This is a genomic window from Chitinophaga barathri (assembly GCF_003807585.1).
GTDB lineage: Bacteria > Bacteroidota > Bacteroidia > Chitinophagales > Chitinophagaceae > Chitinophaga > Chitinophaga barathri.
In genome coordinates, this window is record NZ_RMBX01000018.1 from 1 (window position 1) to 57671 (window position 57671).

41 protein-coding genes and 1 tRNA gene (1 of these 42 running past the window's edge) are annotated in these 57671 nt (G+C 51.6%); 24 read left to right on the plus strand and 18 right to left on the minus strand.

Annotated features, from left to right (window positions below; all coding sequences use genetic code 11):
- Nucleotides 1-562 precede the first annotated feature (562 nt).
- Nucleotides 563-2629: a glucosidase family protein gene (locus EG028_RS26195; RefSeq protein WP_206614521.1), complete on the minus strand. Its 2067-nt coding sequence runs from the start codon at nt 2627-2629 to the stop codon at nt 563-565.
- A gap of 127 nt (nt 2630-2756) precedes the next feature.
- Between EG028_RS26195 and EG028_RS26200 the strand changes: the two genes are divergently transcribed.
- The 4 genes from EG028_RS26200 (at nt 2757) to EG028_RS26215 (ending at nt 7220) form a co-directional block, all read left to right on the plus strand.
- A complete protein-coding gene (locus tag EG028_RS26200) occupies nt 2757-4280 on the plus strand; it encodes a hypothetical protein (RefSeq protein ID WP_120519292.1) in 1524 nt (507 codons plus the stop codon).
- Nucleotides 4281-4399: 119 nt separating this feature from the next.
- Nucleotides 4400-5482 carry a carbohydrate-binding family 9-like protein gene (locus EG028_RS26205; RefSeq protein ID WP_241559226.1) on the plus strand — a complete coding sequence of 361 codons (1083 nt, stop codon included), beginning with the start codon at nt 4400-4402 and terminating at the stop codon, nt 5480-5482.
- Nucleotides 5475-6557, plus strand: coding sequence for a glycoside hydrolase family 10 protein (locus EG028_RS26210; RefSeq protein WP_120519290.1), 1083 nt, complete (start codon nt 5475-5477; stop codon nt 6555-6557). Before EG028_RS26205 ends, EG028_RS26210 begins: the two co-directional genes overlap by 8 nt.
- Nucleotides 6558-6644: 87 nt before the next feature.
- Nucleotides 6645-7220 carry a YdeI/OmpD-associated family protein gene (locus EG028_RS26215; protein WP_120519289.1) on the plus strand — a complete coding sequence of 192 codons (576 nt, stop codon included), beginning with the start codon at nt 6645-6647 and terminating at the stop codon, nt 7218-7220.
- Nucleotides 7221-7273: 53 nt separating this feature from the next.
- Here EG028_RS26215 and EG028_RS26220 read toward each other — a convergent pair whose 3' ends face one another.
- Nucleotides 7274-9658, minus strand: a complete 2385-nt coding sequence (locus EG028_RS26220) for an ABC transporter permease (RefSeq protein WP_120519288.1) — start codon at nt 9656-9658, stop codon at nt 7274-7276.
- Nucleotides 9659-9871: 213 nt separating this feature from the next.
- On the opposite strand from EG028_RS26220, the gene EG028_RS26225 reads away from it, so the two are divergent.
- Nucleotides 9872-10483: a phosphatase PAP2 family protein gene (locus EG028_RS26225; protein ID WP_120519287.1), complete on the plus strand. Its 612-nt coding sequence runs from the start codon at nt 9872-9874 to the stop codon at nt 10481-10483.
- Nucleotides 10484-10490: 7 nt separating this feature from the next.
- Nucleotides 10491-12077, plus strand: a complete 1587-nt coding sequence (locus EG028_RS26230) for an ArnT family glycosyltransferase (protein ID WP_120519286.1) — start codon at nt 10491-10493, stop codon at nt 12075-12077.
- Nucleotides 12078-12243: 166 nt separating this feature from the next.
- On the opposite strand, the gene EG028_RS26235 is transcribed toward EG028_RS26230, so the two are convergent.
- The 5 genes from EG028_RS26235 to EG028_RS26255 form a co-directional block, all read right to left on the minus strand.
- Nucleotides 12244-12729, minus strand: a complete 486-nt coding sequence (locus EG028_RS26235) for an SRPBCC domain-containing protein (protein ID WP_120519285.1) — start codon at nt 12727-12729, stop codon at nt 12244-12246.
- Nucleotides 12713-13060, minus strand: a complete 348-nt coding sequence (locus EG028_RS26240) for an ArsR/SmtB family transcription factor (protein WP_120519284.1) — start codon at nt 13058-13060, stop codon at nt 12713-12715. Before EG028_RS26240 ends, EG028_RS26235 begins: the two co-directional genes overlap by 17 nt.
- Before the next feature lie 75 nt (nt 13061-13135).
- Nucleotides 13136-14560, minus strand: a complete 1425-nt coding sequence (locus tag EG028_RS26245; RefSeq protein WP_120519283.1) for an MFS transporter — start codon at nt 14558-14560, stop codon at nt 13136-13138.
- Nucleotides 14561-14765: 205 nt separating this feature from the next.
- Complete coding sequence (locus EG028_RS26250; RefSeq protein ID WP_206614519.1) at nt 14766-16202, minus strand: amino acid permease; 1437 nt, start codon at nt 16200-16202, stop codon at nt 14766-14768.
- 122 nt (nt 16203-16324) lie between these two features.
- Nucleotides 16325-17056, minus strand: a complete 732-nt coding sequence (locus tag EG028_RS26255) for a DUF481 domain-containing protein (RefSeq protein WP_120519281.1) — start codon at nt 17054-17056, stop codon at nt 16325-16327.
- Nucleotides 17057-18120: 1064 nt separating this feature from the next.
- Here EG028_RS26255 and EG028_RS26260 point away from each other — a divergent pair.
- From EG028_RS26260 to EG028_RS26275, 4 genes are read left to right on the plus strand one after another with little or no spacing between them, the layout of a single operon-like run.
- Nucleotides 18121-21273 (plus strand): SusC/RagA family TonB-linked outer membrane protein, encoded by a 3153-nt coding sequence (locus tag EG028_RS26260; protein ID WP_120519280.1) that lies wholly within the window; start codon nt 18121-18123, stop codon nt 21271-21273.
- Between the two features lie 36 nt (nt 21274-21309).
- A complete protein-coding gene (locus tag EG028_RS26265; RefSeq protein ID WP_120519279.1) occupies nt 21310-22815 on the plus strand; it encodes a RagB/SusD family nutrient uptake outer membrane protein in 1506 nt (501 codons plus the stop codon).
- Nucleotides 22816-22839: 24 nt separating this feature from the next.
- Entirely contained in the window at nt 22840-23520 is a 681-nt protein-coding gene (locus EG028_RS26270; RefSeq protein WP_241559224.1) for a fasciclin domain-containing protein, read from the plus strand.
- A 12-nt stretch (nt 23521-23532) separates the two neighbouring features.
- Nucleotides 23533-24519 (plus strand): DUF5007 domain-containing protein, encoded by a 987-nt coding sequence (locus EG028_RS26275; RefSeq protein ID WP_120519278.1) that lies wholly within the window; start codon nt 23533-23535, stop codon nt 24517-24519.
- Nucleotides 24520-24623: 104 nt separating this feature from the next.
- Here the strand turns inward: EG028_RS26275 and EG028_RS26280 are convergent, their stop codons facing one another.
- A complete protein-coding gene (locus EG028_RS26280; RefSeq protein WP_120519277.1) occupies nt 24624-25514 on the minus strand; it encodes an NAD(P)H-binding protein in 891 nt (296 codons plus the stop codon).
- 85 nt (nt 25515-25599) lie between these two features.
- Here EG028_RS26280 and EG028_RS26285 point away from each other — a divergent pair, with 85 nt between their 5' ends.
- Entirely contained in the window at nt 25600-25998 is a 399-nt protein-coding gene (locus tag EG028_RS26285) for a winged helix-turn-helix transcriptional regulator (protein ID WP_120519276.1), read from the plus strand.
- A 178-nt stretch (nt 25999-26176) separates the two neighbouring features.
- Here the strand turns inward: EG028_RS26285 and EG028_RS26290 are convergent, their stop codons facing one another.
- Entirely contained in the window at nt 26177-27775 is a 1599-nt protein-coding gene (locus tag EG028_RS26290; RefSeq protein WP_120519294.1) for a RagB/SusD family nutrient uptake outer membrane protein, read from the minus strand.
- A gap of 24 nt (nt 27776-27799) precedes the next feature.
- Nucleotides 27800-30715: a SusC/RagA family TonB-linked outer membrane protein gene (locus EG028_RS26295; RefSeq protein WP_120519275.1), complete on the minus strand. Its 2916-nt coding sequence runs from the start codon at nt 30713-30715 to the stop codon at nt 27800-27802.
- 509 nt (nt 30716-31224) lie between these two features.
- Between EG028_RS26295 and EG028_RS26300 the strand changes: the two genes are divergently transcribed.
- Complete coding sequence (locus EG028_RS26300) at nt 31225-32400, plus strand: ROK family protein (protein WP_241559223.1); 1176 nt, start codon at nt 31225-31227, stop codon at nt 32398-32400.
- Between the two features lie 9 nt (nt 32401-32409).
- Here EG028_RS26300 and EG028_RS26305 read toward each other — a convergent pair whose 3' ends face one another.
- Together EG028_RS26305 and EG028_RS26310 are read right to left on the minus strand one after the other, a co-directional pair.
- Entirely contained in the window at nt 32410-34008 is a 1599-nt protein-coding gene (locus EG028_RS26305) for a GDSL-type esterase/lipase family protein (protein WP_221198115.1), read from the minus strand.
- 42 nt (nt 34009-34050) lie between these two features.
- Nucleotides 34051-36273 (minus strand): alpha-L-fucosidase, encoded by a 2223-nt coding sequence (locus tag EG028_RS26310; RefSeq protein WP_120519272.1) that lies wholly within the window; start codon nt 36271-36273, stop codon nt 34051-34053.
- Nucleotides 36274-36646: 373 nt separating this feature from the next.
- Between EG028_RS26310 and EG028_RS26315 the strand changes: the two genes are divergently transcribed.
- From EG028_RS26315 to EG028_RS26330, 4 genes are all read left to right on the plus strand, one after another.
- Nucleotides 36647-37159: an RNA polymerase sigma-70 factor gene (locus EG028_RS26315; protein ID WP_162946642.1), complete on the plus strand. Its 513-nt coding sequence runs from the start codon at nt 36647-36649 to the stop codon at nt 37157-37159.
- A gap of 77 nt (nt 37160-37236) precedes the next feature.
- Nucleotides 37237-38295, plus strand: coding sequence for a FecR family protein (locus EG028_RS26320; RefSeq protein ID WP_120519270.1), 1059 nt, complete (start codon nt 37237-37239; stop codon nt 38293-38295).
- Nucleotides 38296-38460: 165 nt separating this feature from the next.
- Nucleotides 38461-41784, plus strand: a complete 3324-nt coding sequence (locus EG028_RS26325) for a SusC/RagA family TonB-linked outer membrane protein (protein ID WP_120519269.1) — start codon at nt 38461-38463, stop codon at nt 41782-41784.
- Between the two features lie 24 nt (nt 41785-41808).
- Nucleotides 41809-43362: a RagB/SusD family nutrient uptake outer membrane protein gene (locus EG028_RS26330; protein ID WP_120519268.1), complete on the plus strand. Its 1554-nt coding sequence runs from the start codon at nt 41809-41811 to the stop codon at nt 43360-43362.
- Between the two features lie 296 nt (nt 43363-43658).
- Here EG028_RS26330 and EG028_RS26335 read toward each other — a convergent pair.
- A tRNA-Glu gene (locus EG028_RS26335) sits at nt 43659-43730 on the minus strand.
- Nucleotides 43731-43797: 67 nt separating this feature from the next.
- Nucleotides 43798-44166, minus strand: coding sequence for a winged helix-turn-helix transcriptional regulator (locus tag EG028_RS26340; RefSeq protein WP_120519267.1), 369 nt, complete (start codon nt 44164-44166; stop codon nt 43798-43800).
- 74 nt (nt 44167-44240) lie between these two features.
- Here EG028_RS26340 and EG028_RS26345 point away from each other — a divergent pair, with 74 nt between their 5' ends.
- Together EG028_RS26345 and EG028_RS26350 are read left to right on the plus strand one after the other, a co-directional pair.
- The gene (locus EG028_RS26345; RefSeq protein ID WP_120519266.1) at nt 44241-44981 is read left to right on the plus strand and encodes a 3-oxoacyl-ACP reductase family protein; all 741 of its coding nucleotides are present in this window, start codon (nt 44241-44243) and stop codon (nt 44979-44981) included.
- A 142-nt stretch (nt 44982-45123) separates the two neighbouring features.
- Nucleotides 45124-46218, plus strand: coding sequence for a fatty acid desaturase family protein (locus tag EG028_RS26350; protein ID WP_120519265.1), 1095 nt, complete (start codon nt 45124-45126; stop codon nt 46216-46218).
- Between the two features lie 173 nt (nt 46219-46391).
- Here the strand turns inward: EG028_RS26350 and EG028_RS26355 are convergent, their stop codons facing one another.
- A complete protein-coding gene (locus EG028_RS26355) occupies nt 46392-47519 on the minus strand; it encodes a FecR family protein (RefSeq protein WP_120519264.1) in 1128 nt (375 codons plus the stop codon).
- 357 nt (nt 47520-47876) lie between these two features.
- Here EG028_RS26355 and EG028_RS26360 point away from each other — a divergent pair, with 357 nt between their 5' ends.
- The 3 genes from EG028_RS26360 (at nt 47877) to EG028_RS26370 (ending at nt 51007) form a co-directional block, all read left to right on the plus strand.
- Entirely contained in the window at nt 47877-48725 is an 849-nt protein-coding gene (locus tag EG028_RS26360; RefSeq protein ID WP_123864801.1) for a hypothetical protein, read from the plus strand.
- Between the two features lie 222 nt (nt 48726-48947).
- Entirely contained in the window at nt 48948-50147 is a 1200-nt protein-coding gene (locus EG028_RS26365; protein WP_120519262.1) for a hypothetical protein, read from the plus strand.
- A gap of 35 nt (nt 50148-50182) precedes the next feature.
- Nucleotides 50183-51007, plus strand: a complete 825-nt coding sequence (locus EG028_RS26370) for an RteC domain-containing protein (protein WP_120519261.1) — start codon at nt 50183-50185, stop codon at nt 51005-51007.
- Nucleotides 51008-51009: 2 nt separating this feature from the next.
- Here EG028_RS26370 and EG028_RS26375 read toward each other — a convergent pair whose 3' ends face one another.
- Nucleotides 51010-52050, minus strand: a complete 1041-nt coding sequence (locus EG028_RS26375; RefSeq protein ID WP_120519260.1) for an aminotransferase class I/II-fold pyridoxal phosphate-dependent enzyme — start codon at nt 52048-52050, stop codon at nt 51010-51012.
- Nucleotides 52051-52350: 300 nt separating this feature from the next.
- On the opposite strand from EG028_RS26375, the gene EG028_RS26380 reads away from it, so the two are divergent.
- The gene (locus EG028_RS26380) at nt 52351-53925 is read left to right on the plus strand and encodes a beta-N-acetylhexosaminidase (protein ID WP_120519259.1); all 1575 of its coding nucleotides are present in this window, start codon (nt 52351-52353) and stop codon (nt 53923-53925) included.
- A 149-nt stretch (nt 53926-54074) separates the two neighbouring features.
- Nucleotides 54075-55925, plus strand: a complete 1851-nt coding sequence (locus EG028_RS26385; RefSeq protein WP_120519258.1) for a M1 family metallopeptidase — start codon at nt 54075-54077, stop codon at nt 55923-55925.
- A gap of 55 nt (nt 55926-55980) precedes the next feature.
- Here EG028_RS26385 and EG028_RS26390 read toward each other — a convergent pair whose 3' ends face one another.
- Both EG028_RS26390 and EG028_RS26395 read right to left on the minus strand, forming a co-directional pair.
- Nucleotides 55981-56673, minus strand: a complete 693-nt coding sequence (locus tag EG028_RS26390) for a DUF1345 domain-containing protein (protein ID WP_120519257.1) — start codon at nt 56671-56673, stop codon at nt 55981-55983.
- Between the two features lie 74 nt (nt 56674-56747).
- Nucleotides 56748-57179, minus strand: a complete 432-nt coding sequence (locus tag EG028_RS26395; RefSeq protein WP_123864802.1) for a hypothetical protein — start codon at nt 57177-57179, stop codon at nt 56748-56750.
- A gap of 347 nt (nt 57180-57526) precedes the next feature.
- Here EG028_RS26395 and EG028_RS26400 point away from each other — a divergent pair, with 347 nt between their 5' ends.
- Nucleotides 57527-57671, plus strand: the beginning of a protein-coding gene (locus EG028_RS26400) for an RNA polymerase sigma factor (protein WP_120519255.1). Its footprint extends 458 nt past the window's final position; the window shows 145 of its 603 coding nt (coding positions 1-145); the start codon lies at nt 57527-57529; its stop codon lies off the right edge, out of view.

Genomic DNA, 57671 nt, shown 5'->3' on the forward strand with positions numbered 1-57671 from the left:
GTCCGTAATAAACTCATTTACAGAATGTTTGCTGTCATAAAACGCCAAACGCCTTTTGATAAGAACTATTTAGCAGCGGCCTGAATTTTTTTTTGGTAGTCTCTTTATCTTAGAATACGCAATGACGTGCTTTGCGCCAGCTTGGGGCATTAATGTTGAGGATCAGCACCGAAGCGGAATTTTAGTTGAGGCGTATCAATTTTGATATGCCTTCCTTTTCGCGTAAGGCCGTAGAAAAAGAAGGACTTTTTTGATCAAAAAAGCGCACCGGGCAGATTTTGGTGAATATGGAGACCGGCTACTGTGGCTAATCTTCAAAACTGTATAATACTACATTAACAGTAGGGTGCCTAAAGGGTGGTTATATGGAAGATATAGGATAGACGGAGGAAAGGCGGAAATGAGGCGGAGTTGAGGCGGACTTGATCTGGAGATAAAAAAGTATCATTGGTACATGCAGTATAATGATAATCAATAAAATAACGCCTGTTTAAGGTGCAAAGAATAAAGGGCCGGCTACTTTTTAGCCAGGCCCTTTTTGCTTTTAAATTATGGCAGATTCTTAAAGTTTCACGGCCAGTGTAGCGCCATCTTTGATGGCATACTTTTTAACAGCCCCGCCGTCTTTTTTTACGGTTACGTCCAGTTTGCCTTTGCTGCCCCTGGCCACTTCCAGGTCAAACACCTGGCCGAAGGCGCTGATCTTTCGCAGGGCCATATGATCCCAGTCTTTGGGCAGGCGCGGTGTGCAGTCGAACGCAGTGAAGCCGGTAGGCCTGATGCCGAAAAGCCCTTCGAGGTAAATGCGGCAGTACAGCCCGCTTTCGGCGGAGAGGTGGCGCTGGTTGCCCTCAGGATATGCTTCCACAGGATAAGGAACGTGCTCGCCCAGCAGCCTGCGGCGGGAATAATAACGGATAAAATCCATCGCCTTTTCCGTTTCCCCGGCCTGCAATACACCGCGTAACGCATAGAGCGTGGAACGGTCCCAGAAAGTGCCTTTGCCAGCTTCGGTGGCCAGCCCGTCCGCCGTCCATAAGCGGGGGGAGAACAGTGCCTGGATGGTGCCTTCTTTCCGGTCCATGATGCCTACCGTCAGCGGCAGGCATATCCATGCCCTGAGTTTTTCAAGGCCTTCGTGATAACGGTAAGTGTCAAACCCTTCCACATTGGCGCCGAAATATTTCTCGATGTTCGTGCGCAGCGTGGCGGCCTGTTTAAGGTATGTATCCGTCTGGGATGCGGGTTTGCCCAGCTGGCGGCCCAGCATGGAGGCGGAACGCAGCGCATCGTAATAGAGAATGTTCGTGGAAAGATTCGCTTTGCCGGCGGAGAAGCGGTTTTCCAGTTCGTCGCTGTCCGAGTTTACCACGCCCTGGTCGTTGATCTTGCGGCGGCTGTATTCCAGGCACCATTCAATCAGCGGCCACAGCACTTTGGCGGAATCCACATTCCCGAACGTGAGTGCGTAACGTGAGGCGCCGTAAGCGATCATCGCCTGGTCGCCACGGTCTTTGGCGCCATGCCAGGTAGCGTCTCCTTCGGCTACGATGGAGCTGGGAATGGGTTTGTAATTATCGTTCATGAACCGCGCAAAGTGCCGGTAGGCATTCATGGCGGAGAGGTTGCCGGTCTGGTCGCCGAGGAAAGCGAAGAACGGGTTGATATATTCCGCCTGGTCGTTTGCCCAGATGGCGGCGTAATAGGCCAGGCCGCCGGGGCCATGCATATATCCGCCTTTGGTCTTAAAGATGCTTTCCGTTGCGCGCAGCTTCGCAAAAGCGAACGCAGTATTTAATATTTTATCGGGCGTTTCAAGCTGTAACTTTTCTTTGATACCCGCCACCCTTTGTGCGCGGGCATTTTCTTCAGCCGGTGGATCAATGGCGGCAAGATTGCCGGGCGTATCCGTGGCAAGATAAAATACGCTGAAGCTCACGCTCTGCCCCGGCGCTACGGTTTCAGTGCCTTCTTTCACGGAGCCCATGATGATGGAATGCTGCGAACCCTTGCTACGTTTGGCATCGGTCCTCACTTCCTTGCGGAGGTATTCCATCGTGACCGTTACGGGCTGGCCTGTGATGTTTTTGAATGTAAATGTTTCCAGCGCCATGGGTTTGTCCACGGAAGGATATAAAGTGCGCTCAATATTTACGAACGCCGGTGTGCCCGCCTGTGCGCTGATGTGCATGATGCCGGACTGATCATAACTTTTTACGTTGTAGGAAAGTTCTCCGTTGCGGCCAGGGCCGTTTTTGATCAGTTCCATATTCACCAGCCGGTTGTTCACATACATTTTCGGAAGCTCAGTGTCTGTAAAAGAAGCGCTGATGTGGGTGCGGGTGCCGTCGGGCGTCATACGGAAAGTGGGGAATACCACGGTGCGGTATACGTTGGACCGGCCGATGCTATCCAATCCGTAACGCACCCAGATGGATACTTTTTCCCCGCTCATTTCTATGTGGTCGGTATGTGGCAGCCGGCCGCTCACATCCCAGCGGATGCTGCCGTTGTCCTGGATCGTCCAGCGGTCCTGCTGGGCGGGTAATACGGTTTGGGCGCGGGTAAAGCCGGTTGTGTAAAAAAAAGCGGCGATAAGAAGCACCGGCTTTGCAGACAGCAATTTCATGCGTGTTGTTTTATTTTCGTTTAAATAAAATGAACTGCTGCTGACGTGGAAAATGACTATATTTCGAACCGTTCGGGAGGTCCGGGATAACGGACAATATAGAAATAATCAGCAAGAAATCCATGTTATGCGAAAATTAGCAAGAAACGCCATCGTGCCGGCGATACTGATCGGCACAGCGGCTTTTACCTTTTTTGCTCCCAAAGGAAAAGACTGGGAAAGCAAATTCATTAAGATCAAAGGGGGAAAGTTGGAATACATTCCCGACGAAAAGGGAGACATCATCCCGGATTTCAGCAGGGTAGGATATCATTATGGCGATAAGCCGCTGCCGGTACTCCGGGTGGTGAAAGAAGTGACGCCTACCGGTACTGAAAACGACCAGGACAACATCCAGGCGGCCATCGATGAAGTATCGCAGCGGACGCCGGATAAAAACGGTTTCCGTGGTGCGCTGCTGCTCCGCAAAGGCACCTACAAGATCCCCGATCATATCCGGGTAAACGCCGGTGGTATTGTGCTTCGCGGGGAAGAAGGCACCAGGCTCATTGCCACCGCCGGCAAAAAAGTATCGTTGATCAAGATCTCCGGGAAAGGCCAGATCACTGAAATTCCGGGCACCCGCAGCGCCATCACCAGTGCATATGTACCCGTAGGCGCGGTATCCGTTGAGGTGGCGGATGCCGGCCGGTTCAAAGCCGGGGACAAAGTGATCCTGTACAGGCCCGGCACCACACAATGGATCAGCGATCTTAAAATGGACCAGATACAAGACCGTGGCGGCACCCGCCAGTGGAAACCTGAAGATTACAACCTGCAATACGAAAGGACCGTCGCCAAAGTGGAAGGAAAAAAAGTATTCCTGGACAATCCCGTGGTGATGGCAATGGAAACGAAGTATGGCGGCGGCGCTTTGTATAAGTACACGTTCGAAGGCCGTATCGCGGAATCAGGCATTGAAAACCTTACCTGCGAATCCGTCTTTGCATCGGACACTGCTGAAAACCATGGTTGGGATGCCATCTCTATTGAGAAAGCGGAGCATTGCTGGGTAAAACAGGTGACGGCCCGTTACTTCGGCTACAGCTGCGTAAACCTCAGCCGCACCGCGAAAAATGTAACGGTCGTTAGTAGTAATTGTTTCGAACATAAATCCATCATCACCGGCAGCCGCCGTTATTCTTTTAATAATGACGGCCAGCTGAACCTGTTCATGGACTGCCATGCCACAGACGGCCGCCACGATTACGTGACAGGGGCAGTGACCTGCGGCCCGAACGTGTTCGTGAACTGCACCGCCAAACGCACCCATGCGGACATTGGCCCGCATCACCGATGGGCCAGCGGCACCTTGTACGACAACATCGTTACGGATGGTGAGATCAACGTACAGGACCGTGGCAACTGGGGCAGCGGCCATGGCTGGGCGGGCGTTACACAGGTGATCTGGAATTGCACGGTGAAGTCCGCCGCCATACAGAATCCCTGGGCTTCCGGCAACAACTACAGCATCGGCCTTAAAGGCAACAAAGTGGAAGGACGCCTGAAAGGCAGGCCGGACGCAATCTGGGAAGGACAAAACCAGGAAGGGCTGCAGCCTGAGTCGCTGTACTTTACGCAGCTGAAAGAACGCCAGGGAAAGAAAAAATAAAACAACATAAAATAATACGAACGCAAGGCTGCTCCTTCCACGGGGCAGCCTTCCTATTTTCCCTCCGCTTATCCATAAATAACAACCGTAGAAAGCGCTGATTGATTATATTTAAGCCTATGCGCGTTTACAGGTGTTTATTGATCCGTTTCAGTACAATGCTGGCCTTGCTGCTGGCGGTTGTGCCCATGTCCCAGGCCCAGACCTTTTCTGCAAATTTCCAGTCGTACAACGAAACGCCCCGCCACTACGTCTGTTACCAGGCCCCCGATTCCATCCGCATAGACGGCATTCCAAACGAAAGGGCCTGGCAAAAAGCGCCCTGGACGGAAGACTTTATGGACATCGAAGGGAAAAACAAACCCGCCCCGCTTCACCGCACAAGGGTAAAGATGCTCTGGAACAGCCGCTACCTGTACATCCTCGCGGAACTGGAAGAGCCGGACGTTTGGGCCAGGCTTCACCAGCATGATACGATCATTTTTCACGACAACGATTTTGAAGTGTTCATCGATCCGGATGGCGATACGCACCAGTATTACGAAATCGAGATCAATGCATTGAATACAGTGATGGATCTTTTTATGGTCAAACCATACCGCAACGGCAGCGCCGCGATGCTCAACTGGGATACGAAAGGCCTGCGCACCGCAGTGCATATCAACGGCACCATCAACAAACCCGGCGATAAAGACCGCTCCTGGACAGTGGAAATGGCGATCCCTTTCAGGGCGCTGAGTTTTTTCGCCAGGGGCAACGCCACCCCGCAGGACGGCAGCCAGTGGCGGATCAATTTCTCCCGCGTACAATGGCAAACGGATATCGGCAACGGGCAGTACATTAAAAAACCAAACACGCCCGAATACAACTGGGTATGGTCCCCGCAGGGCATCATCAATATGCACGCACCGGAGAGATGGGGGTATCTCCAGTTCAGCACTTCGGCCGAAAGCCCTGTGCCGTTCAAAGAACCGGAAACCGCAGCCGCGCGGAAAGTGTTGTGGGAAATATATTACCGCCAGCAGCAATACCGCCGCGAACACAGGCAGTATGCAAAAGACGCGGCCACGCTGGGCTTAACGGAGCTGCCGCTATCGCCGGTGATAGAAGCTACTTCTTCGCAATTCACCGCGGTGGTGAAGGATGCGGGCTTCGAAACAATTATTAACCAGGAAGGAAAAATCACGTCCCGTCATGAATAAAAGAAATTTCATCAAATCGCTGGGGCTGGGAAGCCTCGCCATGATAGAACCAGGCATCGCGTCGAAAGCCGCGAATATATTAAAGCCGGCAGCGGCCGCCAAAGTACAGCATCGCGTATGGGTCAATCCCGATCATAAGGATACGGCGGCAGATCTGAAGCTGCGGTATGCCTCGTACAAAGCGGCGGGTATTGGCGTGATCTATTTTGAAGAAGACAGCGAGCTGCATTTCAGGACCGCAAAAGAAGCAGGGATAGCCGCCCACCGCTGGTTCTGGACCATGAACCGGCCGGATAAAAACCTGATGGCCCAGCACCCGGAGTTTTATTCCGAGAGCAGGAAGGGAGAGTCTTGCGTGGATAAACCGCCTTACGTGGGGTATTACCGCTTCGTGTGCCCGAATAAACCGGGCGTGGTGGACTACCTGAAAAGCCAGGCGGAACAGATATTGTCCAAAGATTACGTGGACGGTATTCACCTGGATTACATCCGTTTTGTGGATGTGATATTGCCGGTGAACCTCTGGAAAAATTACGGTATCGACCAGAGCCGTGAGTTGCCGGAGTATGATTTTTGTTATTGTAAAACCTGCCGGGAGAAATACCAGCAGGCTTACGGCATAGACCCGCTGACGATGGAGCACCCGGACCAGAGCCCGTCCTGGCGCAAATTCCGCTACGACAGCATTACGAACGTGGTGAGCAATATGGCCGGGGTGGCGCATCGTCACAAAAAGCCCATCACCGCGGCAGTGTTCCCCACACCCGAGATCGCCAAAAGGATCGTGCGGCAGGACTGGGTGAACTGGCCGCTGGACGCCGTTTGTCCGATGATCTACCACGGTTTTTACAGCGAAGGCGTAAAATGGATCGGCGATGCGGTGGCGGAAGGAGTGAAGGCGCTTCATGGCAGCTTTCCGCTGTATGCGGGGCTTTACCTGCCGGACTTCAAAGGGAAAGACGCGGACGTACGCGAAGGCATCAGGCTGGCGCTTCAGAACGGTGCGGCGGGCGTATCCATCTTTGGGTCACTGACGCCTTCGCTGCTGAATATACTCCGGGAAACGGCGTCGTAGTGCCCGGAGGGTCAGGGGAATTTGTTTCATAGCTGTTGACATAAGGCTGTCAAACCGCTGTTTTACTTTTGTTTAAACGGATGTAAAATGGAAACTTTCAAAGACACACCGGCGTTCTACGCCAAAAATGCAAAAGAATGGCGCGGCTGGTTGAGTAAAAACGGGGAGAAAGAAACGGCGGTGCATCTCATCTTTTACCGCAAAGACAGCGGCAAGGAAGGCGTGAAATATGAAGAAGCGGTGGAGCAGGCCCTGTGTTACGGGTGGATAGACGGCCAGGCAAACCGCCGTGACGAAGATTCCCGTTACATCCGGTTCACCCCGCGCAAGCCCAAAGGCAACTGGAGCATTTCCAACCGCGAACGCGTGGAAAGGATGATCAAAACAGGGCAGATGACAAAAAGGGGCCAGGCCATGATCGACCTCGCTAAAGAAATCGGTACCTGGGACAATTTTGTTGATCCGCAGAACACCGTGATGCCGGCCGACCTGAAGAAGTTATTCTCCAAACATACCACCGCGCTCAAACATTTCGAAACATTCCCCCCTTCCACCAAACGCGCCATTTTTGAATGGATAGCAACGGCCAAAAGGCCGGAAACGCGGCAGAAGAGGCTGGAAGAAACAGTGGAAAAAGCCGCCGGGAACATCAGGGCGAAATAAAAAAGGGCTGCTCCTTTTGAGCAACCCTCTTTACTATTTGGAAAGGAAATTTTCTATTCGGACCGCAGGCTTCTCACCGGGTTCATGGTAGCCGCTTTGATGCTCTGGAAGCTGACCGTGAGCAAAGTAATACCCAGCGCGCCAAGACAGGTGGCTGCAATGATCCATCCGGATATTTCCGTATGATAATCATAACGCAGCAGCCATTGTTGCATAAAATAATACCCCACAGGCACGGCTATCACCAGCGCAATAAATACCAGCACCACAAAATCCCTCGACATCAGGCGCCATAAAGCAAACACCGAAGCGCCCAGCACCTTGCGCACCCCGATCTCTTTCACCCGTTGCTCCGCCATAAAAGACGCCATGCCAAAGAGGCCCAGGCAACTGATGAATATCGCCAGGATGGCGAAAAAGCCGGCGAGTTTGCCGATGCGCTGTTCAGTCTCGAATTTGGCGCCATAGAGATCATCTACAAACTTGTAGTCGAAAGGCGAGCCCGGGTTGTATTTCTTAAATATCGTCTGTATCTGTGCGATAGATTGGGCCGGCGGTTTGGATGGATTGAGCCTTATGTTGAAGAGGCCGGTATTCTTTGGGTCCAGCGTGAACACGGTTCTGAATACGGGCTCGTAGGGAGACTGCATAACCATATCTTTCACTACGCCAATGATGATATATGCACGGTCATCTTTCCTGACGATTTCCCCAACGGGGTTTTTAAGGCCCATGAATTTAACGGCGGATTCGTTGAGGACCATGGCAGATGAATCGGTTGCAAAATCCCGGGAGAAGTCACGGCCGGCAATGATCTGCCATTTCACCGCTTTCCCGAAATCATGCGAAACATCTACCTGCGCAAAATTGCCCTGCGCGTCCGGCGGCATGTTTTTCCAGGTAAAACCGTTGTTTACCGCATTGATGGCCGTAGGGCCGCTGTTGGACATTCCTACAGCAGTTACGGCGCCCGAATTGATCAGGTCGGCACTGATCAGGTCGGACTTATCCAATATGCTCAGTGTGGTCATGGGGACTTCCAGCAGCCCTTCGCGCTCATAAGCGATGGGCCGGTTCTGTGCATAATAGATCTGCCGGAACACCACGACGGTGCCAATGATCAATATCACCGATACGCTGAATTGCAATACTACCAATACTTTCCGCGGCATCGCGGAAAAGCGGCCCGCGCGGAAAGTGCCTTTTAAGACTTTAATAGGCTGGAAGGAAGAAAGATACAAAGCGGGATAACTGCCGGCCAGCAATCCGGTAATAAAGGTGAAGCCGAGGCCGAGCATCCAGAATATCGGGTTCAGCAAAGGCAGGCGGACCTTTTTGTCCGCCACATCGTTGAATATGGAAAGGCCGGCCTGTGCTAACATTAAGGCAAATACGAACCCAATAGCCGCCAGCAGCAGCGATTCGCTGAAGAACTGCGCTACCAGTTGCCCGCGGACGGAACCGATGGCTTTGCGGATACCCACTTCCTTTGCGCGTTTTTCAGAACGCGCGGTGCTCAGGTTCATAAAATTGATGCAGGCCAGCAACAGCACAAACACGCCTATGATACCAAAGAGCCATACAAACTGTATCCTTCCCCCGGTATTTTTCCCCGCTTTCCACTCGGAGTAGAGATGCCATTTGCTCATGGGGTGCAGGAACACTTCCGGCTTATGGACCTTTTGTTCCGCCCGCACATTGCGCAGCCTGACGTCTTTTATCCTGGCTGAAACAGTGGCCAGGTCTGCGTTATCGGCCAGCTGCGCGTAAGTTTGCGTGAAATTGGAACGCCAGGGATTCTCCATTTCCTTGATCCAGGGTGAATTATTGATGTACAGCTGCCAGGGGGCGATAAATTCCAGGGCACGGAATGCGGAGTTGTAGGGGAGGTCTTCGTATACCCCGGTCACCTTCACGTCCGACTGGTCGTCCAGCCGCAGGATCTTGTCTATCGGGTCCCCGTCACCGAATATGGCTTTGGCGGTGCTGGCCGAGAGGAGGATGGAATTGGGGTCCTTCAGCCCGGCGCGGGTGCCTTTGAGCATTTTGAGCGAGAGCATTTCAGGGAAGTCCGGCTCGAAATGATTCCCCGATTTGAGGAGAGAATTCCCATGGTACGACAGCACATGTTCGTAGGTCCAGCCGGACATCACCACATATTTAAAATCACTGCCGTACTCCTCCCGGATCTTATCCCCGATCAGGTACGGTACTGCTGTTTGTGTGCCTGTTTCATTGTTAAACGTCTGGTGCTGCATGACTTGTACAATACGGTCGTAGTTGTCGTGCTGCTTACTGAAAGTCACTTCATCCCATATCCACAGGCCGATCAGCAGTGCCACGGCCATCCCGATGGAAAGGCCGGCGATATTGATCAGGGAGAACATTTTGTTCTTCAGGAGGTTTCTCCATGCGATCTTGAGGTAGTTCTTAATCATAGTTCAGGGTGCCGCGAAGAAGGTGCCAGAGTATCGCGGATTGCGCTGTTAGTCTATTATGTATTATATAAAAATAACAACTGTCCGGTTTTGGTACAATCATTGTCCGGTTCAGTAACATGATGGGTTTGAACGAAGAATCTCAGCCAAAAGAAAACGATTTCATCATACTCCCGTAACATTAAGGAAACACAATTTCAAGAAATTTCGAACATGAATTGGAAAGACTGGATGCAGCAGATTGATGAAGCACTTTTCATCAGTATCCACCAGGCGGGTTCCCACGAATTCCTGGACGTGTTTATGCTGCTTATGCGCAACGCGCTTACATGGGTGCCTTTGTACCTTTTTGTGCTTTTCTATATTATCCGGTACCGGAAAAATAAGGCATTGATTTTTCTCGTCTGTACGCTGATCACCTTTGCCATCGCGGATTATGGCAGCGCCAGCATTTTAAAGCCGATGTTCCAGCGGCTCCGTCCCTGTTTTAACGAAGACCTCCAGGGGCACCTGCGAAACCTGATAGAATGCGGCGGGCGTTACGGTTTCCCTTCCTCACATGCTTCCAACCATTTTGCACTGGCCACCTTCTGGTTCCTGAGCCTGCGCTCCATCGGCATCCGCAGATGGTGGTGGGTCTGGGTCTGGGCCCTGGTGATAGGATACGCACAGGTGTACGTGGGCAAACATTACCCGCTGGATATCGTGGGCGGCGCCATGTACGGCTTCCTGGTAGGCTGGCTGATATCAAGACTTTTCATCTGGTGGAACCAATCCGGTTTCAGGCTGATCAGGCCCAATCGTCGCCTGGATGCCTTAACTTAGAGACATTATGCAAACCTATCCTGCAACAACCAGATTCTGGTGGTGTGTAGCCATTATCGTCGTATCCCTTATTCCCGGCCTTTTTACCACGCTCATGGAGCCCGATGCCGCGCTGTATGCCGGTATTGCCAAACAGATCGTATGGCGCCACGACTGGGTGAACCTTTTTGCGGACGGCAAAGACTGGCTGGACAAACCACATCTTCCTTTCTGGATCAGCGCGCTCAGCTTCAAGATATTGGGAATCAGTACGTTTGCCTATAAACTGCCCGCTTTTCTCTGCTGGCTGCTTGGCGCCAGGTTTACCTATCTTTTTGCCCGTCATTTTTACGGGGAAGGCGCCGCGCAGATCGCCGCGCTCGTATATCTCACCGGGCTTCACGCCATCATCAGCAGCAACGATGTGCGGGCGGAACCCTACCTGACGTGTTTCCTCATCGGCGCATCCTGGTATCTCGTAAAAGCGGTTGGCAATACCTGGAGCATCGTGCCGGCGGCATTTTTCACCGGGCTGGCCATGATGACAAAAGGCCCCTTCGTACTCATCCCCATCGGCAGCGGTATGATATTGCACTGGGCAATGCAAAAGGACTGGCGGCAGTTCCTGCAATGGAAGTGGTACGTGTACCTGCTGCTCTGTGCCGTGTTCGTACTGCCGGAGATCTGGTGCCTCTACCTCCAGTTCGACGCGCATCCGGAAAAGGCAGTGTTTGAACGGCAGGGTGTTTCCGGCATCCGCTTTTTCCTGTGGGACAGCCAGTTTGGCCGATTCTTTAACACAGGGCCTATCAAAGGGAAGGGTGATCCTTTTTTCTTCCTGCATACACTGCTCTGGGCTTTTCTGCCCTGGAGCCTGTTGCTGTACATCGCTGTTTTTCAACGTTTCCGCAGGCTGCGCCATGGAGTGGAATGGATCACGCTGGGGGCGGGTATGGTCACCCTGCTGGTGTTTTCGCTTTCCCGATTCCAGTTGCCGCATTACCTGAATATTTTATTCCCGTATTTCAGCATACTGCTGGCCGCCTGGCTGTTTGAGCTGGTGCCGGCAAAGAAAATATTTATCACGCAGCGGGTGATCTCCATGATCGTGGTAGTGCTGCTGGCGGGAATAACCGTGCTATTCCAGCCGCCGTTCTGGTGGATATACCTGGTGCTGAGCGTTGTGGCGCTTGGGGTATGGTGGCTGCTGAAGAAGCCGGAGGATGTTGTGCGCGTAAGCGTGCTGGCGGGTGTATGTGTGGCTGTTTTCCTGAACGTGTTTTTTTATCCCGAACTGGTCACTTACCAGGGAGGATCGGAAACCGCGCACTGGAAGAACAAAAAATTCCCCGGCGAAAAGGTGCAATTTTATAAGATCAATTCCTACTCCTTCGAGTTTTACAGCGATGCCCCGGTAGAGCGGAGCGACAGCGCTTCCGGGCTGGTGTACACCGGCAGGGAAGGCGTAGCCGCCCTTGATGAAGGAGGCGTGCCGTATAAAACGGAAGGGGTATTCTCCAGCTACCGCGTCACCCGGCTGGATGGAAAATTTGTGAACCGCGCCACAAGAGCAAAAGAACTGGACAGTGTGTGGGTGCTGCGTATCAGGAATTAGTTTTCACCCGCTTGCTGCTGAGCCATATGGCCAGCCAGTACCAGTATGCCACCGGCGCGGCAGCTTTTTTATCGTTATTTACCTGCTCCTTTCATAATTCAGGCCGATCACACCGGACTTGAATTGTTGCCGTCCAGCGAAATATGCATGGCAATCACTATCTTTTTCATCCTTGTTGTTTTTGGATCTGCTCGCGGATATATTTTTCCATCTTGTTCAGTGTCTCTTTGCCGCGTTCGGTTGCGTTCACCTTGCGGTTGAGCTCTGCTATCAATTCTTCGGAAGCGAATACGGAGCGCATGGTAAGCAGGGTTTTGCCATCCACTTCTTCAAAACTCACGTATACTTTAAAGCTGATAGTATCCTGCTCATCGCCATGCTGGTAAACGAGAAGGGAGGGTTCCACTACTTCCAGGTACTGCACTTTGTTGTCATAATTCATCCCGTCGCCGTGCATGATAAACCGCCAGTATTTACCGGGCTGCACTTCCATGGAGTGATTCGTAATGGTAAAACCATCGGGCCCCCACCATTTTTTAAGATGCTCCGGCTGTGTCCATACTTCCCATACGAGTTCCCGTGGGGCATCCAGCAGCCGGGTGTGGATGAGCTGATTGCCTTCCTGGCGGAAGGAGTTACTTTTTTCCTGCATTCTTTTTTTCTTTTTGAAGTTTAGCTAAATATTTTTCCAGCGTATCGAGCTTGCGATCCCAGTATTTACGGTATTGATCCACCCAGGAAGAGACTTCAGCAAGCTTGTCCAGCTGCGGTTCGCAGAACCTTTCCCGGCCCTGTTGTTTGATCACAACCAGCCCGCATTCCGTGAGTATCTTGATATGCTGGGATACGGCGGACCGGGTGATATCAAAGTTCTCCGCAATGGCGTTCAGGTTCATAGACTGGCTGGCGATCAGGCCGATGATCTGGCGGCGGGTGGGGTCCGCTATGGCCTGGAAGACATCTCTTCTTGTTTCAATAGACATTATGTAAGTATTTACTTACATAAAAGTACATGTAAGCATTCACTTACGCAAATTTATTTTTGAAAGGGCTTTCATTCAGGCTGCGTGAGCTGACAGGGCGCCCTGTTTACCTGGTTGCGGTAGCAGGAATAATATAAAGATCACCACACAGAGACAGAGAATATTGGCCCCGATACCATAGGCAAAAGCCATGGGATGATCGGGAAGCGGGGTCTGGTTGAGTATATAATAATAGATCCCGCCCATGATGCTGATGCCCAGGGCCGAAGCTGTTTGCTGGAAGGTGGAGAATATTCCCGCGGCAACGCCCGCATGTTTCTCCGGGAGGTTGCCCAACGCAACCGTCAGTAGCGAGGGGAGTACCAGCCCGTTCCCCAGGCCATATAAACCGATCAGCAGCATCACACAAAATCCGCCGGGCTGTTGCCTGAACAAAAATACCTGCAGTATGAATGAGACCATGATGAGGGCGGCGCCCAGCAGCAATACTTTTTTACCAAACCTGACGATAAGATGAGAAGCCGCCATGGCGGAGATCATAAACAGGATGGCATGCGGGATAAAATACATACCGCAGGCGAATGCGGTTAATCCCAGGCCGTTTTGCAGGTACACGGCGCACATCAGCAGGTAAGCGGTGTGCAGCATAAAATGGAACAGGACGGTTAACAAGCCCAGGTTAAATTCCCTGATCCTGAATAATGAAATGTCTATCAATGGTCCTTTATGTTGCAGGGTTTTATGTCGCTGATGGCGGATAAACAGGATGAATATACATACCGCCAGCACCAAAAGGGCGATGCTCCACAGCGGCCAGCCCTTTTCCCTTCCTTCCGTCAATGAATAGATCAGGGAAACAAGCCCGGCGGTGAGGATCAATGCGCCGGGATAATCAAATTGCTGTGACCTGTCTTTTTTCGTTTCATCGAGGAATGACCATATCATCAGTAAAGACACGATCCCCGCGGGCAGATTGATCAGGAAGATAAGCCGCCAGCCTGCAATGCCCCACAGCGTAGTATCTGCCAGGTAACCGCCGAGTATCTGCCCGATGATGGCGGCAATACTTAATGTGACACCATACCAGCCGATGGCGATCGCTCTTTTTTTCTGGTCCATATACAGCACATTGATGTAGGCGATAGATTGAGGGACCATAATAGACGTACTGATACCCTGGAAAAAACGGATGATATTAAGTTGGGTAGCTGTTTGTGAAATCCCGCAGAGGCAGGAGGTAAACGTAAAGAAAAACATTCCCCACAGAAAGGTTTTCTTTTTGCCAAGATAATCGCCGGCACGGCCACCGGTGACCAGGAATGCGGCGCTGCCGAGCAGGTAACCGGCAATTACCAGCTGGATGTCCCCGTTTGTGGCGGACAATCCTTTCTGTATCGCCGGGATGGCCATGTTAATGATAAAAATGTCGATGACATACAATAAAGGTGCGGTCAGAATAGTGACTAACGCCAGTCTTCCGGATCTGTTATTCTTTTTCATATTGAGGATTCCGTGCGGGGCTGGCACAGCATCTCCCTGTCCATTTACAGGTAAATGAATGAAGGGCCGCCCGCGGTGATATTTGTTTTCTCAAAAGTAAGCGGAGGGAAAGGGGCGGGCAACCGCTAAATTGACAACCATTTTTTATCAATAAAAAAAGCACCGGTATATGCCGGTGCTTTTGTATCTGGTAGGAATGATTGATCTAATTCTGTTGCCGTTTTTTTCTTTTCACGAGCAGATAACACAGGTATAAAAATATGATCCAGCCGGGAATCAGTTCTACAGGAAGTTTCATCCCGGTGATCCACATCAGCACAAGGATGCCCAGCAGGAACACCAGGCAAATGTAATTTGATAAAGGGTACATAAAGGAGGGGAATTTGGTGCGCACATTTTCCGCGAGCATTTGTTTTTTGAACTTCAGGTGGACTACGCTTATCATCAGCCAGTTGATAATAAGGGAAGACACCACCAGCGACATCAGTACGCCCAGTGCTTTTTCCGGCATCAGTTTATTCACGACGATGCACACGGCCGTCAGCAATCCCGATATGAGGATGGCATTCACGGGCACATGGTTTTTGTTCAATTTAGACAGGAATGAAGGAGCGTTGCCTTGTTCGGCCAGGCCATACAGCATCCTGCTGTTGCTGAATACACAGCTGTTGTATACAGAAAGGGCGGCGGTAAGTACGATCAGGTTCAGCGCATTGGCGATCAGGCTGGTAAAATAAATGGTATGGCCCGCAAGGGTGAACTGGAAACCCTGGAGCTTATTAAAGACCGTTACAAACGGGCTGCTGTCTGTCGTGATGCTTTTCCAGGGCGACAATGCGAACAGGATGATGAGCGCGCCCACATAAAATATCAGGATGCGGTAAATGACCTGGTTGGTAGCGCGGGGTATTGTTTTTTCAGGATTGTCCGCCTCCGCCGCGGTAATGCCGATCAGCTCCAGCCCGCCAAAAGAAAACATGATGAGGGCAATAGCAGCCAGCAATCCCTGGTAGCCGCCATTTCCATCGGGTTCCAGCAGGCCTTTCGGGAAAAAGCCGCCATCGTTCCAAAGATTCTGTATGCCGGCCTGTGGCCCGCCGGTACCGCTGAACAGCAGGTAAACGCCAAACACGATCATGGCTATAATGGCTACTACCTTAATGATGGAGAACCAGAATTCCGCTTCCCCATATACTTTCACAGAGCTCAGGTTCAGCGCGTTCACCGCTACAAAAAAGAAAAGGCTGGAAGCCCACAAAGGGATCTCCGGCCACCAGAACTGCACGTATATCCCGATGGCCGTCAGTTCGGACATGCTTACGAGGATATACAATACCCAGTAATTCCACCCGGAAGCAAAACCTGGAAACGTGCCCCAGTGTTTGTAGGCAAAATGGCTGAAACTGCCGGACACCGGCTCTTCCACGACCATTTCACCCAGCTGGCGCATGATAAAAAATGCAATGATCCCTGCCAGTGAATAACCAAGAATAACGGAAGGGCCGGCCAATACCGCGGCCGGTCCTATGCCCAGGAACAGGCCCGTACCGATGGCGCCGCCAAGTGCGATGAGTTGTATATGCCGGTTTTGTAAGCCTCGTTTGAGCTGCTGCTCTGCTGGTTTAGTGGTAGTAGTGTTCAATGTTATTGCGCTGGATAAGGTTGTAAGATGGGGAATTTTAGGAAAACAACAGGTGTTTTTTGATGGATGTCTTTCTTCACTACTCATGCGGGGGCATGGATATGCTGTTGGGGAAGGCGCTACTAAAAATATTTTTCGATGGTCAATCCGTAGTTGATGAAGAGGTTCTCGCGGTCCGTGCGGGTGATCCGGTTGTAGTTGAGCACGGCAGTAATGGCCAGCCAGGAGCGGAGCTTGACGGACAGGGCATTGGTGCTTTTGATGATATAGTCATCGCTGTATTGGAGCGATTGCTGGAGGAAATGAGCGCCTTCCAGTACGATGATATTTTTGACTGTCCATTTGTAATAGATGCGCAGGGAGTTCCGGAAAGTGTGATATACATCGGGGATCGTGTCGTGGAGCAGCAGGTCGCTGCTTTCGAACAGGATGCCGTCGCTGACGTTCAGCGTGGCGTTGGGCTTGCTGATCACATTCCAGGCAGCGCCCGCGCCACCCTGGAAGCGGTTGTTGATCTTCAGGGAATAACTTTTGTCGTAGCCGGTAAGGCCCCAGTAATAGAAGTTCCTGCCGTGCGGGTAAAGACTGAAGTTCATAGAACCGGTGAAATCATTGTTGCTCACATCGCCGTTGGACTGGCCATATAGATAAGATGCGTCCGCATTCAGCGATATTTTTTTCCGGCTCACTTTAAATGCCATCGCATTGTTCAGCAGGTATGAATTGCCATCGTCTGTTTTGTTGATAGCGCCGGTGGATGCGTATTTGATATAATAATGTGTGGAATCGCTGAACTGTGAAAAAGCAGGTGCGGCATACAGCAGTACAAATAAAAAAGTAAACATCCTCCTCATCGTCGTGTAATAATTTTTTGAAGGCAGTAAGGCACAATTAACGTGCCTCAATATGTTGTGCCTGATCGCGGTTTACAGATCAATGACAATTTAAAACCACGATATCGTTGAAAAAGAGGTCCGAAGGATTGGGTTAAAATATGAGCAGTTCTATGAGAGGATTTGCGCAAAAGCCACCTTATGTCAGGCAGATCGCAAATATTTGTTAAAGAAACTATAAAATTTACCGATAAAACGCCGTACCTTATCGCTAAATCGGGATCGGTCACAACTATGTCAGTTCGACGCATCAAATTTTAATATTGCCGAAGAAGGGCATAGATTAGACATCAGAAGGATAGAAGTCTTTTAAACAGCGCAAATAAATCGAGAAAAAGAGAGGCTCACGGAGCACATAAACCGGATTTAAAAACAACCAAAAAGCATAGCAACAGATTCCTGAGAGCAAGTCCGGATAGAAGAATTAGCGTAAAATCGCAACATAGTGAACCAAGATCAGAATTGAAAGAATTGCCGTCAGATTGAAAAAAATGTCGCCCGTCCCCAGGAGAACAGTGAGTTTCTGCCGCGACTAATATCAACCACCTGTCGGCTTTAATTGACACAATGATTCCAGGCAAAAATTAATTTTCCCAACTTATTCACGGGGCATTGTCCATCATGAAGAATATCCCTGAAACTCCATGGTAGTATGCTAAATCGATTTTGCCTTGGATCAAATACAAAACGTTACTCTTACAATTTACCATTTGTGCCTAAACTATTTCATATGAGTATGTAGACATCTGAGACCAGACAGCCATTATCTAAACGCCTTGCCGCTTCCTGAAATATCAAGGCCCGATCTCCACTGCTATCCAGCATAGCGGTACGGCGTTTTATTGCCCGGCTTTATCAAAAAGCATGTCCTCCGCTGCTATCCCATATAGCGGCGAGGCTTCCTATTGCCTTTACATGAAGAAAATATATTCCTAACCATAAAAACACACAATGACCTGACACTTACAACATGATTGAATTATTAGCACCTGATCTAAAACTTATAACAACCAAAATTTAAGATTATGTTTAAAAGAACTCTCCAGCTGATGTTCCTGCTCCTGCTGTCATTGCATGGAGCCGCCCAGGAACAGAAGGTCACTGGTACGGTGAAGGACAAGACCGGCAGCGCTTTGCCGGGCGTTACCATTGCAGACAAAGGCGTAAAAAACAGCGGCACCGTAACCGATGCCAATGGCAACTTCTCCCTTACCGTAAAGGGCACCGCCAGAACCCTGATATTTTCCATCATCGGTTATAACAACCAGGAAGTGGACGTTGCTGGCAAAACCAGCATCAACGTCGTAATGGAAGTGAACACCAAAACGCTGGGAGATGTGGTGGTGATCGGCTACCAGGAAGTATCCCGCCGGAAAAACACCGCGTCCATCGCCACCGTTAAAGGCGAGACGATTGCGAACCTGCCCGCCCCGAGCGTGGATATGATGCTGCAGGGCCGCGTATCCGGCGTGAACGTGCAGAACTTCTCCGGGGAGCCGGGTATCCGCAATACCATCGTGGTACGCGGCAACTCTTCCGTATTGCGCGGCTATGACGAGGCGCGCGCATTGAGCGCACCGCTGTACGTGATAGATGGTGTACCCACCTCCGCCACCGAATTTGGCGGAATAGACGCTTCCGGCACAGGCACCAACGCCATCGCCGGCATCAACCCGAACGATATCGAATCGCTGGACATCCTCAAAGATGCCTCCGCTGCCGCCATCTACGGTTCCCGTGGGTCCAACGGTATCATCATCATAAAAACCAAACGCGCCAAAAAAGGCAAGCCTGAATTTAACTTCAGCACCTATATGGGCATTTCAAAGAAACCCCAACTGACGGAAGTAGTAGCCGGTGCGGAAGAACGCAGGATGAAAATGGCCGTGATGGACCTGTACAACGGCCCCATCGACGATGAAACATTGCCCATGATGCTCACGGACAGCCTGAACCCGGACTTCAACAACGCTACCGACTGGCAGAGTTATTTTTACCAGAACGGGATGATCAACAACTACGATCTTTCTATGTCCGGCGCCAACGATGTGATCAATTACCGCATCAGCGTGGGGCATTACAAGGAAGACGGTATCGTTAAAAACACCGGCTTCAAACGGTATACCATCATGGGTACCATCGGCTCGCAGCTGGCGCCCTGGCTGAATAACCAGACCCGCTTCCGCGTAACCCGCACAGACCGCCCGCGCAGCATCAACGAACGTACCGGCAGTTTTTTTGCATTTGATTCCTACAGCCTGCCTTCTTCGTTCTATAAACTGACGGACAATACGAGGGAATACCTGCTGGGCAACGACAGCCGCCAGGACAAAAACATCAACAACAACGTGCTGTTCACCACCGCCTTTAACGCCAACGTTGCCAAAGGCCTGAACTTCAACGTCACCGCCAACTATGAAAACAGGGCATCCAACCGTGATTATTACCAGCCTTCCGTAGTGCGGGACAATAAACAGGGTTACGCCTATTTCTACAGCGATAAAACGGAAATCGCCTCCCTTTACACCACCCTGGAATATTCCAAGGCATTCGGCGCGCATCATCTGAACCTGATCGGCGGGCAGAACCTGGAATACACCAAATGGGTCTGGAATTCCGGCGACGCGGACCTGATCCCTAACGACTATGCATGGGCGGTGAACGTGTCGAACAAACTGTTCTCCAATACTTCCTCTTCCATACAGGAAACAGGTCTGCAAAGTCTTTTCGCACGCGTGAACTATGATTTTAAAGACCGTTACCTATTGTCCGCTTCTTTCACGGGAGACGCTTCTTCCAAATTTGGCGCGGATAACCGCTGGGGCGCATTCCCTTCCGTGTCCGCGGGATGGATCGTGTCCGACGAACCGTTCTTCCAGGACCTCAACTGGCTCAGTTTCCTGAAGATCCGCGGTAGCTACGGCATCACGGGCAACCAGCCTGAGAAGAACTACCTGGGTTATAATAATTACAATGTGAACAGGGCCGGTTTTGGTGACAACAACGACGTTACTTCCTACAATGGTACTTCCGTGATCACCCCGAACTACAGGGATGGGATCGCGCAGAAAGACCTTTCGTGGGAAGAATCCAAGCAGGGCAATATCGGTTTCGAAGCAGGATTTTTTAAAGACAGGATACATGTGGTGGTGGATGCTTACAAACGTGAGACGACCAAAGGCTTTTTCTCATACCTGCTGCCCAATGCAAGCGGTTACACCGAAGCGCAGACCAACGCCATTGGTACCCGCAACGCCGGTCTGGAAGTGACCATCAATACCCGCAACCTCAATCCCAAGAGCGAGCTGCAATGGTATACGGACCTTACTTTTTCCTACAATCAGAACATGATCACCGCGTTGCCGAACGGCGGGCGCAGTATTGTGTTCAATTACAATACCGGGGTATATGGCTCGGATTACCTGCTGTCCGTAGGGCTTCCCGCCAACCAGTTTTATGTGTTTGAATACAAGGGTATTTATTCCCGCCAGGAAGACATTCCCTTCAACCTGCTCACCGGTCAGCCGCTGAAGAACTTCGTGGGCTGGGATTATTACGCGGGCGACCCGATCCTCGTGGACCAGGACGGCAACTTTGACCTGAAAGAGCCGATGGACCAGATCGTTGGTGGAGACCCCAATCCCAAATTTTACGGAGGCGTGCTGAACAACCTTACCTGGAAAGGATTCACATTCGGCGTATTCCTGAACTATACCTTCGGCAGGGACATCCTGAACAGCTACAATAACCGCCGTTTTGAATACCTGTTTGAAGCCACCGGCGACGAAGGCGAACGTAACCTCGCCAAACGGGCCATTATGGATATCGACAAACTGAACTACTGGAAAAAACCGGGCGATAAAGCGGACCTTCCCACTTTCTCCCTCGTAAACGGCCAGCGCTCTCCCTATCGTTTCCTGGATAAAAGCACGATGTACATTGAGAACGGCGATTATCTCCGCATCAAAACCATCACGTTTGGTTACAATTTCAACGAGCACATGCTCCGGAACCTCAAGATCAAACGCCTCCGCCTGTATGGTGTGATCGATAACATCTATACTTTCCAGCATTCCAATGTTCCCGATGCGGAAGCCGTGAACGCTTACGGTGTGTATGACGGCGATGGTTACCCCATCCCCAAGAAGTTCACCTTCGGGCTGGATTTCGGGTTTTGATAAGTGTGAATAATTGTAACATCTAAACTGAAAGAAATGAAACGTTTCAAATATATCCTTCCCGCGCTGATAACCACGTGGCTTCTGCTGGCGGGCAGTTCCTGCAAAAAAATACTGGAACTGGAAAGCAAAAACGTGCCTTCCAGCAATAAGTTCTGGAAAACAGACAAAGACGCCCTGGCGGGCCTGCTGGGCGGTTATTCTCTCCTGCGCGACGCATTGACGGATGAGAACAGGTATTATGTGTACGGGGATGTGCCCGCCAATACTTTTGAGATCACCTATTATTCGGATTACTCCATTCACCAGATCCGCGACGGCTCTTTTGACGGCGTTTATTACGGCTACCTGGAAAACCTCCAGGACTGGACAAAGTTCTACAAGGCCATCGCACAGGCGAACCTGCTGATCGAAAAGATACCGGGAATACCGGAATCCGCTTTCCAGGAAAACGTTAAGAATTATTATCTCGGCGAATCCTACTTCCTGCGGGCGTACAATTACTTTTTTATCTCCCGCGTATGGGGCGATGTGCCGTTGGTACTGGAAGCTGTGGAAGACGTTGCCGAAGCGAAAAATTATGGCCGTGAGAAACAGGACGTAGTGCTGAAACAGGCGCTGGACGACCTGGACAAAGCCCTGGCCATGTTGCCACAAGCCCCGCTGTCCTCCAACGACCGTGGCCTCAGGGCTACCAAAGCAAGCGCCATTGCTTTAAAGGCGCATATCCTCGCCTGGATGAAGGACTACGTAAAATGCGAGGAAGTGACCCGCGACCTGGTGGGCAATCCCGGCAGTTATGGTCTTACATTTATTACAGACTCCGCCGCGTATTCCAGGATGAGCATCGGTAAATCCACCGAAGCGATCTTTGAGATCAATATCAGTTATGAACAGAATGAAGCTTCCTGGAATGGCATTGGTCAAAAAACGCTCTGGAACCCTTACCTGGCCACCCGTTTCATAGACGATAACAAAGACAGAGTGCCCTGGAGAGTACACCAGGGAACCATGAGCAACCTTTTCTGGGAAGCCGGCGACAAACGTTCACAGCATTGGTTTTATCATGACAATATCGCCGACGCGTACATGCTGACGAAATATTCCAACGTGATCTACAAAGACGGCGACCAGAGAAGAGATCCCCGCTATTCCAATAACATCCTCATCTTCCGCCTGTCCGACATTATCCTGCTGAGGGCTGAAGCGCTGTACAAAACAGGGAAGGAAGGCGATGCGAGAACGTTGATGAACATCACCCGCAACCGCGCCGGGATCGGCGATGTGGACCCCGGGCTCACCGGCGAAGATTTCTTTTATGAGCTGATCTGGGAAAGAGGCCGTGAACTGTATGCCGAAGGGCATTTTTACTGGGACCTGCTGCGTACGGACATTGCCACGCCGTATTTCAACACGGTATTCACCGAAGCAATGCACCCGGGTAGCACTACCTACGGGCGCAATTACTGGCCTATTCCGCGCAAGCTGTTCAAAGACAACCTGCTGATGAAACAAACCACCTACTGGAACGGCAGACTTTAACCTGATCAACTAAAAACGTACATCATGAAACTTTCCATAAAAATGCTGATCGCCGCTTTGCTGGTCGCCTCTTTTGTATGCTGCAAAAAAGACGACTATTTCATCGGTGGCAGCCTGCACAATCCGCAATTCAACGGTACCACCTACGAGTACCTGAAAACGAACCCGCTTTTCGATACGCTGCTGCTGCTGATAGACAAGACCGGCCTGAAGGACGAAGTGAACGCGGCCAATACCACTTTTTTTGCGCCCACGGATTACGCCATTAAAAAATACGTGAAGGGCGTGGTGCAGGAACGGAAGCGCCTCGAAACAGGGGATGAGAACCTGGTGTTTGAATTCGGCGAGCTGGATTTTGCACAACTGAAAGATTCCCTGCGGGCTTACATCTTCGGTGAAAAGATCGAAAGGGGGGCGCTGAACAGCACAGGCAAGTATTTCTCCGCGAAAGACGGCGAGCAGCGCCACATTACGCTTTGGGACGATCCCACCAGCGACTATGTTTCCGGCGGCCTCACGAACCTGCCCAAGTACATTTATTTCACCAAAGTGATCGGTTCGCTGGACCCCCTGGATAACAAAGCCGTTCCCCAGACAGAAAGGGACATGCGCATGCAGGTGCAGACATCCGGTATACAGACGACGAATGGCATCTTACATGTACTGACCAACGGCCATACTTTCACCTTTGCAACCGCACCTTAAACCAGATCATTTATGAAGAAGTATATAAATTTTCCCAACTGCCTGATGCTGATCGCCCTGGGGTTTGTGACGTTCATGTCCTGCGAAAAAGTGCCCATCGGTTACATCAGCGACCAGATCCGTTACGTGAACGATACGTTCCGCATACCGAGGGGTACCAATTATAAAAGCAACCCGCAGGCCTTTGAGCTGGACGGCTCCAACTATCCCATCAGCGTAAAACTGCTGGAAGTGAGGGACCTGGCCACCGGCAAACCCACCGATGTGTTCAACGAGCCGCATGAGGTATATATCTGGAATGCGCTGTTTAATGTTGATACGGATACCACGGTAGCCCTTTTGAACAAAAAAAGGAACAAACAGAACGTGCCTTCCCTCGAAATCGTGGAAAAGTCCGGCCAGCTGATCCTCAACGAAGGCTCACTGGACATTCCTGTCGGCAAATACGCCTTTGATATACAGGTGACCAACGGCAGCGGTGTTAAGACGTTCAAGAACATTTCCGTTATCGAAATGCTCGACCAGCCTTTTGAAGACAAAGGGACCGGCTGCGCATATTTCATAGACGGTACAAACACGAGCGGCGACATCGCCATCCCCACCATGACGTACAAAAAGATCTCCGGAGACGGTTACCAGGTGCGTCTGAAGGTGGTGGACAAAAATGGGCTGGCGTTCAACCCAAAACTGGGAGAGCTGCAAAAGCGCGGTGACAGGCCGTTATTCGAAACCTACGCCAAGTTCAACCCGGTGGAATACACCGATACGACCATGATCTGCAACTATGAACTGACACCTTTCCCGATCCTGGAGGCCCCGGGTTACGGTTACCTGATGTATTACCGCATCCCCAGCAACAAAGTGATCATTGACCCGGGAGTAACCCCGAATGTTCCCGGTCAGACTTACAACGTGAACCCCCGTTGGGCTTTCCGTTTGCTGGTGAAAGGAACATATGAGGTAACGGTAAGGTTACCGAAGGTGACGCGAAAACCTTAGAGAGAGCGCTAATATCTCAATCAGACAGAATCGCCTGGCCGTTTGGTCGGGCGGTTTTGTTTATGAAAAAAATAAAGGCTCCGGGAGGCGAAGCCTTTATAATGTTATTGGCGGGAATAGGCTTGCGCAAACTCATTGGCAAAAGATTCCAGGCCGCGTTTTCCCCATACTTTCTGTGCATACCGGCTGTAGTGTTTGTCCAGCACGCCTTCACGGATGGCAATCCCCATATCGATGAGATAATGCTGTGCTATATCGCGTGAGAGCCCCCTGGCAGTCAGCGCTTCCAGCAGCTGCTCATCCGGGAACTGTACCCATTGCAGCTCCGGGCGATCTACAGCCTCGCCGAGTATCCCGGCAATCTCTTTTCCTGTCTTACGGTCGCTGGAGATATAAAGCACTTCCTTTCCCCGGAATGCACGGGTTTGAAGCGCATCCGCCGCGGCTTCGGCAATATCCTGCGGATGGCTCATTACCATGGCGGTGGAGGCAGCGAAATTGTTGCCGATGATACACTGGTGACGGATCAGGTCGATGCTGCCGTAGAGGTTCGTATAAAAAAGACCGGGCCGCAGGTGCAGGATATTTGTATCCGGCAGGTGGTTGAGATGATCTTCCATATTCTGAAACCCTTCCAGCGGGGCGCTGCCGGCGAGCGGAGAAGCGGCGCTGCTGAGGTTGACCACATATTTTACGCCGCCTGACCGGATCGCTTCCGCATAGCTGTTCTGTACATTCCGGACAAATGTGTTATAATCCGCCGCGCCGGGATTGGGCGGTATCATGGTATAGATGGCGTCCGCCCCTGAGAATGCCCGGTGGAGGAAGGCGCTGTCTTCCAGCGACCCGATCGCGGGCCAGGCTTTTATGGCTTCTATTTGTGCTGCGCGTTCAGGCTGATGGCTGATGAGGGTTACGTTGTGCCCTTGCCCGATAAGGATTTCCGCGATCCTGCCGCTGATGTTCCCAATGGAACCGGTGAGAGTGATATGCATAATTTTGTTGTTTGGTTATTTACTTATGCAAAAGTATCTTTGTACTTACTTTTTGACAAGTACTTACCCTAAAGTATGTATACCCATGACGAAGGTTAAAGAAAGCTCCACCATCCAGCTGAACAAACAAACGGCGCTCCAGTTGTGCCCGATCACCTACCTGATGGAGAAGATCGGGGGTTACTGGAAACCGATCATTTTGTTCCACCTGTTATCCGGCAGCAAACGTTACAGCGAATTAAAAAAAGCGATACCGCATGTCACGGAAAAAATGCTGGTGCAGCATCTCAAACAACTGGAATCGGACGGACTGGTATCGCGCGTGTCGCTGCCCGTGGTGCCGCCGCATGTCACGTACAGCCTGAGCGATAAGGGCATGGCGCTGCGGCCCGTGCTGCATGCTATGGCGAACTGGGCGATTGCGGACGGAAAAAAGATGAAGAAACCATTGTTCCGGACGATGAAGGAATTCCCAGTGAAATGATCCTGCGGGATTTTAAATGACTTCCCGGGATTTTACCGCGCTGATGTTTCCCACCGGTTTCACCTGATTTACTACATGCAGCCGAAACGGCGTGTTAAACAGGATATGCTGAAATATTTCCTCTATGAAAAAAGGGCTGACCATCCGGCCAGCCCTTTGTATTAAATGAAGTAGGGAATTAATATCCGTCGTTCTGTCTCAAACCCGGCTCCACCTTGAGGCTGTTCTCGTGGAACGGCCAGAGGTAGTTGTTGGGCCTGAAGGCGCGGTCTTCCACTTTCAGGGTAGTCATCTGCCCGTTCAGCATGCGGGAGTGGCCCATAGCTGGCTGATTCAGCACGGTTTCGGCGATCTTCCAGCGGATGATGTCGTCGTAGCGGCGTCCTTCGCCAGCCAGTTCAATGCGGCGTTCGTTGCGGATCAGCGCGATCCATTGCTGCTGTGAGTAGCCGGCATATTTAGTCAGGGTCACATCGGCGGCTGTCATGTCCAGCCCGCCGCGCCTGCGGATATCATTGATGTTGGTTTTGGTAAGGGCATCCACCTGGTTCAGCATGATCTTCGCTTCGGCGTACGTCAGCAGTACTTCGGCGTAACGGATGAAGGGGAAATGCATGTTGCCGCCGGTTTTAAATGCGTCGGTCACGTCCACGAACTTCTTGTACCAGAAGCCTGAGCGGCTGGCGCGGGCATTCTCGTAGTACATGGGGTTGTTCGGGTCGTAGATGTTGATCGGCTCGTTCACGAAAATATCACCGGGAATGAATATACTGGCCGCCAACCGCGGGTCACGGTTCAGTTTGGGATTAAGCTCGTATTCCTGTTTGGTGTGCAACTGGCTTTGATCGATCGGATCGCCTTGCAGTGTCCAGTAGGAATCTATCAGGGCTTTCAGCGGCACCACGAAGGACTGCCCGTTGCCGGTGCGGTACTGTGGGGCCAGGTGCTGAAACGATTGGGTGGCGGAGTTGTTATGGCTTTGCATATCCATTTCCAGGATGAACTCCTTGTTGGTCTTGTCTGCCTTATAACTGAACAGGTCCCCATATACAGGGTGCAGCTGGTATTTATTCGAGTCCATGATCTCTTTGGCTAGGCGGGCCGCCAGTTCATACCGTTCGAAATACAGCGCGTAACGCATGATCATCGCTTTCATGGAATAGCGGTTGAACATGTAAGCGTCGGAACCATACTCGTCCGGGGGCAGTTTGTTGGCCACGGCTTCGGCCAATGGGAACAGTTCATTAAGGATATCTTCTTTAGGCCTGGAAGGCTGCAGGGCAGATTCTAGGTCAGCGGGCTCCAGGTAGAACGGCACGCTTCCCCAGCGGGCTACCAGCTCGAAGTAGTGCCAGGCGCGGATACCTTCCAGGACGCCACGGTATTTTTCACGCACGGCTTCGTCTTCCACATAAGGAATGTCAGCATTGGCGATGAACACGTTGAGACGGCCCAGGTGTTTCATGTGCAGCTCGTAGTGGTAAAGGAATGCCGCAGTGTTGGAGTTGAAGTTGCCGTTAGCGATCCTTTGGTGGTGATGGTTTTCTGTACGGCTGTAGGCATCGTCTGATTTGCCGTCTTCCATATAAGGAAGCCTTTGCAGCACGGTGTGATTGGTATATACGTCGTACATGCTGGAATATACTACGCGGCGGAGGTCTTCTTCCGTATTGAAGAACTCGGAGAATTTTGTGGCTGTCGGGTCACTCTTGTCGAGGAACTTCTCGCATCCCGTTAAGGCAGTAAGCAGGAGGGAGGCATAAATTAATTTCTTCATATTCATATTCGGCGAATAAGTTGATTAGAACATTGTGGCTTTTAATCCGATGCTGAAGTTGGCCATGCGGGGATAGTTCCCATTGCCGCCGTTACGCTCTGGCTCGAGGCCTTCCCAGTTGGTGAAGGTGATAGCGTCCTGCGCGTTCACATAGATGCGCACGTTGCGGATCTGTGAGCCGATCCTTGGAATGGTATAGCCCAGCTGGATCATTTTGACGCGAAAGTAAGCGGCGTTGCTCAGCCATACGTCAGACAGGTTGGTATTGGTGGACGTGCCGGTCCAAACGCGCGGGAAGCGGCTGTTGGGATTTTCAGGCGTCCAGCGGTTGTCTGCATAGTACTGGCGGGGTGCCCCGAGAGCGTTGGTGGCGCCGTCTACGAGTACGGGATAACCTTCCATGCCGTTAAGGCGGCCGGTGCGTTCGCCTACGCCCTGGCCAAGCACGGCAAAGTCCCAACGTTTATAGCTAAGGTTCAGGTTAACGGAATAATTCATGTGCGGGTACGGATCACCGAGGTTCACGCGGTCTTCGTTGTTGATCACGCCGTCTTTGTTCTGGTCTACATAACGGATGTCGCCGGGAAGGGTGTTCGGAAATCTCGCCGGAGAACCTTCCACCTCTGCCGCATCGCGGTAAAAACCATCTGCCTTGTAGCCATAATAGTTATCCAGGGCGATGCCACGGTACCAGACCTTATCGTTGTTGTCTTTAAAGATCAGCGTATCGTTGGCTTTATAACCGGCTTTCATTATTTCGTTGCGGTTGTCGAAGAGCATACCGCCGATGCTGTATTTGAGATCACCGATATTGTCGCTCCAGGTGGCAGACAGCTCAAAACCTTTATTGTCCACCTCACCGATGTTCACGGCCGATTCCAGTGTGTGTGAGCCGGTAAGCGGTGGTACGGGGAAGTCGGAATAGATCAGGTCGAAGGAGTGTTTCTTATACACGTCGGCGGTAATGGTCAGGCGGTTGTCGAGCAAAGTTGCTTCCATCCCAAGGTTAGCCTGCTTTTGTTTTTCCCAGGAGAACGCGGGATTGGGAAGGCGCATGGTCCAGCCCCAGGTGTTCACGATCTCTTCCCAGAGGTAAGGGTCTACGTTTTCATTACCGATAAGGCCATAGGAAACACGGAACTTCAGGTTGTTTAATTTGCCGGACCGCACGATCGGCTTCATGAAGTTTTCGTTGGTCACGTTCCAGGCCAATGCCCCGGAGGGGAAGAAGCCCCAGCGGTTGCCCGGTGCGAACTTGCTGCTGCCGTCTGCACGGGGCGTAAATTCAAGGATATATCGGTTGTCGAAAGAGTAGTTCAGTTTGCCGAAGAAGGAAGATTTGCTCACTTCCCGGAAATCAGTATAGTTCCAGCTCATTGCTTCCGCACCGGCGGTAAAGTAGATCTTGTCTTTACCACGGCGAAGGCTGCTGGTATAATTAGCGAGTACGCGGCCGGTCACCTGGCTGGTGCTTACTCTCTGCAATGCGTCTACAATGTTGCCCCAGGTGGTTACCGGTTTACCATTGCCGTCGTAGAACTTGAAGGTAGCACGCTTCCACTTTTCAGCGGATTTGGTGATGAGGTAAGACACGTTGCCCTCAATATTGAGGTTTTTGTTGATGTTATACTTCGGGCGCAGGTTAATAGCGCTATGATCATGCAGGTAGTTCCTGATACCGCCGCGTTCGATGGAGGCCGCGGGGTTGAGGTTGTTATGCAGGATGTAATGCTCCGGGATGTTCTGCCCCCGGTCGTCTTCATAGAACAGCTGCTGGGAGGCGTTCATTTTCCAGGCATCGGCGTAAAGGCTGTTGCCATTATCATTGGCAAACAGGCGGTCCACCTGCAGGCGGTGCGCATAGAAGTCTGCAAGGAGTACGAACTTGTCCGCGATATTGATATTGGTATTAAAACGAGCGGAATATTTCCGGGAGCCTTCAATGTTGTTAAGGCCATTTTCGCGGAGGTGGCCCAGCATCAGGTTGAAGGTGCCCACGCCGCCGCCGCCGGATACGCTCAGGGCGGTGTTCTGTGAGTTGGAATTTCGTTGCATTACCTCGTCCAGCCAGTCTACGCTGGGGATTTGGCCGCTTTCCATTTTACGGATGGAATCCGCGGAGAAGGTAGGCGTCTGGCCCTGGAGTGTGCGGGCTTCGTTGTTCAGCCGCATGTACTCCGCGCCATTTACGAACTTTGGCAGATCGATAGGTTTCTGGATGGCGTACCAGGTGTTCAGGTCCACTTTGAACTTGCCGGTGGTGCCCCTTTCCGTTTCGATGATGATCACCCCGTTTGCGCCGCGTGAGCCGTACATGGAGGCGGAGGCGGCGTCTTTCAGGATGGTGATGCTTTTTACCTGGTTAGGGTCAATGTCCGTAAGGGACTGTTCCATACCGTCCACGATCACCAGCGGTTCCGCATTCTGCAGGGTGCTGATACCGCGGATGGAAATAGTGCCGGGCACAGCGCCGGGAAGGTTGGTTCCCTGCTGCATGGTCACGCCCGCAATAGTGCCGGAGAAGGCTTCCTGCAATTTAATGACCGGGCGCGTTTTGGCCTGTTTCATATCCATCTGGGCAACGGAAGAGGCAACGTGCTGGCGTTCTACTTTGGAAAAACCCATTACCACTACGGCATTGAGGTCTTTTCCGCCTTGCAGCAGCCGCACGTTCAAAACAGTTTCCCGGCCCACTGTCACTTCCCGGTCCTGAAAACCGATGGAGGTGAAGATAAGGACGGCATTGTCATTCGGCACCTGGATGGCATAACGCCCATCGCCGCCCGCGGCGGTCCCGATATTGGTGCCTTTTACGAGCACGGTTGCGCCCGGTACGGGACTGCCGGACGAATCCGCGACACTGCCCGTAATCGTCCGCTGCTGGGCCTGGGCCTGTAGCATGCAGAACAGAAACGATGAGAATAAGAGTAAATACTTCATATTTAGGGTGGTTGAAGGTTCGGGAAAAAAAATAGCATGGCTCCGCCCGGGCCGCCAGCGTCATTGATGCCGGACGGCGGTAAATTATCATTACAAACAAAATACGGATGAGCTATGGGCTTAAGTTCCCTGAGCGAGCATAGGTGTGCCTGGCTATTGTCCTTTTAAAGTATTCCTGACTTTGCTGGTCCAATCAGTTTATCTGCTGGTTTCGAAAGCGATCAATTTTTTACAAGTAGTTATTATCTTTTTTGCTTTTCTTTAACTTTCCAATGCGTAAAATCCTCAAATAATTGTCGTATGCAGTTCCAATATGCGTACTATTTTCGCTAAAGAGTAAAGTTTTTTGACTTTTTACTCAATGAAAAAACCTTTTTGAAGATATTTTAAGAAGTCTTCGTGGGAATGACAAAAAATTTGAAGAAATGAACGTCCATTTATTGAATAAATCGTTATTCTGGTTTCAGAAAAACAATAATCGAAAGCAAGAGCAACTGAAATATAAGCTTTTGCAACACTTATATACCAGTGGCCCTTCGCCAGTCGCCATGCTCTGCGACACATTAAGCATTTCCACTCCTACCGCGGTGAAGCTCCTTTCGGAGATGAACCGGGAAAAGATCGTCGAGAAAAAAGGACAGGGAGAATCCATCGGGGGAAGGCGGCCTGATCTTTTTCGTTTACGCAGGCACGTACTGTTTGTGCTTTGTATAGACATCGAGCTGTTTAAAACCAGCATGGTGATCGTGGATAATAACAACAATTTTATCACGCAGGTGAAATCGGTGGCTGTACCGCTTTCCCGCAACCGGAGCGCTTTTTTTGAAAGCCTGCTGGTGCACGTACGCGAACTGATCGACTCCGCCAATATCGGTTCCGGCTGGCTGATCGGGTGCAGCATCGGCATGCCCGGGCTGATCAACACACAGTCCGGCGAAAACTTCAGCTACCTGCTGGACGAAACCGGCCGCATGAGCCTGCGTGAGGCGTTTGAGCAACACCTGGGCCTGCCCGTAGTGATCCAGAATGATGTAAAAGGCTCTGCACTCGCTGAGCTCCGGGTAGGCCACGCGAAAGGCAAAAAAAATGTGCTGGTCATCCTCATGGACTGGGGCATTGGCCTGGGGATCATTATGGACGGGAAAGTGCAGCAGGGCAGTTCCGGTTTTTCCGGTGAAATGGGGCATATGCCCTTCGCGGAAAACGGTGAATTATGTTACTGCGGGAAACATGGCTGCCTCGAAACGGTCGCCTCCGGCATGACACTGTCCAAGATCGCCAGGCAGGGTATCCTCTCCGGCCAGAACTCCATCATCAACGATCTGTCGAATAAAGAAGTGTACCGCATCGAAACGGAGCTGATCATCCGCGCGGCGAACAACGGCGACCAGTATTCCATCCAGCTGCTGTCCAATATCGGTACCAACCTCGGCAAAGGAATTTCCATTCTCATACAGCTCTTCAACCCGGAACTGGTGATCCTTAGCGGAAAGATCGCAGCCGCGCGACAGTATATCACGCTGCCGATGCAGCAGGCGATCAATACATATTGTATGACGCAGATACGTGAAAAAACACAGATCGTAAGCTCTGAACTGGGCGACCAGTCCCGCCTGCTGGGATATGCCGCCGAAGGCATCAGCCAGTTCTTCGACGCGATGATCGCCCAGGCGAAAGCGGGGTGATCAATATTCTCATTTCAATTCCCTGTCAATCACCGGCGCCAGCGCTTGCGCCCATGCACGGTAACCTGCGGGTAAAAGATGAATACCATCGTTTGAATAAAGCCGCCTGTTGATGTTGCCATCCGGCTGGATAAATGTTTCAGCCAGGGGGAGATAGGTTACGCCGGTTATCCGGAACTGGCTGATAATTGCCTGCGTGCGGTCATATTTTATACGGCGCATCTCGTCCTTCGTAAGCCCGGCGGGTAGCGGGCCGATCAATATTACGCGGGTAGCAGGCATATTCGTGCGCAACCAGCCGAGGATTGTTTTGATTCCTTCAGCAACCTCTTCCGGCCCGTCGTCCGGAAAATTGTTGACCCCGATGGTAAGCACCGCCAGTTTTGGCGCCGCGTGCCTGTAACTGCCGTTTTGCAGGCGCCAAAGCACGTTTTGCGTACGGTCTCCGCTGATGCCCGCGCATTCCCAGCTCAGGCCTTTTAATATTGAGTCGAATACGGCAAATCCCGGGCGGTAAGTGGTGCCGGTCCGGTGTCCGCCAATGCCTTGCGTGATCGAGTTGCCGATGAAAAGTACGTCCAGGTTACGGGAGGCATGCAGGAGGCTGTCAATGTCCGCATGTTGTGCCCACCAGTCTTTGCCTTCTTTCCATCCGGCGCCGGACCGGTATTCGCTGCCGGGGGCAGGCAGTGCCGCGAAATTGATCTTTCGTCCGGCGGCCTGCAACGCAGCGGACAGCGGAGTCCCGGGCCTTACAATGGGTACGTGGCCGGAAAATCCTTTGGCCAGCATCTTCTTCCGCAATTCCGGCAAAGTGTCCTGAGAACAAATAATATGAAATCCTCTTTCCAGCAAAGCAACTGCCGTGAGGGTATCGTAAGGCTCGCCGGTCAGCCAGGCCCAGGGCAGGCCTTTTGCCGCCCTTTGCGGGCGGATGGCGCGGCCGGTTGTCCCTTTCCAGGTGAACAATCCTGATCGGTATCCCGGGAACCCCTTGTTATCCTGTTTTGCGTTTAAGGGTATGAAAATATTGATCCCGCCTACCGGTTGCATTTTGACGGTTTCATATAAACGGCGCGCAATGACAGTAGCGCCAAGAGAGGAGAGATGTGTTTTGTCCTGGAAAAATTCCTGTTTTTCAGCCATAAGCTGGTGCAGGTCCACGGTTTCGTTACCCGTAAGCAATGCCGCACGACGAATCTCCCGGGCAAATGTTTCCGTCACCCGCAGGCTGTCTGCCGGTAATACAGGCGGAAGCAACAAAACAATCCGCGGATTTTCATGCAGTGCTCCGAATACACGCACCAGCTCCTGGTATTCGTGCATGGCCGCGTTGAGGCCGGAACCTCCGGGGATGTTGCCAAAACCGACCAGCACAACGTCCGGCCGGTATTGCAGCGCCTGCCGCCAGGAACGGCTGTTATTCCCGCTAATAAACGAACTGTCAGTTCCGAAATTCCTGACTGTATATCCGCTTCCCAACATGTTTTGCAGCTGCGCCGGGTAGTTGTTCTTTTCCCGGTTGGCCATTCCTGTCCCCGAGGTCATGCCATCGCCGATGCAGGCAACCCGTATGGGTTGTTGCGCCGATGTTGCAATGGTAACCATAGAAAGAATGAATAGAAGAAAATTCTTTTGCATGCGTCGGTGTTATTCGAAGAAATCCAGTTCGGCAATGGCCAGTGATTTGCTGGCGGCGGCGGTTTCTGTTGCGTCAATGCGTACAAAACGCGCGGTAACGGAATCGGGAAAGTAGTGGTAGCGGGTCACCGGATCGTTGACCAGGTTGCCGAATGTAAACGTATCTGCCTGCCGCCATGTTTGCCCGTCCAGGCTTACCATCAGCACTCCTTTCGCCATCATGCCTTCGGCATGTACGGTCTGCGGTGTGTAAGCAAATCCTTTGAGCTGATGTTCCGCGCCGAGATCAATGGTAATGGAATGCGGCCCGTCATCGGTTGTCTGCCAGAATGTTTTCCTGTTTGCATCGCTCACTGCGGAAGCGGGCCGTTTGTCCCGTTCGCTGCTGGCCGCCGTTATGCGCCAGTTTTGTTTCGTGATGCCGATAGCCTGGCTGAACGTGGGGCTTTTGTCTTTGGCCTGCACCGAAATGGCTTTCACTTCGCCGGATGGCATATGGAACGGCCCGGTGTATTTGGCTGAATGCAACGAAGGCTCGGAGCCGTCGGTAGTGTAGAAAATATCGAAGTTTGCGCCGAGGTTCTTTACAGCATCCTCGCCATGTGGTTTCCAGTTGAACTCCTGCTGCACCGGCGCGATGGTTACCATCCCGCTTGCGGACTGACTGATGGCGAGCTGCGGCGGCCGGTTTTTGTAATAATGCGCGGAAATATGATTGATCGCCGGAGGAAAACGAGATTCCAGGATACGCAGCCTGAAGCGGCTGGCAGTTACATCCGGGAAACGCAGGATGCGTTTGTAGCCAATGTTCGCAGATACGGCCATCTCTTCCCACCGGCCATCTTTCCAGGCGTCTACCCCAAATTTTTCCACCCGCTCTCCATCGGTGCTTACAGCCTCCTGTATCGTTATACGGTTGATGGTAACGGCTGCGGGTGTTGTGATTTCGATAGCGCCGGTGGTATCAGGAAGGCGGAGGGCGGTGGTGGTTTTATCATCGAGTACGGCCTGTGGGCCCTTTGCATTGCGGAACAGGCTGGCGCCATAGGTTTGCCGGATGCGGCGGCCTGTTTCTATCAGCACGGCTGAATCTGCCGGGGAAAAACGGCCGTCGCGGTTGGGCGGGATATTGAGCAGAAAAGTTGAATTGCCGCCTGCGGAGCGTTCGTAAATATCGAACACATCGTCCGCGCTACGTACTTTCTGCCGGGTATCGTCACGGTAAAACCATCCTTCACGGATGGACGTGTTGGTTTCTGCCTGCTGGTAATGAAGGTACCTGGCGCCATACAGGTCTTCGCGGCTGCCTACCGTAGGCGCCGTCAGGTCCGCAAAACTGTTCGCCCGGGCAGGATCTTCCTGGTAAGGTATCACGTTCCACTCCGCCGCCCGTGTTTTACCGGATTCGTTGCCACACCACCGCACATCTTCTTTTCCGAATATTACCGCTTTGGGCGCAAGGGTATGAATGAGCTGTTTCCAGGCCTGGTAATTGTATTGCTGGCCGCCTTTTGTTTTGGGATGTGCGCCATCAAACCATACTTCATGCACAGGGCCATATTCGGTCAGCAGTTCAAACAGCTGGTTCAGGAAATATTCATTGTAATCATCCACCACAAATTCAAAGGTTGTTTTATTTCGGAAAGGGCGACCTGGCACAGCACGCGGGATCGTTCTTTTCGTATATGCGCTGAGGTTGCCGTACAAACCTTTAGGATCTTCAATCTGGTAAAGGTCCGCAGGCGAGAGATAAACACCGAGCTTTAGCCCGTATTTTTTACAGGAGGCGGCTAGGTCGCGGAGAATGTCTCCTTTGCCGCCCCGGAAACCGGTGGACATGATCCCATGCGCCGTGTAGCGGCTCTGCCACAGCACAAAACCATCATGGTGCTTCACCGTAATTATGACCATTTTCATCCCGGCCGCTTTCATGGCGGCGCACCACTGGTCTGTATCCAGGTGCTGTAATGCAAAGATGGCCGGGTCTTCTTTCCCGGTGCCCCATTCCATGCGTGTAAAGGTATTGGGCCCGAAATGAATGAAGGCGATAAATTCATTTTGCAACGCGGCATACTGGTTGGCAGTAGGTACTACATGAGCCGCTTTGCGGATGATATCCGCCGGGGCGTCCGCAGCATCCACGGCTATCGTATTGCGGGCGGGCACATCGGCCTGCTGTGCCTGCGCCTGCAGCATGGCTGTAGTAAATAATATAAGGATCGCTTTTTTCATACAAAACAATAAAGAGATATGTAAAGATATACCACTACTCAATAAGAACGGAACTAATTGCCTGCCCCGAATTCACTAATCGCTGGCTGATTCGGCCTGCCCATTCTTCATCTGTAAAAGTGCCCCTATTAAAATGCAGCATAACGCAGCGGCCGGGTATGCCCTCAATTTTACAGCATATCCCGTGTTAAATTTTACCAGAATTGGTATGGATTTATGCAATATCGGCGCGATATGCGGCCACTGCTAATTTAGCATTACTATCAGCTAATTATGCGGTATTATTTTTCAAAAAGGAGGTGTAGCTTTAGTATGACTTGTTTCTATGCACAGTGAACTGACAACATTCGACACGTTTTGGAAAACAGGTGACATGGAGTCCTTTAAACGGTTGATGAAATCGTTTGGCCCCATGCTTCATTATTTTGCCGGCAGCATCGTTGAAAATGCGCAGGAAGCCGAAGAGATTGTGTCCGACGTATTCATTAAAGTCTGGCAGCAGCGGCAGCACTTTCCTCCCCCCGACAATGTCCGTTATTACCTGCTCACTGCCGTAAAAAATACCGCGCTCAACTATCTCAAGGGAAAAGGCCGGCGGGCCGCGCATTACGCGGCATGGGAAGTACAGGTAAGCCGCCGCAACGACCATAGCCCCGAAGAGATCCTGATCAGCAAAGAAGATATCCGCTCCATCCAGAATATTATCGGCCAGCTGCCGCCCCGGTGCCGGCAGATATTTATATTGGTAAAGGAAGAAGGTCTTACGTACGAAGAAGTGGCCCAGCTGCTGGATATCTCAAAAGCCACTGTGAACGTACAGATGACGCTCGCCCTCAAAAAGATATGGGCAGCCCTCACACCCGCCCTCCGGGTATCCCACTCCTGAATTTTTTTTCCGGTTCCTTAATTGTTTTCATTTTAGCCGTTGTCTACTTATTAACAGCGCATATATACTGGTTGTAAATGTCCAATCGATTTTGGGAATTATTAGGGCTTTACTGGCGAAACGAGATTTCGAAGGAAGAGATGGCCGAGCTGGAGCAACTGTTGCTGGAGCACCCGGAAGCCTGGTTGAAATCCGGCCAGCTGAACCAGCTTTCTTTTACAAAGAAACCTGTAATGGATGAGGCTGCCGCTGAAAGTCTGGCCGATAACGTATTAGAACGGATAGCCGCAATGGATGCGGACGCCGCTCTTCCGGCGCCACCTCCGAAAAGGCGGCCGGCCGGGAAACTGTGGATAGCGGCCTGCTGCCTGCTGCTGGTTGCCGGCGGGATTTATTTTTCCGGCATCCTGTCTCCCGCTGAACTGAAAGTGGTGACCACCGATGCCGGCATGAAAACGCGCATCCGCCTGTCCGACGGCACCATGATGTGGCTCAATGCCGGCAGTACGGTAAAATATCCGCAGAAGTTCGGGAAAACGGCGCGTGAAGTGTACCTGAGCGGAGAAGCCTATTTTGATGTGACGCAGGATGCGAACCGGCCTTTCATTATTCATACCGACAAAATGAATATCAGGGTATTGGGCACTTCTTTTAACGTACGTTCTTACAAAGATGAAAAATTCTCGGAAACAGCATTGATATCCGGCGCGGTGGAAGTAACGGTACAGGAAGCAGGCGCTGTGCGCAGGGTATTGCTGAAACCCAGGGAAAAGCTGGTGGTGCGGGAACCGGCGGATGTAAAAACAAAAGGCGGGAAAGACAAAACGGCTGGCGAACCTCAAAACGTCATTGAACAAACAAAGATATCGGTAGTGCCTTCGCCGGACAGCAGCCTGGTGATTGAAACCGCCTGGCTGAGCAACCAGCTGATATTTCAGAACGAAACAATGGAATCCATCTCACGGCGTATGGAACGCTGGTATGGAACAACGATCATAATTGAAAAACCTGAGCTTTCCACGTTGAGGTTCAGCGGCCGGGCAGACAATTTACCGCTGGAAAAATTGCTGTCTGTATTAAGAGAGATCCAGCCGTTTGAATATACCGTACAGGGCGATACAGTAATTATAAGATGACCCTGCACGTGTGAACAACCAGAAGAAAAACTTAATCTAAATACGGATGATATTCTACGTCAGTAAAATCAGGGGAAGCCCTGCAGGGAAAGGTATGCCCTGACAAGTTCATTGAACTGCGAAAGATCATTCTTTCCGCATATTTATCAGCACCCAACTACAGTTATGAAAAAATCTACTACTTTCCTCTTCCGCGTACCGGCCGGGCACATCCGCCAGCTCATGCACCAGGTGAAATTTACAGCGGTGCTGCTGCTGTTGTTCTTCAACGCTTCTGCCGCCGGTTATTCCCAAACGACGCTCTCCGTTTCTTTTTCCAAAACAGAAGTGGAAAAAGTTTTCCAGTACCTGGAAAAGAAAACGGGCTACGTATTTTATTACAGCAATAACGAAGTGGAGCAGCTGCCTAAGCTGAGCCTCCGGATGGAAAATGCCCCTTTCTCCCGGATACTGGATTCCATTGCGGGTATCACCGGGTTGCACTACGTGATCGTGGACAGCAAAATGGTGGTGTTCAAAAAATCGCCCGCACAGGCCCGCGCGCAAAAAGTAACAGGCAGGGTAATTGATGAGAACGGCAACCCGCTGCCTAATATCACCGTGCAGATCAAAGGCACGATGACGGGCGCGCTGACGAAGGAAGACGGTACTTTTACGCTGGACGTTCCCACAGGCGCCGTGCTCGTAATATCCGCAATAGGTTACCTGAAACAGGAAATAGCCGTGGAGGGACGCACCACGCTGGATGTTCGCCTGAAACAGGATGTAGCCGGCCTGAACGAAGTAGTGGTAGTGGGTTACGGCACACAGGAAAAACATAAACTCACCAGCGCCGTTGCCACCGTGAGCGGGGCTGAGCTGAACAAACGCGTGGCCACCAACCCCGTGAGCCTGCTGCAGGGGCAATTGCCCGGCCTGCAGGTAACGCAGGGCTCGGGGGAACCGGGCAATGAAAACCTGCTGCTGCGCATCCGCGGCGTCAGTACCTTCAGCGGCGCGGGCAATGATCCGCTCGTGATCGTGGACGGGCTGCCCGGCAGCATGAGCGTGCTGAACCCTAACGACATTGAATCCGTGTCCGTATTAAAAGACGCTGCTTCGGCGGCCATCTACGGTTCCCGTGGCGCGAACGGTGTGATCGTCGTAAAAACAAAAAAAGGAAGGGGCACGGGCTTTTCGCTGGAGTATGGTTATAACCTCGGCATCTCCCAGGCCACCAAGATCCCGGAAACCATTACGAACTCCGCCGAATTTATGGAGCTATACAACGAAGCGCGTACCAACTCCGGCCTGGCGCCGCTATACACACAGCAGCAGATAGACCTCTACCGGAACGCCACCGACCGTGTAAAATACCCCAATCATAACTGGCTGGACGATCTGTTCCGCACAGCTTACACACAGAATCATTACCTGAACATGAGCGGCGGGCGCGAGAACGTCGGTTATAGCCTGGGCATTGGTGTGAACCTGCAACCGGGCGTGATGATCGGCTTCGACTATAAAAAATATACGCTGGACCTGGGGCTGAGCTCCAAAGTGAACAAACGCGTGACGCTGGGCACAAACATCCAGTTCCGCTATGGCAACCGCAAATTCCCTCCACAGGGTGCCGGGGATATGTTCCTCTCCACGCTCGCACAGTCGCCGCTATACCCGCCCCGCGCACCCGATGGCCGCTGGATCAAACGGGCATATAACAACGAGCAGGGAAACAAAAATACGGTGGCCATCGTCGGGGAAGACGTGATCGTCCGTTCAAACGACTATTACGCCCAGGGCAACCTTTCCGTTGATGTGGATATCATAGACGGACTGAAATGGGAAAACAGGGCGGGGATGAACTATAATTCAATCCGCAACAACGACTTCAGGCCCACCGTACCCACTTTTTTTTATAACGACATGAGCCCCGCCGGCCTGCTGGATGTAGGTACACCCGGCCTTAACATCAGCGACCGCGGGAATATCTATACGGTTTATTACAGCCAGTTTACCTACAAAAAAAGTTTCGGTGTACACAATCTGAACGCGCTGGCCGGCTACCAGCAGGAACATAACAAAGCCGAAGAATTAAATGCCAGCCGTAATCAATTCCCCACAAACCTGCTGCGTGAGCTGAACGCCGGCCCGGCAGACGGGCAGACGAACAGCGGCACTTCCAGCGAATGGGGCATCCGGTCCTTCTACGGCAATGCCAATTATGATTACAAAGACAAATACCTGTTCGGCGGAAGCCTGCGGTACGACGGTACTTCCCGTCTTCCTTCAGACAGCCGCTGGGGTCTCTTTTATTCTTTCTCCGGCGCATGGCGTGTGTCTGAGGAAAATTTCCTCAAAAATGTACCCTGGCTGAATGACCTGAAGCTCCGTGCTTCCTGGGGAGAACTGGGCAACCAGAACATTGGTAACTACCCTTACCAGGCTACGCTGGACAGCCGGCCATATGTATTCGGCGGCACTATTTCGAACGGCTTTTCCGCCAGCTCGCTCACGGATCCGAACCTTACCTGGGAAACCACCCGTGTACTGGATATCGGCATCAACCTGACCGTTTTTGACAACCGGCTCAATTTCACCGCGGACTGGTTCAACAAATATACTTTCGACATCCTGAGAAGTTCCCAGGTGCCTTTATGGCTGGGGCTGAACGCACCCACCATCAACAACGGGGCTGTGCGCAACAAAGGATTTGAGTTTAATATCCAGTACAACGACCGCATCGGCAAAGATTTCAGCTACAACATCAGCGCGAACCTGCAAACGTATAAGAACACGCTGGAAGAATTCGGCAAACGCGAGATCGGCGGAACCACGATCCGCGAGGAAGGGCATGAACTGGACGGTTATTATCTCTATGAATGGGGCGGCATCTTCCAGTCCACCGAAGACATTTCCAAATGGCCTAAACAACCCGTAACGCCCACGCCGGGCGATCTTAAGATCAACGATGTAAAGGCGGACAACAAGATCGACGATCAGGACCGCACTTATGTAAAAGGAAAATACCCCGCATTCCAGTATGCGTTTAACCTGGGGCTGAACTGGCGTGATTTTGATCTGAGCGCACAATTCTATGGCTCGCAGGGGCAGAAGATCTATGTGAACGGCTGGGGCATTGAGCCCTTCAGGCAGGGCTCCGTACCTACCACGGCCTGGCGGAACCGCTGGACGCCCACCAATCCTACTAACGAGATGCCGAAGATATATGTAGCGGATTCATACGCGCCCGTACAGAATTATGCGTCCACTTATTTCCTGAAAGACGCATCGTTCATACGCCTGCGCAACCTGCAGCTGGGTTATAACATGCCGCAGGCGATGATCAGCCGGGTGGGCCTGAAGTCCCTCCGTTTATACGCCAGCGCGGACAATGTATTTACCATCAGCAAGTACCCCGGCCTCGATCCCGAGCGCACCGGCGATGGCAATTACGTTACCTATCCGCAAACCAAAACATTCACTTTCGGCGCCATGGTCCGCTTTTAATTCAACCCGTCAAATTATCAGCATATGAAAAAGTATCAGCAATATCTCGTTCTGCTCCTGTGTTTTGCATTTACGGTGCTGCCGGGCTGCAAAAAGGGTTTTCTGGATGTTACGCCTCCTGACAGGTTATCGTCTGCCGTTTTCTGGAAAACGGAGGCCGACGCAGACCTGGCATTGACAGGCCTGTACAATTATCTTTACGCCGGTGGCGGCGGTTATGCCACATCTATGTTTACGGTATTCTCCTGGGATAATTTTACCGACGATTCTTACGGTCAATATAACTACGGCGGCGGCCAGGCCGCATTGTCCTCCGGTATTACGCCGCAGTCCGGTGATTTTGTGTACAATTATTATCTCAATTGTTACAGGGCCATTGCGGCTTCCAACAATTTTCTCGCGAATGTGGAGAAGGTGCTGAGCGGTGACAAGCTGGCCCGTTACAAAGGAGAAGCGCATTTTATCCGGGCCTTCAATTATTTTTGGCTCGCCCAGCTATATGGCAATACGGTCATCACCACGGATGATCCTTTTACCGAGGATTTCAGCGCGGTGAAAGCAAAATCCACGAAAGCCGAGGTATTGGCGCTGGTGGAATCAGACCTGGATGCGGCCATTGCAGTACTGCCGGATGTTGCTTATGGGGACGGGCATGCCACCAAAACTACTGCACAGGGATACAAAGTGCGCGCGCTGCTGTTCCAGAAAAAGTACCCGGAAGCCGCCGCGCTGGCGCAGCAAATCATCACAGGCAAAAAGTACATCCTATATGCGAACTATGCGGGGAATTTTCACAAACCCGACCAGAACAACAGCAAAGAGATCATGTTTTCCGTGAAATACCTGCGCCCGAACATCCTGCATCAGGATGTGGCCGTAGCAGTGCATCTGCAACGCTGGAAGGGCGAGCTGGCCACACAGGACCTGATCGATGAATATGAAGCGGCGGATGGAAAAGATACCGCGTCTTCAGCCGTATATGTAAAAGGCAAACCGTATGAGAACCGTGATCCGCGTATGCGCATGACCTTCTTTTTCCCGGGGGATACCAAAACGCAGGGCTGGCCGTTCACAGGCGCGCTCGCCGTGGCTACGCCGGGGAAAGACAGCTGGCTGGAAGGATATTACGCGGTGAAAAAATGGCTGGATCCCTCGCTGGTAGACCCTGACTACGGCACCATAGATGACGGTGATTTTGTATTGCTTCGTTATGCGGACGTGCTGCTGATGTACGCCGAAGCGCAGAATGAAGCAGCAGGCCCGGACGCCGGTGTATACAGTGCCATGAAGGAAGTGAGGAACCGGGTGAATATGCCGGACCTTCCCGCCGGCCTGGACAAGGATGCCATGCGTGCGCGCATCCGGCATGAAAGGAGAGTGGAATTTGCCCTGGAAGGCCTGCGTTACTTCGACCTGAGAAGGTGGGGCATAGCGCGGGAAAAACTGAACGGCTTCGTAAAGAATCCACGGGAGCCGAACATCAAAACAAAATATGAAGCGCATTACGATCTGTGGCCTATTCCACAGACGGAGATAGACCGGAATGCGCCGGTGCTGGAGCAGAATCCTGATTATTGATAACCCCGGTATTTTTTAGGAAAGGAGAGTAGTTTGAAAAGGGCCGGCTTTTGCCGGTCTTTTTTTATCCGGAAAATACATGACTGCATCTTCGCGGGAAGACGAGGAAATTGTTTGGCACACATTGTATGGTGTAAATCTTCGACACGGTGTTGGCGAGCAGGTTCGTATCTAATGTATGGCACCGCTTGATAGGGGCTTGAGCCAGGTTGAGAACAAAGGTGTTTTAGTAGATTAACACACCGCCACCGGTGTATATAAACAAAAAAGGCTGCTATTAAGCAACCTTTTTGTTGTACCGCGTACGGGAGTCGAACCCGTCATTCCTCCGTGAAAGGGAGGCGTCTTAGCCGATTGACCAACGCGGCATTGGTCATTTTTGGGATGGCAAAGGTAGGTATTTCATCCACAAATCCAAAAATTTCTGCGGAGATTTTATTGAACCGCAATCACTTGCTCTTTTTTCCTGTGCATGTTCCCCCAGTCGGACATACACTGCAGCATCGGTTCCGTGGAATGCCCCAGTTCCGTCAGCTCATATTCCACCCGCGGCGGCACCTCCGGGAAAACATTTCTTCTCACCAGTCCATGCTCCTCCAGCTCCCGCAGCTGCGCCACCAGCATCCGCTCTGAAACGCCCGGGATTGTTTTCCGCAACTCGTTGTACCGCATCTTCCCCTCCAGGAGGCTAAATAATATCGTCGGTTTCCACCTGCCGCCGATCACATTCAGGGCATAAGCCATCCCGCAGTTGCGGAGAATGCTGGCTTCGTTCCGGGCGTTTGTAGAGTCCTGTTTACGCATACTTACCTTTTTGTTAGTACTTAACAATTTTAGCTGTACCGGCAAAATTAATACTTCTAATTTACTTTTGAGCCATGAAAACATTACACCAAAAAACAGCCCTCGTTACGGGCGGCAGCCGCGGCATCGGGGCGGCCATAGCCAAAAGACTGGCAAAAGAAGGCGCAAACGTGGCCATCACTTACAATGCTTCCGCGGAGAAGGCAACAGCCGTAGTGAAAGAAATAGAGGCTTTCGGGGTAAAAGGCCTTGCTATTAAGGCAGATAGTGCTGATCCTCAGTCGGTTATAGCTTCAGTGGATCGCACTGCCAGTGAGCTCGGCGGGCTGGATATTATCGTGAACAACGCCGGGATAGCTTTTTACAAAGACATTACTGAGTTTTCCCTGGAAGATTTTGATCTCATAACAGCGGTAAACATACGCGCGGTATTTGCAGGCTCAAAGGCCGCACTGGCCTATATGGGCAAAGGCGGAAGGATCATCAATATCGGCAGTTGCCAGGCGGAAAGAATGCCCACCCCCGGTGGCGCCCTCTATGCCATGAGCAAAAGCGCCCTCGTGGGGCTTACAAAAGGGATGGCCCGGGACCTCGGCCCGAAGGGCATTACGGTGAACGCCGTGCACCCCGGTCCCATCGATACGGATATGAACCCGGCGGACGGTCCGCATGCGGATTATGAGCGTTCAATTATGGCCATTCCGGAGTTCGGGACGGGGGACGATATCGCCGCCATGGTGGCTTATCTGGCGGGTCCTGAAAGCAGGTACGTGACGGGGGCCGGTTTTGTAGTGGATGGCGGCACGAATATTTAACAATACAATAGGGTTTTCAAAGGGTAATATATTTTATTTACCGGGATATTTTGTCTAGTATTACAGGGAATGCCAACTGTGTTTAACAGATGACGAACTGAATTCATCATTTCTACTCACGCCGGCCTGTAATACCTACATAATGCCTAAAGTTTCTTTTAACAACAAAAACGCCTTGTTCTTCCCGTCCTTAAAAGCGTCGGTAGAAGAGTATTTTAAATCGAATAACGTGCAAAAAACGGGTAACCTGCACCTGTATCTGAAAACGATCGTGCTGATCCCCGCCGCCATAATTCTGTATGTGTGCCTGCTCACACTCCCGCTGCATGCCGCGGCAGGCATCCTTATGAGTTGCCTTCTCGGTTTTACCCTGGCCTGTATCGGCTTTAATGTGATGCACGACGCCTGCCACGGCAGCTACTCAAACAAAGGTTGGGTGAACGATGCGCTGGGCCTTACGCTCAACGCCCTGGGAGGGAACGCTTTTATCTGGAAACAAAAACACAACATCATCCATCACACCTACACGAATGTGGACGGGGTGGACGATGATATCGCCAAAAGCCCGCTGATGCGCCAGTGCAGTACCCAGCAATGGGTGCCTATGCACCGTATCCAGCATTTTTACGTGATATTGATATACGGAATTTCCTCTTTTGCCTGGGTATTTATCATGGACTTCGTGAAATACTTTTCCAGCAAAGTATACAGGACCCCGTTGCAGAAAATGAAACTGCAGGACCATCTTGTGTTCTGGGGCAGCAAAGTATTGTATGTTCTTTTTTACATCGTATTGCCTATCCTGCTGGTAGGTACGCAGGCCTGGGTGGTTGGTTTTATCGCCATGCACCTTGTAATGGGCTTTACCCTGGCTATCGTGTTCCAGCTGGCGCACGTAGTGGAGGAAACTACTTTTGAAGTAGTGGGAGAAGATGACAAAATGATCGAAAACGAATGGGCGATACACCAGATCAAAACCACGGCGAACTTCGCACCCGAGGATAAAGTGGTATCCTGGTTCGTAGGCGGGCTCAACTACCAGGTGGAGCATCACCTGTTCCCCCGCATCAGCCACGTACATTATCCGGCCCTCAGCAAGATCGTGGAAGCCAAGTGTAAAGAGTTCGGGTTGCAGTACAACAGTATGCCGACCATGACCAGCGCGGTACGTTCACACTTCAGGTTTATGCGTATGCTCGGTATGAAACCAGCTACAGCCGCAGTGCCTGCCGTTTAAAAATATAATCATCTCAGGTAACGGAATTCAAAAGCCGCTCTTACGGGAGCGGCTTTTTTCAATGTCTCAGCGTGATGGAGTCGCTATCATTAATCTACACATCACTTATTTAGTTGGAGCGTACAGGTTTGTCTCAGCCTGGAATTGCTATCATAAATCTGCACATTAGGTTTCTATTTTGCGTGGAGCATACCGTTTTTCCAGTAAAGCTCCGCTGTCTTGAGCTGGTTGATCTGGTCTATCAGGTCGTCCAGCGGCTGGTTGCGGAAGGTTTTACCCTTCACCAGCTTTTCTCCCCCTTCAGGGGAATCGATATACAGCGTGGTGTTGAACCAGCGGCTGGTCAGGTTCCCGAAATCCCGGATAGTGATGTCTTCAAAATACACTTCCCCGTTCACCCATTGCGTGGTATATGTCGGGTCATATACTTTTTTTATGATCGGTTGCTCCGTGGCCACCAGCGCCTGTTCCATGGGCTGAAGACGCACTTTTTGGTTTCCCGCCGCAACTGTTAGTTCGCCTTTTATCAATGATGTTGTAACCCTCGTGGCCATATAGGCGTCCACGTTAAATTCCTCGGAACCATTCACATGAATATCTGCCTGCCCGGCGTGTACGATAAACGGCCGTACCGGGTCTTTACGAACAATAAAATATGCTTCTCCGTCAAGATATACTTCTCTTTTACCCGGGGGGAACCGGAATGGGAACCGCAGTTTGGACGCACTGTTCATATATACCTCCGAGCCATCGGCAAGCAACACGCGCTGCTCTTTGCGGGGCGGTATGTTCAGCGTGTTCCAGCCGTATGCATCCGCGTCGGCCGGGCTGAACCGGAGGAAACGGCTGTCTTTATATACGGTGGTGCCGCCTATCCGGTAACTTTGCAGGCCGCTTTCCTGCAGGGTGATGGTCTCCCCGTTTGCGAACTGCAGCATTGCGGCATGGTTCCTGGGCGGCATCACGGACCTTGGGGGCACCGCTTCAGGCAGCCGGGGCCAGGCCCAGTATGCGGCTGTAAGGAGGCCTGCAACCATAAATGCTGAAAGCAGCCGGTTGCGTACCCTCCGTACCCTGATAAGATGGTGCCGGCGAAGCACTTCCTGGAAATCCGCTTCCATGTCCCGCGTATAAAATTCCTTGCGGCTGGCGGTAATAGTGTTGTTTTTGACTTCAATACGCAAAGCCCGGGCCTCCTCGCTGGTAGCCAGGATCTTGTCCAGTTTCTCCTGCTCTTCAGGAGTAATGGTGCCGAAAATTTCCTTAACGAGGAGAATGCGTATTTGAAATTCGTTTTCCATCTGAATATATAGATACGTTATTGGAGGTAGTAGGGTGAATCGGGAGGAAAAATAATTTCTTTTTGTTAACGTAAACCTGTTTTGGGAGCTATTATCAGGCAAATTGAGCCATTTTTTTGTTAATAACGCCCGCTCCAGGCCATAGGATATAAACGCGGGAAAAGGGATTTTTGTTGAGTTAAATTATAAGTTACAACATCTCTCTGCAGCCTTTTTGCATGAAACATTTACGCCACTCCCACACAATCATGTAAGTGTTTTTATAACCATGCATCTCAAGGTATAAAATTGCGTGTCACAATTTCACCCTTTTTGACCCGTATGAGCATCTTATAAAAAGGAAATTCAGCGTGAACAATGAACAGGCTAAACCAATTGGTGTATGTACGTTTGGTACCCGGTGATCTGATCTGCGAAAAAGGCCAGATGCCCGTTTACCTGGACGAGATCAGGAACGAAAAATTCAGGATCACGGCAGACCTGCGGAGCATAGACCAGCAGGCCGCCGCCGGAAGCTGGGATGCCAATGTGCGCGCCCTGCGCCAATACCAGATGCAGACAGTAGCCATGCTGGATGTACTGCAGCTTTTCCGCCAGCAGGCCGCGCAATCGCTGCACGTTTTTTACGGGGAGGTATCCGGCGTATTGCTGGATATCCTGATCGCGCTTGAACAGCATTTCCCGGAATACCTGGCCAAAGACATCTACATGCCGGAAGCCTATGCCCGCCACGTAACCGCTCAGCTTGAGCCACGCATTCGCGCCGCGGAAAAATACCTGACCGATAAAAAAACAGACCGCACACTGGTAAGGCTGATATTCCAGCCCCTGCGCCAGCCCGGCGCGCAGCTCACCTTCGGTATGGTGATGTATTACAGGCGGCTTGTACAGGACCTGCAGGCACAGGAATCCCTCCGCCATATGGACATAAACGAAAGGATCCACTATATTCTGTACACTTATAATTTTAATTCGCCGGAACTGTTCCGGTACTCAACAAGGATGCTGCGGCAGAAAGTATCGCAGCTCCGCACCCTTCAGGAAAAAAAAGCCCTGCTGATCTGGTACGGGAAAGAACTGAAGAATATGCCAGCCAATGAATACGCCCTGCACAACGGTAAAGGATCCATCCGCGGCCAGCTGCTGGAATGGATAAAAGAAGAAAAGCTGTTCCTGCACACGCTGTTCACTACCTGGGATTCCTAGAGAATACCACAACGTGCGGTTGACCCCCTGAAAAACCTGATATACCGGCTATGAAAAAATAATTCTCACACCTGTGACGATGATGTAAAATCTTTCAGAATTATAGCCGGACTTTTACATTGATATGTGCGTGTTCTTAACCTATTCTTCATTTTTAACAAGACAATGCTGCTCCCGCTAACAGCTGCCGGAAAAATTATGTAATAATAATTTCACCGCCATATGAAAACATTCAACGACTTCGTAACGGTACAGTTAAGTCCGGAAACCCTGGTGAACAATACGGACAACCTGCCCGCCTATCTCAGCCGGGTACAGGAAGAAAAACTGCGGATCACTGGCCAGCTGCTTGAGCTTTCAGCAACACCCTGTGAGGGGCAGCCCCATGCCGCCGTCATACAGGAATGGCAGGCCATGTGCGTAAACCTGCTGGAGGCACTGCACCGCTTCCGGTTCAGCCACCGCGCTACAATGGCCGCTTCCGCTGAGCCGGATAAAACGGATGTGTTCTACGGCGCCGTGGAAGAAATGCTGCAAGCCGTACTCGTTGGGCTGGAACAGCATTTCAGGGATTGCCTTTTGCCGGATCTGCCGCTGCCGCTGAGCTACGCCGCAAGGGCAAGGCAACAGCTGAAACCACGGGTGAACGAAGCGGAGCGCGAACTGAAAAAATGCGGGCTGGATACGGACCTGTTGGCATTGCTGCTGGAACCCGTCAAACAGTTTATTGATGACGCGGACGTCCGCCTCTGTTTCCGGGAGCTTACCTATTACCGCGAAATGCTCAGCCAGCTGCTCACCGCGGCCAGTTTCGAACCGGTGCCCGCGGAGCAGTTCAACCTCCAGGTGCATTACCTGCTTGTACACCTCAACTTCAATTCCGTTGAATATTTCCTTTATTGTACCAGCCGCCTGCGCAAATGGCTGAAGCAGTTCAGCAACATGCAGGACAGGATCAACACCCTCACCTGGTGCATCAAGGAAATAAAAACGATCCCGCCATTCCCGCGCAGCAAAGGTTTCCGCGCTACCGGTTTCCCCATCAAAGACCAGCTGAACGCATGGCTGGAAGAAGAAAGGATCTTTATCCGCACCGTGATGGAAACCATGACGTATAAAACAGAAGTAAGCCCGGAAGAAGAAAAAATGAGGGCCTTCCTGACGATCCCGCAGGCGGCGCTTATGGCAAGGGTGTACATGGAAGAAGGGATCATCCGCTCCGCTTCCATCCAGCAGATATTCTCCACCGTGGCGGATATGCTGCAGCTGAAAAAGATGGATGCGGGGATGGAAGATGTATTCAGATTAAAATTTTTTAACCCGAGCCTCGCCACTGTGATGACCTGCAAAAGCTGGCTGAACAGGGTGCTGGACAGATTAAACGACTACGAAGACCAGATGCGCGCATATATCGACAATTAAGTCAACACTAAAACCCTGGACAAAATCACGCTGAAATGAAAAGTTATTTTACGCAATTACTGGCAAATCTGGAACAGGACCTGGCAGAGATAGAAACCCGCATCCCGAACGTATTGGAAAGATATAAAACAGGCGCGCAGCTGGCGGACCGGGCTGCCGCCAGGTTAAAAGAATCCGTGCCCGAACGGTTCAGCAACACCGCCACCGAAATTTATTTCTTCAAAAACATCCAGCCGCAAATACTCAGCAGGAAAATTTATTACAGCCAGCTTTTCAGGATAGAAGCGGACAGGCCCAAAAGTATCCGCGACGATTACAAAAAATTCCTTGACCAGGAGCTGCACCGCATCACCATGTTCTTCGAAGTGCACAACGCGCTTTATCTTTATTACCGCGGCGGCGCCATCGAAAAAGACCAGCAGTATTTTCTCCGCGGCAGTTATTACAACAACGAATACCCCACAGACCTGGACGGCGTGCTGGACACGCGTTATTGCACAGTCACCTCCTTCAGGCTGGCCGAGCTGATCGCGCTGGAAGACGTCAGTAAATATATTATAGGCAAACTGGAACAGATCTATGCATTGCCCCGCAACCTTCACTACAAGCCCCGCCTCCGCTGGACGGAATCCAAAACCGACCTCGTGGAACTGGTATATGCCCTTCACCTGAACGGCAGTTTCAACAATGGTTCCGCCGAGCTGAAACAGATATTCGAATGGCTTGAGAACTCCCTTGAAATCGATTTCGGAAATGTGTACAGCAACTTCCGCGACATCAGGATGCGCAAAAAAGAAACGGCATCCTTCTTAACCCGGCTCAAAGACGGCCTGCTGAAAAGGATAGAAGAGATGGAATAAGCCTACAGCGCCGCAGCCACAAGACGCAATGCATCCGGCAGTTCTTCCTTGTGCCAGCAGGTGCCCAGCGCCACGCGTACGTATTGATTATCGTCTGTCATACTGAACATCTCCCCGTTGGAAATATCAATGTTTTGCCGCAGCAGTTTTTGTACCGTTGCGCCCGGATCTTTACAGGGCAGCCAATAATGGAAGCTGCCCGGGAAAGTGCGGTAGGGGATGCCGTTGAAGATATCCTTCCACATCCCGGCACTGCGCAGGGCTACCGAGCGTTTTTCATCGATGATTTTTTTCAGCAAACCGCTTTCGATGAGGTGCAGCCCGAAATGCAGGAACAGGAGCGAGGCACCGCTGCTTTGCATTCTCACGATATTGATCAGGTCCGGCAGCACATTGCGCGGGTGAATGGCGAAGCCTGCTTTTAACATCGGGTTAAATGCTTTGGAGAGGCTGTAGAGGTGAATGGTGCGGTCCGGCGCCAGCGCCAGGAAAGACGGGGGCGGGGAAGGGTGAAGAAAACGGTAGGCGTCATCTTCAAGAATATACACGTCTTCAAACGAACGCACCACATCGATGATGGCTTTTCTTCTTTCTTCAGACATCACGGCGCAGGTGGGATTGTGCACCGTGGGTTGCATATAGATCAGCTTGCAGGGGTATTGTTTTAGTGTTTCTTCCAGTTTCTCCGGCAGCATGCCTTCTTCATCGGATTCAACTGCCCTTAAATGGTAGCCCTCCGCCGTTGCATTTTGCCTGAACCCGGGGAACGTGAACGGTTCAACGGCAATTTCCTTGATTTTTTCCCTCAGGCCGGTAAGCACTGCGGAAAGGCCGCCATTGGCGCTGGGTAGTATGGTGATGTGATGATCTTCGGGTGAAAAGTGCAGCCATTTGCCAAGCGCGGCTTCAGCGGATTTGTCCAGCGGCTTATAAGGCGGATGCAGAATATCATATTGTTTGCCGGCGGGCAGTTGGCGGCAATAATCCAGGAATACTTCCATTTCCCGGGGCACAGACGGATAATTCAGGCTAAGATTAAGCATCCTGAAAGTTAGGAAATATGGGCGTTTTGCGAAGAGGTACGGTTGTTATGATATTATTTTGCTTTTTACAGGAAAATAACCGGGAGATGGTTGGGTTATTGCTGGAACCAGCCATGGTAGATATAGGATAGATATAGGGAAGGTGGAGATGAGGCGGAGATGAGGCGGACTTGATCCGGAGTTGACGCGGTTAATATTCTATCAGCGGCCGGGTAGCCGTATGGTCGATCATCGATTTCAAACATAGACACTGCTCGCGAAGATTATTATCTTTAAAGCTTCATAAACGTAATAATCTGTATGATAAGGTCTCTTTTCCTTTTGCTGGCGTTCGTGTGCGCCGGCTTCCTCTCCAGGGCGCAGCAAAATTGTCCCGTTATCCCGCTCCCTTCGCAGAGCACACCCGTAAAAGCCGTATTCCAGCTGAATGATCAGACGCCGCTGGCCGTTTCCGAGCCATCATTGCTGGTTTCCGCCAATATGTTGCAACAGCAGCTGCTCCAGTACGCCGGCATCCGGCTGGTACTTTCCGGCAAAACGCCCGGCCACGGCATCCTGCTGAAAAGGGTAAAAGGGGATAACCCCGCCGCCTACTCGCTGGAAATGACGGGCACACAGGTGACTGTAAGCGCCGCAGGGGATGAAGGAATATTTTATGGCCTCATGTCTTTTATGCAACTGGTGCGTACCGCGAAGCCCCAACTGGCCGCCGCGCAGGTGCCCTGCTGGAACATTACGGACAAACCGCTGTTTGGCTGGCGCGGCTTTATGCTGGACGAATCACGCCAGTTCTTTGGCAAAGCCGTCGTGAAAAAGATCCTGGACGAAATGGCTTCTTATAAACTGAACCGCTTCCACTGGCATCTCACAGACGAGCCCGGCTGGAGGATTGAAATAAAACAATATCCCCGCCTGTCCCTCGTGGGCGGCATCGGCAACACTGGTGATGCTACCGCACCCGCACAGTATTATACACAGGCTGAGATCAAAGAAATAGTGGCATACGCCAAAGAAAGGCACATCACGGTGATCCCGGAGATAGACATGCCCGGCCACGCCACCGCGGCGAACAAAGCCTACCCGGAGTTCAGCGGCGGCGGCTCCGCCAAATATCCCGAGTTCACATTTAATCCGGGGAAAGAAGAAACTTATCAATACCTGGCTAATATCCTCAAAGAGGTGAACGTACTGTTCCCCTCGCAGATGATCCACATCGGGGGAGATGAGGTGAGTTTTGGTTCTGAGAAATGGAAAACGGACCCCTCCGTGCAGCAGCTTATGAAAACAAAAGGGTATACCAGCCTGCTGGAAGTGGAGCATTATTTTATCAAACGTATGGCGGATACGCTGCTGAAGCTGAACAGCAAAGTGCTGGGCTGGGATGAGGTGACCGCGGCGGAATTGCCGGCCAAAGAAACCATCGTGTTCTGGTGGCGCCAGGAAAAACCTGGGCAGTTGAAAGATGCGCTGGATAAAGGTTACCAGGTGGTGCTCTGTCCCCGCCTGCCTTTTTATTTTGACTTCGTGCAGGACAGTACAAACCTCGTAGGCCGCAGGTGGCAGGGCGGATTTAATCCCCTGAAACGTGTGTACGACTTCTCCCTCGCCACACTCCCTGTACCCGTGGGAAATAAAACCGCGCAGGTGGAAGGCATCCAGGCGAACCTCTGGACGGAAACCATAAGAACCACCGAGAGGATGTATTATATGACCTTCCCCCGCCTGATCGCCTTCGCCGAAGCAGCCTGGACGGCACCCGCCAGCCGCAATTTCCCGCAGTTCGAACAGCGTCTGCAACAGCATCTTCCTTTACTGAAAGAACAGGGCATTTATTATATGGAATCGCCGAAGCTCACCCCGGAGCCCATCAGGTAACCTGTTTTCTTATCATGATATTGAAAGGGCTACCCGTGAGGGCGGCCCTTTCCCGTTCCATGGATGTTTTGCGTGGCGCATAAAGTGTTCCTCCCCCGCTTTCTCCCCGGATTTTGTAATATCTTCGGAGCTTTATCAAAACCAGCTTCATGAAATACGCAACGCTCGCGGGAATACTGCTCGCCGCAGCCGCCTGTCAAACACCTGCGCCAAAACAGGAGGCAGACACCACCCCGGTGAAAGACCTGCACACGCTTTCCAATGCGGACAGCATCCATATCCGCAACCTGGATCTCAATATCGAGGTGGATTTTAGTCAAAAACAGATCAGGGGCATCGCGGGATGGCATGTAGCGAACCCGCAGGATATTGCCGTGCTGAAACTCGATACCTACGGCCTCTCTATCGATAGCGTAACCGTAAATGGCCAAAAAGTACAGCATACCCTGGACGCGGCCGTGCCCAACCTGGGCAGCAGGCTGAACATCCCGGTGGATAAACAGGCGGACCTGGTACAGATCTGGTACAAAACTTCTCCCGAAGCCACTGCGCTTCAATGGCTGGAACCTTCGCAGACCATGGGCAAAAAACAGCCCTTCCTTTATACCCAGTCGGAATCTATCTACGCCCGCACATGGATACCCTGCCCTGACGGCCCGGGCATCCGTTTCCCTTATACCGCCAGGGTGAAAGTGCCAAAGGACCTGATGGCTCTGATGAGCGCGGTAAACGTGCAGCAGCGCAACGACAGCGGCATCTACACTTTTTCGATGGAGCAGCCCGTGCCTGCTTACCTGATGGCCCTGGCAGTGGGAGATATTTCTTTTAAAGCCGTGGACAGCATCACCGGCGTATACACCGAGCCCGCTATGCTGGACAAAGCCGCCTGGGAACTGGCCGATATAGGTAAGATGGTAACCACCGCGGGACAGCTTTACGGTCCTTACCGCTGGGGCCGTTATGATGTGCTGGTGCTGCCGCCGGGCTTCCCGCTGGGTGGTATGGAAAATCCGCGCCTGACCTTTGCCACGCCTACCATCATCGCAGGGGACCGTTCCCTGGTATCCCTCATTGCGCATGAGCTGGCGCATAGCTGGAGCGGCAACCTCGTGACGAATGCCACCTGGGAAGACTTCTGGCTGAATGAAGGATTCACTGTTTATTTTGAACGCCGCATCATGGAAGCCATGCAGGGCGAAGACTATTCGGACATGCTGTGGGAGCTGGGCTACCAGGACCTGCAGGGCACCGTGGAAGAGCTGGGTAAAGACAGTAAAGACACCTGGCTGAAGCTGGACCTGCGCAACCGCAACCCTGACGACGGCCTCACGGATATCGCTTATGAAAAAGGCGCGCACTTCCTCCGCCTGATCGAAAAAACAGCCGGACGCGCCAAACTGGATACTTTCCTGCGCACCTACTTCGACAGTCACGCTTTTAAAACCATGAACACCGCGCAATTCCTGCAATACCTGGATGCCAACCTCATCAAAGGCGATACCGCCATGGCTGGAAAGATCAGGATCAATGACTGGGTATATGGCCCGGGCATCCCTGACAACTGCCCCAGGGCGCCACAAAAACGTTTTACGAAAGTGAGTGAAGAGGTGAAACGTTTCCAGGGCAGTACAGCGGCGAAAGAACTGCAAACTACCGGCTGGAGCTCTCATGAATGGCTGTATTTCCTGCGCGCGCTCAGCGGTATCAGCAAGGAAAAGATGAAAGAACTGGATGCCACCTTCCGTTTCACCCAAACCGGCAACAGCGAAATGGCCGACCAATGGTTTGTAATGGCCGTTGCGGCGGATTACGAGCCCGCTTATCCCGCAATGGAAAAATTCCTCAGCGAAGTAGGGCGCCGCAAATTCCTCACGCCGCTGTACACCGAAATGATGAAAACGCCGAAGGGCAAAGAAATGGCCATCCGCATTTATGGGAAATACAAACAGAATTATCACCCGCTGGCACAGGAGACTTTAAACAAACTGGTGAAAGGATAAAAAGAAAAATAAATAACGTGTAGTATCCCGGTTGCCTGTGGCGGCCGGGATTTTTTTAACCCCGTATTCCCGCAATCAGGTTGACGGTAAGCGCCACCGCGAAAGTATTCAGGAAAAAAGAAAGCAAACCATGTATCAGCGCCACCCGCCTGATCTTCCGTGAGGTTACCTGTACATCGGACACCTGGAAGGTCATGCCGATGACGAAAGCGAAATACGCAAAATCAAAGTAATCCGGCTTTTTGGTATGCGGGAACGTAAGCCCACCGGCTTGTTTGGTGGTGTCGGTCTCATCGTCATCGTAATACAGGTTGGCGTAATGAACGGTCAGCGTGGTATGCACCAGCCACCACGATATCAATATCCCGCCGATGGCTACCGGCAGATATACCAACATGGAAGTGTCTCCCGCGTCTTTGGAGAGGATGAGCAGCATCACCGTGACCATACTGGCCAGGGCGGCCAGCAGGACAAAGGAGTATACAAATATGCGGCTGCCATCGTCTATCCGCGCCAGTTTGCGTATCTGCTCAATGGAGCGGGTGAAAAATATAGTCCAGGTAATAATGATATAAGTAAGACCGAACACTTCCCAGAGCAGGGTGTACATCAGGAGATTGTTCAGGTTTGTATTGCGCAGCAGCAGGTACGTAACAAGGGCGAGCACAAGGCCGGCCAGCACCTTGTGAAAGGGATGCAGCCGCAGCAGCAGGCTGGCGAATTTGTTTCCGGGTTCGTTGAGGGGCATTATTAAAGTTACATAAAAAAAGCGTGTACCCGTTTTGGTACACGCTTCAGTATTTTACCGGCGGAAGGAGAGTATTATGCTTTCTGCAGTTTCTTCAGTAAGATGATATCGCCGGAAGTATTTGATTTGAGGGTGGTCCAATGTGTTTCGCCTTCCAGTACAATGGAGTAGAAAGTGTTGCCGTCCACTACATATTCCACGATATTGTTGATCTTCTGGTCAGGATATTTACGGATCAGGCGGGTGATCACGTCGTAGGGCAGCTCTACATCGGAAATAAGGCGTGAAGTGGCGATCAGGTTGCCGTCTTTGTCAAAGTGAGCGGTTATTTTACGGGCGTTCAGGGTGAACTTGGCCATATAGTTGTTGTCCACTTCATACCAGTTTACATTAGCGGCGCCTGCGAATTCCTGGGCGAAAGCAACCTGTACTTTACGGCTGATGTCCCTGCCAAAAGAAGTAGCGGCGGTAAGAACGATGGCGGCGAGGAGGATGAGCTTTTTCATGATTATAGCGTTTTTTAGGATTTGAAAATTTGTTTTGTGTTTGTGTTGTTTGATGATGTAAAAGTACTCCCGTGACAGGCGGTTGGCAAGCAAATAGGTATTAATGGAGGGGTCAAACGGTGATTGTCCGGATTTGGGATTTATGCGGACACCGGCATCTGTGGCGGGTTTGGGGATGGTGTATGGTCTGAAGGCCCTCAAAGGTGTTTTGTACGGTACAGGGACGACCGGTCGTACAAAAACGGTGGTTTGCAAAAGCGGACACTTTATCCCAAAAGCGGACGAATTTTGGTATTTTTAAGCCCTGAAACCAACATTAAACACAGGCGAGGCTGTTATTCCGTGGAATGTCCGAGAATCTAAATAACGAGCAGGAACTGCTGAAAAAACTGGCCCGGGGCGACCAGGAGGCTTTCAGAGCCTTATTCAGCCAGCATTACAGGGCACTTTGTTTTTTTGCCGCATCTATCATTATTGACAGGCAGGAGGCGG

Excerpts from the sequence above, each read along its gene's own strand:
- EG028_RS26205 (WP_241559226.1), top strand. The coding sequence starts at position 4,400 with ATGCGCGTTTACAGGTGTTTATTGATCCGTTTCAGTACAATGCTGGCC.
- EG028_RS26255 (WP_120519281.1), bottom strand. The coding sequence starts at position 17,056 with ATGAGGAGGATGTTTACTTTTTTATTTGTACTGCTGTATGCCGCACCT.
- EG028_RS26290 (WP_120519294.1), bottom strand. The coding sequence starts at position 27,775 with ATGAAGAAATTAATTTATGCCTCCCTCCTGCTTACTGCCTTAACGGGA.
- EG028_RS26310 (WP_120519272.1), bottom strand. The coding sequence starts at position 36,273 with ATGAAAAAAGCGATCCTTATATTATTTACTACAGCCATGCTGCAGGCG.
- EG028_RS26245 (WP_120519283.1), bottom strand. The coding sequence starts at position 14,560 with ATGAAAAAGAATAACAGATCCGGAAGACTGGCGTTAGTCACTATTCTG.
- EG028_RS26305 (WP_221198115.1), bottom strand. The coding sequence starts at position 34,008 with ATGGTTACCATTGCAACATCGGCGCAACAACCCATACGGGTTGCCTGC.
- EG028_RS26370 (WP_120519261.1), top strand. The coding sequence starts at position 50,183 with ATGAAAAGTTATTTTACGCAATTACTGGCAAATCTGGAACAGGACCTG.
- EG028_RS26390 (WP_120519257.1), bottom strand. The coding sequence starts at position 56,673 with ATGCCCCTCAACGAACCCGGAAACAAATTCGCCAGCCTGCTGCTGCGG.
- EG028_RS26285 (WP_120519276.1), top strand. The coding sequence starts at position 25,600 with ATGACGAAGGTTAAAGAAAGCTCCACCATCCAGCTGAACAAACAAACG.
- EG028_RS26215 (WP_120519289.1), top strand. The coding sequence starts at position 6,645 with ATGGAAACTTTCAAAGACACACCGGCGTTCTACGCCAAAAATGCAAAA.
- EG028_RS26355 (WP_120519264.1), bottom strand. The coding sequence starts at position 47,519 with ATGGAAAACGAATTTCAAATACGCATTCTCCTCGTTAAGGAAATTTTC.
- EG028_RS26395 (WP_123864802.1), bottom strand. The coding sequence starts at position 57,179 with ATGAAAAAGCTCATCCTCCTCGCCGCCATCGTTCTTACCGCCGCTACT.
- EG028_RS26240 (WP_120519284.1), bottom strand. The coding sequence starts at position 13,060 with ATGTCTATTGAAACAAGAAGAGATGTCTTCCAGGCCATAGCGGACCCC.
- EG028_RS26340 (WP_120519267.1), bottom strand. The coding sequence starts at position 44,166 with ATGCGTAAACAGGACTCTACAAACGCCCGGAACGAAGCCAGCATTCTC.
- EG028_RS26220 (WP_120519288.1), bottom strand. The coding sequence starts at position 9,658 with ATGATTAAGAACTACCTCAAGATCGCATGGAGAAACCTCCTGAAGAAC.
- EG028_RS26385 (WP_120519258.1), top strand. The coding sequence starts at position 54,075 with ATGAAATACGCAACGCTCGCGGGAATACTGCTCGCCGCAGCCGCCTGT.
- EG028_RS26230 (WP_120519286.1), top strand. The coding sequence starts at position 10,491 with ATGCAAACCTATCCTGCAACAACCAGATTCTGGTGGTGTGTAGCCATT.
- EG028_RS26295 (WP_120519275.1), bottom strand. The coding sequence starts at position 30,715 with ATGAAGTATTTACTCTTATTCTCATCGTTTCTGTTCTGCATGCTACAG.
- EG028_RS26225 (WP_120519287.1), top strand. The coding sequence starts at position 9,872 with ATGAATTGGAAAGACTGGATGCAGCAGATTGATGAAGCACTTTTCATC.
- EG028_RS26280 (WP_120519277.1), bottom strand. The coding sequence starts at position 25,514 with ATGCATATCACTCTCACCGGTTCCATTGGGAACATCAGCGGCAGGATC.
- EG028_RS26270 (WP_241559224.1), top strand. The coding sequence starts at position 22,840 with ATGAAACTTTCCATAAAAATGCTGATCGCCGCTTTGCTGGTCGCCTCT.
- EG028_RS26350 (WP_120519265.1), top strand. The coding sequence starts at position 45,124 with ATGCCTAAAGTTTCTTTTAACAACAAAAACGCCTTGTTCTTCCCGTCC.
- EG028_RS26260 (WP_120519280.1), top strand. The coding sequence starts at position 18,121 with ATGTTTAAAAGAACTCTCCAGCTGATGTTCCTGCTCCTGCTGTCATTG.
- EG028_RS26195 (WP_206614521.1), bottom strand. The coding sequence starts at position 2,629 with ATGAAATTGCTGTCTGCAAAGCCGGTGCTTCTTATCGCCGCTTTTTTT.
- EG028_RS26265 (WP_120519279.1), top strand. The coding sequence starts at position 21,310 with ATGAAACGTTTCAAATATATCCTTCCCGCGCTGATAACCACGTGGCTT.
- EG028_RS26330 (WP_120519268.1), top strand. The coding sequence starts at position 41,809 with ATGAAAAAGTATCAGCAATATCTCGTTCTGCTCCTGTGTTTTGCATTT.
- EG028_RS26325 (WP_120519269.1), top strand. The coding sequence starts at position 38,461 with ATGAAAAAATCTACTACTTTCCTCTTCCGCGTACCGGCCGGGCACATC.
- EG028_RS26345 (WP_120519266.1), top strand. The coding sequence starts at position 44,241 with ATGAAAACATTACACCAAAAAACAGCCCTCGTTACGGGCGGCAGCCGC.
- EG028_RS26235 (WP_120519285.1), bottom strand. The coding sequence starts at position 12,729 with ATGCAGGAAAAAAGTAACTCCTTCCGCCAGGAAGGCAATCAGCTCATC.
- EG028_RS26200 (WP_120519292.1), top strand. The coding sequence starts at position 2,757 with ATGCGAAAATTAGCAAGAAACGCCATCGTGCCGGCGATACTGATCGGC.
- EG028_RS26315 (WP_162946642.1), top strand. The coding sequence starts at position 36,647 with ATGGAGTCCTTTAAACGGTTGATGAAATCGTTTGGCCCCATGCTTCAT.
- EG028_RS26375 (WP_120519260.1), bottom strand. The coding sequence starts at position 52,050 with ATGCTTAATCTTAGCCTGAATTATCCGTCTGTGCCCCGGGAAATGGAA.
- EG028_RS26360 (WP_123864801.1), top strand. The coding sequence starts at position 47,877 with ATGAACAGGCTAAACCAATTGGTGTATGTACGTTTGGTACCCGGTGAT.
- EG028_RS26380 (WP_120519259.1), top strand. The coding sequence starts at position 52,351 with ATGATAAGGTCTCTTTTCCTTTTGCTGGCGTTCGTGTGCGCCGGCTTC.
- EG028_RS26320 (WP_120519270.1), top strand. The coding sequence starts at position 37,237 with ATGTCCAATCGATTTTGGGAATTATTAGGGCTTTACTGGCGAAACGAG.
- EG028_RS26210 (WP_120519290.1), top strand. The coding sequence starts at position 5,475 with ATGAATAAAAGAAATTTCATCAAATCGCTGGGGCTGGGAAGCCTCGCC.
- EG028_RS26275 (WP_120519278.1), top strand. The coding sequence starts at position 23,533 with ATGAAGAAGTATATAAATTTTCCCAACTGCCTGATGCTGATCGCCCTG.
- EG028_RS26365 (WP_120519262.1), top strand. The coding sequence starts at position 48,948 with ATGAAAACATTCAACGACTTCGTAACGGTACAGTTAAGTCCGGAAACC.